The organism is Xanthomonas sp. NCPPB 2864 (assembly GCF_056675615.1).
This window is the reverse complement of sequence record NZ_JBWWVS010000009.1, coordinates 1-55527: the sequence shown is the minus strand read 5'-3', so window position 1 is coordinate 55527 and position 55527 is coordinate 1. Positions and strand designations below refer to the sequence as shown.

At 64.6% G+C, this 55527-nt stretch carries 56 protein-coding genes and 1 pseudogene; 39 read left to right on the top strand and 18 right to left on the bottom strand.

The features are described 5' to 3' along the window. Nucleotides 1-258: 258 nt before the first annotated feature. The 18 genes from AC1KVE_RS17075 (at nt 259) to AC1KVE_RS16990 (ending at nt 16023) form a co-directional block, all read left to right on the top strand. The gene (locus AC1KVE_RS17075) at nt 259-1164 is read left to right on the top strand and encodes a DUF3577 domain-containing protein (protein ID WP_003116825.1); all 906 of its coding nucleotides are present in this window, start codon (nt 259-261) and stop codon (nt 1162-1164) included. 145 nt (nt 1165-1309) lie between these two features. Continuing rightward, nucleotides 1310-2137: a DUF932 domain-containing protein gene (locus AC1KVE_RS17070; protein ID WP_003116824.1), complete on the top strand. Its 828-nt coding sequence runs from the start codon at nt 1310-1312 to the stop codon at nt 2135-2137. A 94-nt stretch (nt 2138-2231) separates the two neighbouring features. Next, nucleotides 2232-2921 (top strand): DUF3275 family protein, encoded by a 690-nt coding sequence (locus AC1KVE_RS17065; protein WP_003116823.1) that lies wholly within the window; start codon nt 2232-2234, stop codon nt 2919-2921. Between the two features lie 94 nt (nt 2922-3015). Beyond that, nucleotides 3016-3357: a hypothetical protein gene (locus AC1KVE_RS17060; RefSeq protein ID WP_003116822.1), complete on the top strand. Its 342-nt coding sequence runs from the start codon at nt 3016-3018 to the stop codon at nt 3355-3357. A gap of 104 nt (nt 3358-3461) precedes the next feature. After that, a complete protein-coding gene (locus AC1KVE_RS17055) occupies nt 3462-3869 on the top strand; it encodes a hypothetical protein (protein WP_003116821.1) in 408 nt (135 codons plus the stop codon). Between the two features lie 16 nt (nt 3870-3885). Continuing rightward, nucleotides 3886-4146 (top strand): hypothetical protein, encoded by a 261-nt coding sequence (locus AC1KVE_RS17050; RefSeq protein WP_003090124.1) that lies wholly within the window; start codon nt 3886-3888, stop codon nt 4144-4146. A 76-nt stretch (nt 4147-4222) separates the two neighbouring features. After that, complete coding sequence (locus AC1KVE_RS17045) at nt 4223-4870, top strand: hypothetical protein (RefSeq protein ID WP_054901198.1); 648 nt, start codon at nt 4223-4225, stop codon at nt 4868-4870. 40 nt (nt 4871-4910) lie between these two features. Then, nucleotides 4911-6044, top strand: a complete 1134-nt coding sequence (locus tag AC1KVE_RS17040; protein WP_255632234.1) for a DUF6094 domain-containing protein — start codon at nt 4911-4913, stop codon at nt 6042-6044. A gap of 103 nt (nt 6045-6147) precedes the next feature. Continuing rightward, a complete protein-coding gene (locus AC1KVE_RS17035; RefSeq protein ID WP_003821089.1) occupies nt 6148-6459 on the top strand; it encodes a hypothetical protein in 312 nt (103 codons plus the stop codon). A gap of 102 nt (nt 6460-6561) precedes the next feature. Further along, complete coding sequence (locus AC1KVE_RS17030; RefSeq protein ID WP_021205692.1) at nt 6562-8841, top strand: helicase-related protein; 2280 nt, start codon at nt 6562-6564, stop codon at nt 8839-8841. A gap of 113 nt (nt 8842-8954) precedes the next feature. After that, nucleotides 8955-9824, top strand: a complete 870-nt coding sequence (locus AC1KVE_RS17025; protein ID WP_003821092.1) for a hypothetical protein — start codon at nt 8955-8957, stop codon at nt 9822-9824. A 158-nt stretch (nt 9825-9982) separates the two neighbouring features. Then, a complete protein-coding gene (gene pilL2, locus AC1KVE_RS17020; protein ID WP_003821093.1) occupies nt 9983-10582 on the top strand; it encodes a PFGI-1 class ICE element type IV pilus protein PilL2 in 600 nt (199 codons plus the stop codon). Beyond that, entirely contained in the window at nt 10579-11220 is a 642-nt protein-coding gene (locus AC1KVE_RS17015) for a hypothetical protein (RefSeq protein WP_003821094.1), read from the top strand. Before pilL2 ends, AC1KVE_RS17015 begins: the two co-directional genes overlap by 4 nt. A gap of 14 nt (nt 11221-11234) precedes the next feature. Further along, entirely contained in the window at nt 11235-11960 is a 726-nt protein-coding gene (locus AC1KVE_RS17010) for a TIGR03759 family integrating conjugative element protein (RefSeq protein ID WP_003821095.1), read from the top strand. Beyond that, complete coding sequence (locus AC1KVE_RS17005; RefSeq protein WP_003821096.1) at nt 11942-12532, top strand: transglycosylase SLT domain-containing protein; 591 nt, start codon at nt 11942-11944, stop codon at nt 12530-12532. The genes AC1KVE_RS17010 and AC1KVE_RS17005 overlap by 19 nt, the downstream gene beginning before the upstream one ends. Beyond that, nucleotides 12529-13068, top strand: a complete 540-nt coding sequence (locus tag AC1KVE_RS17000) for an integrating conjugative element protein (protein ID WP_003821097.1) — start codon at nt 12529-12531, stop codon at nt 13066-13068. Before AC1KVE_RS17005 ends, AC1KVE_RS17000 begins: the two co-directional genes overlap by 4 nt. A 4-nt stretch (nt 13069-13072) precedes the next feature. Then, nucleotides 13073-15265 carry a type IV conjugative transfer system coupling protein TraD gene (gene traD, locus AC1KVE_RS16995; RefSeq protein WP_003821101.1) on the top strand — a complete coding sequence of 731 codons (2193 nt, stop codon included), beginning with the start codon at nt 13073-13075 and terminating at the stop codon, nt 15263-15265. Beyond that, a complete protein-coding gene (locus AC1KVE_RS16990) occupies nt 15262-16023 on the top strand; it encodes a TIGR03747 family integrating conjugative element membrane protein (protein ID WP_003821103.1) in 762 nt (253 codons plus the stop codon). Before traD ends, AC1KVE_RS16990 begins: the two co-directional genes overlap by 4 nt. A 46-nt stretch (nt 16024-16069) precedes the next feature. Here AC1KVE_RS16990 and AC1KVE_RS16985 read toward each other — a convergent pair whose 3' ends face one another. After that, nucleotides 16070-16999, bottom strand: coding sequence for a hypothetical protein (locus AC1KVE_RS16985; protein WP_003821104.1), 930 nt, complete (start codon nt 16997-16999; stop codon nt 16070-16072). 208 nt (nt 17000-17207) lie between these two features. On the opposite strand from AC1KVE_RS16985, the gene AC1KVE_RS16980 reads away from it, so the two are divergent. The 16 genes from AC1KVE_RS16980 to AC1KVE_RS16905 all read left to right on the top strand — a co-directional run bounded on the left by AC1KVE_RS16980 (nt 17208) and on the right by AC1KVE_RS16905 (nt 31265). Further along, nucleotides 17208-17588 carry an integrative conjugative element protein, RAQPRD family gene (locus tag AC1KVE_RS16980; protein WP_003821105.1) on the top strand — a complete coding sequence of 127 codons (381 nt, stop codon included), beginning with the start codon at nt 17208-17210 and terminating at the stop codon, nt 17586-17588. After that, nucleotides 17585-17818: a TIGR03758 family integrating conjugative element protein gene (locus tag AC1KVE_RS16975; RefSeq protein WP_003821106.1), complete on the top strand. Its 234-nt coding sequence runs from the start codon at nt 17585-17587 to the stop codon at nt 17816-17818. Before AC1KVE_RS16980 ends, AC1KVE_RS16975 begins: the two co-directional genes overlap by 4 nt. 61 nt (nt 17819-17879) lie before the next feature. Further along, the gene (locus AC1KVE_RS16970; protein ID WP_425279593.1) at nt 17880-18194 is read left to right on the top strand and encodes a TIGR03745 family integrating conjugative element membrane protein; all 315 of its coding nucleotides are present in this window, start codon (nt 17880-17882) and stop codon (nt 18192-18194) included. 12 nt (nt 18195-18206) lie between these two features. Further along, nucleotides 18207-18617 (top strand): TIGR03750 family conjugal transfer protein, encoded by a 411-nt coding sequence (locus AC1KVE_RS16965; protein WP_003821108.1) that lies wholly within the window; start codon nt 18207-18209, stop codon nt 18615-18617. Next, nucleotides 18614-19306: a PFL_4703 family integrating conjugative element protein gene (locus AC1KVE_RS16960; protein WP_003821110.1), complete on the top strand. Its 693-nt coding sequence runs from the start codon at nt 18614-18616 to the stop codon at nt 19304-19306. The genes AC1KVE_RS16965 and AC1KVE_RS16960 overlap by 4 nt, the downstream gene beginning before the upstream one ends. Continuing rightward, the gene (locus tag AC1KVE_RS16955; protein WP_033962596.1) at nt 19303-20220 is read left to right on the top strand and encodes a TIGR03749 family integrating conjugative element protein; all 918 of its coding nucleotides are present in this window, start codon (nt 19303-19305) and stop codon (nt 20218-20220) included. The genes AC1KVE_RS16960 and AC1KVE_RS16955 overlap by 4 nt, the downstream gene beginning before the upstream one ends. Further along, nucleotides 20210-21628 carry a TIGR03752 family integrating conjugative element protein gene (locus AC1KVE_RS16950; RefSeq protein WP_003821113.1) on the top strand — a complete coding sequence of 473 codons (1419 nt, stop codon included), beginning with the start codon at nt 20210-20212 and terminating at the stop codon, nt 21626-21628. Before AC1KVE_RS16955 ends, AC1KVE_RS16950 begins: the two co-directional genes overlap by 11 nt. Next, nucleotides 21609-22049: a TIGR03751 family conjugal transfer lipoprotein gene (locus AC1KVE_RS16945; RefSeq protein WP_003821115.1), complete on the top strand. Its 441-nt coding sequence runs from the start codon at nt 21609-21611 to the stop codon at nt 22047-22049. The genes AC1KVE_RS16950 and AC1KVE_RS16945 overlap by 20 nt, the downstream gene beginning before the upstream one ends. Continuing rightward, complete coding sequence (locus AC1KVE_RS16940) at nt 22049-24925, top strand: conjugative transfer ATPase (protein WP_003821116.1); 2877 nt, start codon at nt 22049-22051, stop codon at nt 24923-24925. Before AC1KVE_RS16945 ends, AC1KVE_RS16940 begins: the two co-directional genes overlap by 1 nt. Before the next feature lie 13 nt (nt 24926-24938). Beyond that, nucleotides 24939-25724, top strand: coding sequence for a DsbA family protein (locus AC1KVE_RS16935; protein ID WP_012614069.1), 786 nt, complete (start codon nt 24939-24941; stop codon nt 25722-25724). A gap of 182 nt (nt 25725-25906) precedes the next feature. Next, the gene (locus AC1KVE_RS16930) at nt 25907-26401 is read left to right on the top strand and encodes a JAB domain-containing protein (protein ID WP_003821118.1); all 495 of its coding nucleotides are present in this window, start codon (nt 25907-25909) and stop codon (nt 26399-26401) included. 162 nt (nt 26402-26563) lie between these two features. After that, on the top strand, nt 26564-27010 hold the full coding sequence (locus AC1KVE_RS16925; RefSeq protein WP_003821119.1) for a TIGR03757 family integrating conjugative element protein: 447 nt from the start codon (nt 26564-26566) through the stop codon (nt 27008-27010). Nucleotides 27011-27027: 17 nt separating this feature from the next. After that, nucleotides 27028-27954 carry a TIGR03756 family integrating conjugative element protein gene (locus AC1KVE_RS16920; protein ID WP_205301664.1) on the top strand — a complete coding sequence of 309 codons (927 nt, stop codon included), beginning with the start codon at nt 27028-27030 and terminating at the stop codon, nt 27952-27954. A 9-nt stretch (nt 27955-27963) separates the two neighbouring features. Next, nucleotides 27964-29361 (top strand): integrating conjugative element protein, encoded by a 1398-nt coding sequence (locus AC1KVE_RS16915; protein ID WP_003821123.1) that lies wholly within the window; start codon nt 27964-27966, stop codon nt 29359-29361. Continuing rightward, a complete protein-coding gene (locus AC1KVE_RS16910; protein WP_003821125.1) occupies nt 29358-29729 on the top strand; it encodes a hypothetical protein in 372 nt (123 codons plus the stop codon). The genes AC1KVE_RS16915 and AC1KVE_RS16910 overlap by 4 nt, the downstream gene beginning before the upstream one ends. A gap of 15 nt (nt 29730-29744) precedes the next feature. Further along, nucleotides 29745-31265 carry a conjugal transfer protein TraG N-terminal domain-containing protein gene (locus tag AC1KVE_RS16905; protein WP_003821126.1) on the top strand — a complete coding sequence of 507 codons (1521 nt, stop codon included), beginning with the start codon at nt 29745-29747 and terminating at the stop codon, nt 31263-31265. An 11-nt stretch (nt 31266-31276) separates the two neighbouring features. Here AC1KVE_RS16905 and AC1KVE_RS16900 read toward each other — a convergent pair whose 3' ends face one another. From AC1KVE_RS16900 to AC1KVE_RS16890, 3 genes are all read right to left on the bottom strand, one after another. Then, entirely contained in the window at nt 31277-31642 is a 366-nt protein-coding gene (locus AC1KVE_RS16900) for a DUF3742 family protein (protein ID WP_003821127.1), read from the bottom strand. A gap of 84 nt (nt 31643-31726) precedes the next feature. Next, nucleotides 31727-32359 (bottom strand): RES family NAD+ phosphorylase, encoded by a 633-nt coding sequence (locus tag AC1KVE_RS16895; protein ID WP_012614066.1) that lies wholly within the window; start codon nt 32357-32359, stop codon nt 31727-31729. A 12-nt stretch (nt 32360-32371) separates the two neighbouring features. Next, nucleotides 32372-32998, bottom strand: coding sequence for an integrase (locus AC1KVE_RS16890; RefSeq protein WP_003821129.1), 627 nt, complete (start codon nt 32996-32998; stop codon nt 32372-32374). 316 nt (nt 32999-33314) lie between these two features. Here AC1KVE_RS16890 and mobH point away from each other — a divergent pair, with 316 nt between their 5' ends. Continuing rightward, nucleotides 33315-35186 (top strand): MobH family relaxase, encoded by a 1872-nt coding sequence (mobH, locus tag AC1KVE_RS16885; protein ID WP_003821130.1) that lies wholly within the window; start codon nt 33315-33317, stop codon nt 35184-35186. A 50-nt stretch (nt 35187-35236) separates the two neighbouring features. Here the strand turns inward: mobH and kdsA are convergent, their stop codons facing one another. From kdsA to copM, 3 genes are all read right to left on the bottom strand, one after another. Next, nucleotides 35237-36109: a 3-deoxy-8-phosphooctulonate synthase gene (gene kdsA, locus AC1KVE_RS16880; RefSeq protein WP_003821131.1), complete on the bottom strand. Its 873-nt coding sequence runs from the start codon at nt 36107-36109 to the stop codon at nt 35237-35239. Nucleotides 36110-36283: 174 nt separating this feature from the next. After that, entirely contained in the window at nt 36284-36541 is a 258-nt protein-coding gene (locus AC1KVE_RS16875) for a glutaredoxin family protein (protein ID WP_003821132.1), read from the bottom strand. Nucleotides 36542-36551: 10 nt separating this feature from the next. Further along, nucleotides 36552-37253: a CopM family metallochaperone gene (gene copM / locus AC1KVE_RS16870; protein ID WP_003821133.1), complete on the bottom strand. Its 702-nt coding sequence runs from the start codon at nt 37251-37253 to the stop codon at nt 36552-36554. Nucleotides 37254-37433: 180 nt separating this feature from the next. Between copM and AC1KVE_RS16865 the strand changes: the two genes are divergently transcribed. Continuing rightward, the gene (locus AC1KVE_RS16865) at nt 37434-37844 is read left to right on the top strand and encodes a hypothetical protein (RefSeq protein WP_012614065.1); all 411 of its coding nucleotides are present in this window, start codon (nt 37434-37436) and stop codon (nt 37842-37844) included. Nucleotides 37845-37999: 155 nt separating this feature from the next. Here the strand turns inward: AC1KVE_RS16865 and AC1KVE_RS16860 are convergent, their stop codons facing one another. Then, on the bottom strand, nt 38000-38695 hold the full coding sequence (locus AC1KVE_RS16860) for a FadR/GntR family transcriptional regulator (RefSeq protein WP_003821135.1): 696 nt from the start codon (nt 38693-38695) through the stop codon (nt 38000-38002). A gap of 199 nt (nt 38696-38894) precedes the next feature. Between AC1KVE_RS16860 and AC1KVE_RS16855 the strand changes: the two genes are divergently transcribed. Both AC1KVE_RS16855 and AC1KVE_RS16850 read left to right on the top strand, forming a co-directional pair. Continuing rightward, entirely contained in the window at nt 38895-39437 is a 543-nt protein-coding gene (locus tag AC1KVE_RS16855) for a nuclear transport factor 2 family protein (RefSeq protein WP_015912832.1), read from the top strand. 181 nt (nt 39438-39618) lie between these two features. Beyond that, nucleotides 39619-40122 (top strand): ClbS/DfsB family four-helix bundle protein, encoded by a 504-nt coding sequence (locus AC1KVE_RS16850; protein ID WP_003821138.1) that lies wholly within the window; start codon nt 39619-39621, stop codon nt 40120-40122. 46 nt (nt 40123-40168) lie between these two features. Here AC1KVE_RS16850 and AC1KVE_RS16845 read toward each other — a convergent pair whose 3' ends face one another. Further along, the gene (locus tag AC1KVE_RS16845) at nt 40169-41014 is read right to left on the bottom strand and encodes an MFS transporter (protein WP_024082530.1); all 846 of its coding nucleotides are present in this window, start codon (nt 41012-41014) and stop codon (nt 40169-40171) included. A 377-nt stretch (nt 41015-41391) separates the two neighbouring features. After that, a complete protein-coding gene (gene merA, locus AC1KVE_RS16840; RefSeq protein ID WP_003821139.1) occupies nt 41392-42846 on the bottom strand; it encodes a mercury(II) reductase in 1455 nt (484 codons plus the stop codon). Between the two features lie 122 nt (nt 42847-42968). On the opposite strand from merA, the gene AC1KVE_RS16835 reads away from it, so the two are divergent. Then, nucleotides 42969-43541, top strand: coding sequence for a TetR/AcrR family transcriptional regulator (locus AC1KVE_RS16835; protein ID WP_017638772.1), 573 nt, complete (start codon nt 42969-42971; stop codon nt 43539-43541). Nucleotides 43542-43704: 163 nt separating this feature from the next. On the opposite strand, the gene AC1KVE_RS16830 is transcribed toward AC1KVE_RS16835, so the two are convergent. From AC1KVE_RS16830 to AC1KVE_RS16795, 8 genes and pseudogenes are all read right to left on the bottom strand, one after another. Next, entirely contained in the window at nt 43705-44886 is a 1182-nt protein-coding gene (locus AC1KVE_RS16830; protein ID WP_012614063.1) for an MFS transporter, read from the bottom strand. Nucleotides 44887-44965: 79 nt separating this feature from the next. After that, a complete protein-coding gene (locus AC1KVE_RS16825; RefSeq protein WP_015912830.1) occupies nt 44966-45352 on the bottom strand; it encodes a MerR family transcriptional regulator in 387 nt (128 codons plus the stop codon). A 49-nt stretch (nt 45353-45401) separates the two neighbouring features. After that, the gene (locus AC1KVE_RS16820; RefSeq protein WP_003821143.1) at nt 45402-46907 is read right to left on the bottom strand and encodes an efflux transporter outer membrane subunit; all 1506 of its coding nucleotides are present in this window, start codon (nt 46905-46907) and stop codon (nt 45402-45404) included. Nucleotides 46908-46927: 20 nt separating this feature from the next. Next, a complete protein-coding gene (locus tag AC1KVE_RS16815; protein ID WP_012614062.1) occupies nt 46928-50104 on the bottom strand; it encodes an efflux RND transporter permease subunit in 3177 nt (1058 codons plus the stop codon). Beyond that, nucleotides 50101-51237 (bottom strand): annotated as a pseudogene (locus AC1KVE_RS16810) (efflux RND transporter periplasmic adaptor subunit); the annotation flags it as partial. The gene AC1KVE_RS16815 and the pseudogene AC1KVE_RS16810, both read right to left, overlap by 4 nt. Nucleotides 51238-51518: 281 nt before the next feature. Next, the gene (locus AC1KVE_RS16805) at nt 51519-54233 is read right to left on the bottom strand and encodes a heavy metal translocating P-type ATPase (RefSeq protein ID WP_012614060.1); all 2715 of its coding nucleotides are present in this window, start codon (nt 54231-54233) and stop codon (nt 51519-51521) included. Nucleotides 54234-54399: 166 nt separating this feature from the next. Next, a complete protein-coding gene (locus AC1KVE_RS16800) occupies nt 54400-54969 on the bottom strand; it encodes a DUF4148 domain-containing protein (protein WP_003821150.1) in 570 nt (189 codons plus the stop codon). Between the two features lie 229 nt (nt 54970-55198). Continuing rightward, nucleotides 55199-55527 (bottom strand): ArsR/SmtB family transcription factor (locus AC1KVE_RS16795; RefSeq protein ID WP_481092820.1); only part of this gene is annotated, 329 nt, incomplete at its 5' end.

Sequence of the window (55527 nt, the reverse complement as noted above, 5' to 3'; positions counted from 1 at the left end):
TGCCGCGCGCGCGAGGCCCCGCCATGCTGGCCCCATGCCTGCTGACGTCGTCAGCGACATGCCAGGCAACCATCGGTCTTCGAGGTTGCGGCGCAGTTCCCACTGCGTGACCGAGCCAGCTCGCACCGCATCCTTCCGCGAGCGGCCACCAGCCTCTGGTGGCGGATGCTTTCGCCTTATCAACCCACCGCGGGGTCACGCACCTTCCCCGCATGCGTGGGCCGGTGTGTCTCCGCTTCATCCCAATGGAGATTCACCATGAACACCACGTCCAACGAGAAATCGTATTTCGACCTCCACACCTCGGGCATCGGCTACATCCAGCGTGTCCGTGAAGTGCCCGTCCGGGGCGGCCGCCGTGCGCAGCCTTTCCTGGCATGCACCATCGCCGCGCTGGTCGGCCCCGCCCGGGACCCCAGCTACCGCTACTTCGACGTCAAGGTCTCGGGTGCCGAGGCCAAGAAGCTCGTTCAGCGCTACATCGGCGTTGACGATCCCAAGCAGCGCCCGCTGGTGCGCTTTCGCCTCGGTGACCTGTGGGGCGATGTGTACATCCGCGACAAGGGTGAGCAGAAGGGTCAGGCCGCCGCGTCCCTCAAGGCGCGACTGCTCAAGGCCGAACTGATCGACCGGGCCGAACTGGCTTCGATCGAGCAGCACGAGTTGATCACCCGCGGCATCGGCTATCTCAATCGTGTGAAGGACGTCACCCCAAAAGCTGGCGACTCGTTCCTCTCTTGCACCGTCGCGGCACTGGCCGGGCCTGTCGATGAACCGGAGTATCGGTACTTCGACACCATCGTCGCCACCCCGGAAGCCGAGCACCTGGTTCGCCGGTGCGTTCAGGCCGTCGAGGGTGACCGCAAGGTGCTGATCGCCTTCCGTCTGAACGACATGAAGATCGATCCGTACATCCGCACCAAGGGTGAGCACGCCGGGGAACCGGCCGCCAGCCTGGAATCGACGCTGGTCCACATCGGTCTCATCAAGATCGACGGCACCCAGGTCTATCCGACGAGCCAGGCGCAAGCCGAGGCGCCGCCGGCCGAAGACGCATCCGCGTCCGAAGCCGACGATGCCATCGACACGGCCACCGAGCCCGCCGAGCGCGAGCCCGAGGCGCAAGTCCAGGAGCAGGAGCCGGCATTGGCTGCTTCGTTCTGATCCGGCACGGCCTCTCACGGGGCCTTGTCGCTTTTCCTCCCCACGTACGCCGCGTCCCCAGGACGCGTGCTTGCGCATTTCATCCCCCGAGTTCCGCGTGGTCTCACGGCCACGCGGTTGTCGAATTTCTCAAAGGAGATCAGCCATGTCTCTGGTATCCCGCTTTGCTCCGCAATCCCCGATCCTGCGCTCTGATCGCCCACTCTCGGACGACCGCATTCGTGCCGTCGTTCCGTCGATCTTCGCCGACGCTCCACATGGGAGCCGGTCCGATCGGTATGCCTACATACCGACCTCGACCGTGCTGACCAAGCTGCGCCAGGAGGGCTTCGAGCCCTTCATGGTGTGTCAGACGCGCGTGCGCAACGAAGACCGGCGCGAGTACACGAAGCACCTCATCCGACTTCGCCATGCAAGCCAGATCAACGGCGACGAGGCGAACGAGATCATCCTGCTCAACAGCCATGACGGCACGAGCAGCTATCAGATGCTCGCCGGCATGTTCCGGTTCGTCTGCCACAACGGCCTGGTTTGCGGTGACACCACCGCAGACATCCGCGTTCCCCACAAGGGCGACGTGGCCAGCCAGGTGATCGAAGGTGCCTACGGAGTCCTCGAAGGTTTCGAGCGCGTGCATAACGCGCGCGATGCGATGCGCACCATCACCCTCGATGAGGGCGAAGCGGAGGTCTTTGCGAACTCTGCGCTCGCACTCAAGTACGACGATCCGGCCAAGTCCACGCCTGTCACCGAGAGCCAACTGCTGGCACCCCGGCGATGGGACGACCGCAAGAACGACCTGTGGGCCGTCTTCAACCGCGTCCAGGAGAACCTAGTCAAAGGGGGCCTGAACGGACGCACGGCCAACGGCCGCAATCAGCGCACCCGTCCGGTGCAAGGCATCGACCAGAACCTGCGCCTGAACCGGGCGTTGTGGCTGCTGGCCGAAGGCATGCGCCAGCTCAAGGCGTGATGCCACGCGGACCTCGCCCACCTCGGGCGAGGCCATTTCCTCTCATCCACCGGGTGCCGTCGGCGGCCCGTCATTCATCATCAGGAGAACCATCATGGCAACCCCATCGGCTTCCGAGAAATCGGTTGCGCCCATCGTCGTCCCCGGCCAGCTCACGCTGCGTACCATCCGCGGCAAGAACGGCCCGTTCACGGTTGGCCGCCTCGCGACGCACCTCGGTACTTTCGAGGTCAAAGACCCGGAGCTGGAGCAGTACCCCGAAGGCAAGTACGACGGGGAATTCATCATCAGGTACATCTTCCCGAAGTCCTATCCGGTCGGCGGCGGCATGCGGTTCGAGATCCGTGCCAGCCTCGACGGCATGACGCTCAACGGCATCGACAAACTCAGCCGCGACGAAGCCCGCAGCTTCGCCACCCAGGACGTCGATCCGCTCGATGAAGAGCAAGGGGCGCAGCCTGCGGCAACGCCGGCCAAGCCCACCAAAGCGTCCAGGCCCGCCAAGCCCGCACCCGTGCAGGCGTCCGCGGACCCGCTGGTCGATACCACGCCCTTCGGCGTGGATGCGCCACCGCCTGCTACGGCCGCTGCCCCCGGCAGCACCGAAGACGGTGACGCCGCGCTCTTCGGCCTGCTGTGGCCGCTGGGCGAGTCCGTGAAACTGGATTCGACCATCGACCGCCGCACCCTGCGCGCGCAGATCGCCCGCCTGGGCGAGCTGGGCTACGCGCTGGACTTCAAGACGCAGGAGTGGAGCCGCCAGGCCGAACCAAAACCTGCGTGATCGCAGACGCCGCATGCGCGGTGTTCTTCATCCACCCGCCGGGGTTCCTTTCCCATGCGGGGGAGGCCCTGGCCATTTTCTGGAGGTCTCCATCATGTCCACCATCGCTTGCGATACCCCGCGTTCAACGCTGGATGAACCCGCGTGGCGGGACCTTTGCAAAGCGGCCGCCGCACACGCCCAGCGCGGTTGCGGCTTGTCCTACGACCACTACGTGACGCTCTTCAGTTCGGCGATCGACGCACAGGCCAATCGTTTGCCGGATGAGCAACGTGCTCAGGCTCTCGAAATCGCGGCCCAGGAATGGGACTACGCAACACCTGCCGAACGGCAGGAAACCCAGGACTGGAATGCGGAGCATGGCTATTGCTCGCACGGGATCGAGTTCGGCTACTGCCCGGCCGGTTGTGATCGAGACGATGACGACTGGGATTGAGGGCGACGCATAGGTTCCTTCGCCGCAGATGCGGCATTCCATCACCCGCTGGGGGTTCTTCCCCACGGGGAGGCCTTCAGCTCAACTTTTCGAGGAGGCCTCTCATGGGCTGGTATTTCTCAAACCAATCGCGGTCCGAACTGATCGCGGAACTGATCGCACCGCAAGAGACCGAGCGCGCCAGCGTCAAGGTCATCGCTCACACCCTGCGCGGCAACGTGCTGTGGTCCGTCGCCGAAGTGACCGCCAAGGTCGAAGGCGTGCATCGTGATCTCGCACCGGGCCAGTCCCTGCGCTACATCCGCTGCGATCTGCTTGAACGAAGCGGCGGCCAGTGGGGCTACAAGTCCTTGGACGAGTCCATGCACCCGTACTACTACACGTGCCCGCTGTCCTATCTGGACCTCGCACCGGAGCAGTCCGCCGACTGGCGTGCAGGCGTTCGCGCCTACCACGCCCGGCGGCGCACACCCACGGCATCCGCGGCATCCGCCGCGGCGTCGATGGCCTGAGCCAGGAGGAACCGACATGGACCCGATCCTGGCAACGCTTCCGCCCTCGTTGCTGGCACTCGTTGAAGGGAGTTTGTCCAACGACGAAGTGTCCTCCGACGAGGAAATGCTGGCGTACTTCATCGACAACGGCCTCACCGAGGACCAGGCACGGCAGGCACTGACCTACCGCGACCAGTACCTCAACAACATCTACCTGGAAGGCTTCACGCCGATCACTTCGGCGGACGAGCCGCTTCACTTCAACCCGCACACCCGGCAGTTCGAGCCGGACTGAGCGGTTTTCTTCCACCCCCTGGGGCAGTACTTGCCCCAGCGGGCGGTGCTGTTCCCGTTCATCCGAGGACACCACCATGCCCGCAAACACTTCTTCCACGCTGTACCGCATCGACGAATGCTCCGACGTGATGGCCGATGCTTGCGTCGGCGATGACCAGGGCAATCTGATCTTCCTGTCGATCTGGGCGCGCGACACCGCCGTCCAGCAGTTCCTCGCTCGTCTGACCCTCGGGCGCGACGAACAGGGCCTGGACCAGTTCCACGTCATCACCGACCAGGGCGGCAGCGTCCCGGTGTTCGTCAGCAACGTCGATCGTCTGGAAAAGCGCATGACCCGCGCCTACCGGCGAACGCTGTTCGGTTCGCTGTCCAACGTGTGGCTGTTCGACCGCCGCTGCGTCAAGCCCGACAAGGCCAACGCCAGCGCACTGGCATTGCTGCCCAAGGGCAGCGCCCACCGGCTTGACCGCCTGTGGATGCTGGTGCGGGACACCTGCCCACTGCCGCTGCTCGACCACTGGCGCGAAACCGTGCTGGAGCTGCTACAGACCCGCGAGATGCTGGCCCGTCTTCCGTTCGCCCTCGGGTCGCTGGAAGGCCATCGGCTCGCCATCGACGTGCCGGCGCTGACCCTGGCGCTGGGCTCCCTGATCCGCAGTGACGTGCTCACCGCCTATCCGTATCCGGCCAAGATTTGGACGCCGGAAGCGGTAGCGGCTTGACCCGCCCGCGAGAGCACGCCAAGGCGTGCTTTCGCACTTCATCCCCGCCAACCAGGAGACTTCCATGGCCCTCATGTTCCCGCGGCTCGCCCGCAATTTCTCCAAGAACGGGTACTACCCGACCGACGAACCCACGCTCGAAAGAGCCCTCAACGCACTGATGCCCAGCGATGGCCCGATGTGCATCCTCGATCCCTGCGCCGGCGAAGGCGTGGCGATCGCCGAAGCCGCTCATGCTCTCGGGCGCGAGCAAGCCAAGGCGTTCGCCGTCGAGTTCGACGCGGAGCGGGCACGCCATGCCCGCGGCCTGGTCGATCATTGCCTGCACGCGGACCTGATGGACACGATGATCTCAAAGCAGTCGTTCGGGCTGCTCTGGCTCAACCCACCGTATGGCGATCTGTCCAAGGACGTCAACGGCAACATCGGCTATCAGGGCCAGGGCCGTGCCCGCTTCGAGAAGCTCTTCTATCAGCGCAGCCTCTCGCTATTGCAGTATGGCGGCGTGCTGGTCTTCATCGTCCCTGGCTACGTGCTCGACGCCGAGCTGGTCGGCTGGCTGACACGCCACTACACGGACCTACGCATCTACCGAGCGGTGGAAACGCAGTTCAAGCAGGTGGTGATCTTCGGCCGCAGGGTGCGCCAGCGCGAGCTGGCACCCGATGGTCTCAAGGCCGTGCGCAATCTGCTGCTGCAGATCGGGCTTGGTGAAGTCGAAGCCGAGGAACTGCCGAGCGAATGGCCGTTCCTGCCGTACATCGTCCCCGCCAGTCCGGCCGAGCCGGAGCATTTCTTCCGCGTGACGATGGAGCCAGAGCAGTTCGCCGATGAAGTCGGCCGGCTGCAAGGCCTCTGGCCGTCGCAGGACACGCACCTGGGGGCCGCGCAGCAGTCGCTGCGTCCACCGGCGCGTGCCTTGTCCCACTGGCATCTCGCCCTGGCTCTGGCCGCGGGCGCGATCTCGGGGGTTGTGCGCTCCAAGACCGGGCGCGTGCTCGTCGTCAAAGGTGACACCCACAAGGACAAGACGCTCCAGCGGGAATTCACCGAACGCGAAGACGGCTCCATCGCCGAGACCCGCATCCTCACCGACAAGTTCGTGCCCGTCATCCGCGCGTGGGACATGACGCCCGGCTCCGCCACGCGGGGCGAGGTGTTGACCATCCGCTGATCGCTTCTCTACCGCTGACGGTCACCGTCGGCTTCCTCCACCCACCGGGGTCCAGTCGCCCCGAGGGGGCGCCGTGGCCCCTTCATCTTCAAGGAGCCTTTCCATGGCAGCCCAAGCACTTCCCATCGGCCAAGCATCGAGCCGGCGCTTCTTCCCTGGCGAGACCGTCGTGACCTGTGGCGTTGACGCCCTGGTCCAGCAGGGCCGGCTCAACCCGGTGCCGTATCTGCACCGCCACCTCAATGGCGACTGGGGCGACCTCGACGACTACGACAAGCGGCAGAACGATGCCGCGCTGGAGTCCGGCGAGGACCGCCTTTTCTCTTCCTACCAGGTCGCACCCGGCCTGCAGCTTTGGATTATCACCGAATGGGATCGCAGCGTGACCACGCTGCTACTGCCCAGCGAGTACTGATCTCTCCCAGACGACGGCCGCCTGCCGTCTCTTCATCCCACCACGGGGCATGCCATCGCCCCGCGGGGGTGGTGCATGCCCCATTTTCTTTGGAGCATCACCATGTCCCTCGATCTCGAAACCACTGCCGCTGAAGCCGCGCCCGTACAGGGCGAACTGCTCGATGCGGAATCTTCCCCTCTGACCCTGAGCCTTCAGGATTTCGTCGGCGAGTTCGGCGACGAACTGCTCGACGCCCTCAACAGCGCGAACCCGCCGGTCTATAACGGCCAGCCGCAGGCGCACCGGCAACTCGTCGTCGCCAGCCTCAAGCGCAAGCTGTTTCCGGCCCAGGCCGAAGTCGTCCACGCCGCCGCCGAGCTGCTGATCGACCGTGGCGAACGCGCCGCGATCGTCAATGGCGAAATGGGCTGCGGCAAGACGACCGTCGGCATCGCCACGGCCGCCGTGCTCAACGCCGAAGGCTATCGCCGCACCCTGGTTCTTTCGCCGCCGCACCTTGTTTACAAGTGGCGGCGCGAGATCCAGGAGACGGTGGCAGGCGCCAAGGTGTGGGTGCTCAACGGGCCGGACACGCTCATCAAGCTCATCAAGCTGCGCGAGCAGTTGAATGTCCAGCCCACGGGCCAGGAGTTCTTCGTCTTGGGCCGGGTCAGGATGCGGATGGGGTTCCACTGGAAGCCCGTCTTCACCCAGCGGCGCACCCGTCACGGCAACGTGGCGGCGTGCCCGGACTGCGGCACGGTCATCACCGACCTCGACGGCGAGCCGGTCAATCCGGTCGCGCTCCAAGCCGAGGAATACCGCAGGAAGTGCAGCCATTGCGCCGCCCCCCTGTGGACGCTGATCCGCCCGCGCAGCCTGTCCGGCAGCGACCAGTCCTCGGCCGTGCTGAAAGCCCTCAAGCGCATCCCGACGATCGGGGAAGTCACCGCGCAGAAGCTGATGCAGAAGTTCGGCGAAGGCTTCCTCGCGTCGATGCTGGGCGACAACATCCATGAGTTCATCAACCTCATGGACGGCAACGGCGAACTGGTCTTCTCTGACCGCCAGGCGCATCGCATGGAAAGAGCGATGGCGAACATGGAGTTCGGCTTCGGCGAAGGCGGCTACCAGCCGTCCGAGTTCATCAAGCGCTACCTGCCTCAAGGCACGTTCGACCTGTGCATCGCGGACGAGGCCCACGAGTACAAGAACGGTGGCAGTGCCCAGGGCCAGGCCATGGGCGTGCTGGCGGCGAAGGCTCGCAAGACCTTGCTGCTGACAGGCACGCTGATGGGCGGCTACGGGGACGACCTGTTCTACCTGCTGTTCCGAGCCCTGCCTGGGCGGATGATCGAAGACGGCTACCGCCCGACCACGAGCGGCAGCATGACCTCGGCGGCCATGGCGTTCATGAGGGACCACGGGGTCCTCAAGGACATCTACTCCGAAAGCACCGGCACGGCGCACAAGACGGCCAGGGGCACCAAGGTATCGGTGCGCACGGTCAAGGCTCCCGGCTTCGGGCCGAAAGGGGTCTTGCGGTGCATCCTGCCGTTCACGATCTTCCTCAAGCTCAAGGACATCGGCGGCAACGTCCTGCCGCCGTATGACGAGGAGTTCCGTGAAGTCGCAATGGACACGGCGCAAGCCGCGGCCTACCGCGACCTGGCGGGTCGGCTGACCGCGGAGCTGAAACAGGCTCTGGCGCGACGCGATACGACGCTGCTGGGTGTGGTGCTCAACGTGCTGCTGGCCTGGCCGGACTGCTGCTTCCGGTCGGAAACCGTGGTGCATCCGCGCACGCGCAACACCTTGGCGTTCGTCCCGGCTCAGTTCAACGAGTTTGAGGTGACGCCGAAAGAGCGCGAGCTGATCGACATCTGCAAAGAAGAGAAGGCGCAGGGCCGCAAGGTCCTGGCCTACACGGTCTATACCGGCACGCGCGACACCACGTCGCGCTTGAAGGTGCTGCTGGAGCAGGAAGGTTTTCGGGTGGCGGTGCTGCGCGCAAGCGTGGACGCCAGCCGCCGCGAGGACTGGATCGCCGAGCAACTGGACCGTGGCATCGACGTGCTCATCACCAACCCCGAGCTGGTCAAGACGGGCTTGGACCTGTTGGACTTCCCGACGATCGTTTTCATGCAGTCGGGCTACAACGTGTACTCGCTCCAGCAGGCGGCACGCCGCTCCTGGCGCATCGGACAGAAACAGCCGGTGCGCGTGATCTACCTCGGCTACGCCGGTTCCTCGCAGATGACCTGCCTGGAGCTGATGGCCAAGAAGATCATGGTCTCGCAGTCCACCTCGGGCGACGTGCCCGAATCGGGCCTGGATGTGCTCAACCAGGACGGTGATTCCGTCGAGGTCGCGCTGGCCCGGCAACTGGTCGCCGCCTGATCCCCACGCCAACGCCGGCCTCGCGCCGCCGGCTTTCCATTGTTCCCACCTTGCAGCCACGCCCACGGTCTCCGTGGACGTGGCTGCGCATTTTTCATTCCAAGGAGATTTCCATGAACACCCATACCCAATCCACGCCCGAAAACGTGAAGGCCCGCCTGACGCTGGACGTGACCTGTTTGCTCAACGGCGAGGCCGCGTCGGAAATACTGGCACGGCTGCAACGCATGTGGGTCCGCGCCATCGGCGAGAGGTTGCTAATCGATGAGACCGCCGCGAAGGTGGATGTTTGGTCGATCGAGGTGACCGAGTTGCCCTCGGCGACTAACAGCGATGCGCTCGAAGCCGAGATCGCCGCCTTCATGCAGCAACGCATCGGGGACGGCAACCTCTGTGCAGAGGACATTCCCTTGCGCCTGGCGAGCTATGGCCTGATGGCCCCCGAGGATTTCATCGACGAAATGCGCGAGCGCATGGGCATGGAAGACGACGCCCCCACGGGCCGAGCCGTCATCCCCTCGACCGAACCTGCCGACGGCGGTGAGATCGAGATGCAAGTCGCGGTCGTCTGCATCGGTGCCTCCGGTAGCCCCAACGTGCCGGTCTTCAAGGTCAGGATCACCCAGGAGGAATACGACCTGGGTATCCACTACGACAAGGCCAGGGACCTGGCCGAAGAGGCCCGGTACGAAGGGCCGTTCATCTGCTTCGACGCCGCCGAATATGGCCCCATCCTGTCGGCCGCCCGCGAACTTGGCCTCGTTCCGCAGGTCGTCGTGGTCGATATGACCGACGGCCAGATCCACTCCATCCGCTGCGACAGCGGCGAGATCAAGGTCATCTGCTACGACACCAGCGACACTGACGAGTATTCGGCGGCGGTGGCGAACCGGCCGCTCGGCGAGAACGGGCAGTTCGTGCGCTGCTGGTCGCACACCCAACTGGCACGGGTCGATCCCGGCCTGAAGCTGGCTCGGGATTGATCGGGCGAAGCCCGATGCGTTTTCACAGGCCCCTTCGGGGGCCTTTTCCTTTGGAGGGAGGCTGCCGGGAAATCGGGCGCTGCCTGGTTCGCATTGTTTGCTGCCGCTCGTGGCCCGAGCGGCGATGGTGAGGGCTCGATGTTTCAGGACGACGCGCCATGTGCCCCTCTCCACCTTGGTTTCACCATCCCGAACGCCGTCTGCTGGCGGGTTTTCTCGGCCTGCTTTGGTCGGTGCTGGCTGGCGGCTGCGCGACGACGAGCGCGCCGGTCGCGCCCGACACCATCGAGGAAGTCTCGGCCGCACCCGTACCCGAGGCGCCCGAATACATCCCCGTTGTGCGCTACGGCCGCTACACCCTCGTGGAACTGGCACCGACAGCAGCGCAGCGCGACCTGCTGTTGCAGACCATCGACGTGTCGATGCCCGAGGATGCACGCGCTACGGTCGGCGACGGGCTACGGCATGTGCTCAAGCGCAGCGGTTACGGCTTGTGCCAGACGACGCACGCGGTGATCGAGCTGTACGCACTGCCGCTGCCGGCGGCCCACCTGCACCTCGGCCCCATGACCCTGCGGGATGCGCTGCTCACCCTGGCTGGTTCGGCCTGGGAACTGCACGCGGATGACCGCGCGCGGCAAATCTGCTTCGAGCGGCCCGGCGACAGCATGACCGCCGACAACGTACCCGCGCCGCCTGCCACCGAGGCGGTGCAGACGTTCCCGCTGGCGCCCGCGGCATCGGGAGGCCAGCCATGAACGCCCCGCAGCCCGCCCATCGTTCAACGGCCGCCGTGGTGGTGCAGAGCCTGATGTGGCTCTGGCTGATCGGCCTCAGTGTCCTCGTTGCCCTCGGCTACCAGACGATGAACGACCAGGCCGACCAGGAGCGCCTCGATTCCCGCCTGCAACGCCTCGAAGCGCAGGCAACAGGCCTGGCCGAGACCGTCGAGGCCATCCAGCAGCGTCCAGCCGTCGCCACGGCGGCAGACCTCAAAGACACCCGCCAAATCCTGGAAGCACGCGCGGCCCAGGTCGAGAAATCGCTGAGCGCCTATGCCTCCGCCGACGACCTTCAGGCACTGCGCGCCGAAGTCGAGCAAATCAAGGCGCGGCAGACCGCTGCGCGCGCCGCTGCACCCGCCCAGCCGCGCACCAGGAACAAGCCCACCGCCAAGCCCGAACCGACGCCGCTCCCGTTCCGCATCGTCGGTGCCGAACTGCGTGCCGGCGAGCGCAGCGTGTCCGTCGCGCCGAGCAATGGCGACTTCACGCCCGACCAGCTTCAGGTGCTGCTACCCGGCGATGCGGTCGGCCCGTGGCGCTTGCAGGCCGTCGAGGGCAGCACTGCGGTGTTCCAGGCCGGCGACCAGACCCGCCACGTGGCGATCCCCTGAACGGAGCACACCACATGAAGCCGTCGATCATCCTTTCCGCGCTTCTGCTGGCGTCCACCCAGTTGCCCGCGTGGGCGCAGCAATCCGCCACGGCTCCCGCCCGCAATGCGCAGAGTCAGGAACGCCCGCTGGTCGCCCGCATTCTGGACGACCGGGTGGCGAGCGACTGGGGCCTTCAACCTCAGGAGTGGGCGCGCTATCGCGAACTGATGGATGGTCCACTGGGCATCTATTCGCCCAACCTGGACCCGCTGTCGGCCCTGGGCATCGAGGCGCGTACCGAAGAGGAACGGCGACGCTACGCCGAGCTGCAGGTGCAGGTCGAAGCGCGCCGCGTGGAGAAACTGCTCGCTTATCAGCGGGCCTATGACGAGGCCTGGCAGCGCCTGAACCCCGGGATGCAGCGGGTGAACCTGCCGGACGACAAGCCGGTCGCCGGGGCCACGCGCGGCTCCGGCCGCACGGCAGTGTTCGTGAAAGATAACTGCGTGGCCTGCGGCCAGCTCGTGCAGCGCCTGCAATCCTCGGGCGCCGAATTCGACCTGTACATGGTCGGCAGCCGCCAGGACGACGCGCGCATCCGCGATTGGGCCAAGCGCGCGAACGTCGATCCGGCGCGCGTGCGCAGCGGCAGCATCACGCTCAACCACGACGGCGGCCGCTGGTTGACCTTGGGGGTACCCGGCGACCTGCCGGCGGTCGTGCGCGAGGTGAACGGCCAATGGCAGCGCCAGCCATAGCCGCCCCCCTGCGCACACTGGTGCTCGCCGCTGGCCTATGCGCCTGCGTCGCCCAAGCCCAGGAGGTTCCGCCACCGGCCTACCAGCTCGCCGCGCAGCGCGCAGGCATCCCCTCGACGGTGCTCTACGCCGTGGCCTTGCAGGAGAGTGGCATCCGCCGTAACGGACGCATCGTCCCGTGGCCGTGGTCCCTCAACGTCGCCGGCCAATCACGCCGCTATGCGACCCGCGCCGATGCCTGCGCGGGTTTGCAGCAGGCGATGCGCTCCACGCCGCACACGCGCATCGACGCGGGCCTGGGCCAGATCAACCTCGGCTACCACCAGCAGCGCTACGCCAGCGCCTGCGACCTGCTCGACCCGTACCGGAATCTCGCCATCGCTGCCGAGATCCTGCGCGAGCAACACGCCCCCGGCGAGGACTGGTTGCTGGCGATGGGCCGCTACCACCGCCCCGCGGGTGGCGAGCCCGCCGCCCGCTACCGGCGCAGCGTGTCGCGCCACCTCGCCCGGGTGCAGGGCGCACGCCCAACCGCCGCGGTTCTCGCCGCACGCAAGGAGACATCCCCATGACGACATCCCATCTGGCCTTGCGTGGCCTGCTCGTACTGCTGGCGGGTCTGCCGCTGGCCTCGCTTGCCGGCGAGCCGCTGATCGTGGTCGAAGACCGCGGCGGCGCGTCGGCGCTGCCGTACTACGAAGCCCTGAACCTCCAGCCGCGCACCAACGCACCGGCCCGGCCGCCGATCCCGACGCCCCAGGTTCCCGCCACGCCGGCGGACGAGGCCGCGATGCTGCCGGTGCGCAGCGCCAAGCTCACCCCCGGCACCGTCCCGCGGCGTGTCATCGAGGCTCCGGGTCTGCGGCCTTTCGTTGTCGTCGGCGACGACGAGGCATCTCGGGCCTGGCTGCGCAGCCAGGCAGCCGCGCTGCGCGAGCGCGGCGCGGTCGGTCTGGTGGTCAACGTCGAGACCGTGCAGGGCCTGGCGCGGCTGCGCACCCTGGTGCCCGGCGTACCCCTCGCGCCCATGTCCGGCGACGACCTGGCCGAGCGCCTGGGCCTGCGGCACTACCCGGTGCTGATCACAGCCACCGGCATCGAGCAATGAAGCCATGTCGGGGAAACAGCCGGTCGAGGTACTGCTTCGCCCAGCGGTGGAGCTATACACCGTTGCCGCATGCGCGGGCGCCGCGTTTCTGTCCCTGGTGGCCCCATGGTCGCTCGCGCTGAGCCCGTCCATGGGCGTCGGCAGCGCGCTGGCGTTCGGCGCCTACGGTGCCATCCGCTACCGCGATGCCCGCGTCATCCTGCGCTACCGGCGCAACATCCGCCGCCTGCCGCGCTACGTGATGACCAGCAAGGACGTGCCGGTCAGCCAGCAGCGGCTGTTCGTGGGGCGCGGGTTCCTGTGGGAGCAGAAGCACACCCATAGGCTCATGCAAACGTACCGGCCGGAGTTCCGCCGCTACGTCGAGCCCACACCAGCCTACCGGCTGGCGCGACGGCTGGAAGAACGGCTGGAGTACGCGCCGTTCCCGCTGTCCCGGCTGTCGAAACTCACCGGCTGGGACGTACCTTTCAACCCGGTGCGGCCGTTGCCGCCTGTGGGCGGCCTGCCGCGCCTGCACGGCATCGAACCCGAGGAGATGGACGTCAGCCTGCCGCTGGGCGAGCGCGTCGGCCACTCGCTGGTGCTGGGCACGACGCGCGTCGGCAAGACCCGGCTGGCCGAACTATTCGTGACCCAGGACATCCGGCGCGTGAACGCCGCGGGCGAGCACGAGGTGGTGATCGTCATTGACCCCAAGGGCGATGCCGATCTCCTGAAGCGGATGTACGTCGAGGCTAAGCGCGCCGGCCGCGAAGGCGAGTTCTACGTCTTCCACCTGGGATGGCCGGACATCTCCGCGCGCTACAACGCCGTGGGGCGATTCGGGCGTATATCGGAAGTCGCCACCCGCGTTGCGGGGCAGCTTTCCGGTGAAGGCAACTCGGCCGCCTTCCGAGAGTTTGCGTGGCGGTTCGTCAACATCATTGCCCGCGCCCTGGTGGAGCTGGGACAGCGGCCCGACTACATGCTGATCCAACGGCACGTCATCAACATCGACGCGCTGTTCATCGAGTACGCCCAGCATTACTTCGCCAAGACCGAGCCCAGGGCCTGGGAGGTGATCGTCCAGATCGAGGCCAAGCTCAACGAGAAGAACATCCCGCGCAACATGATCGGGCGCGAGAAGCGCGTGGTGGCGCTGGAGCAGTACCTCTCGCAGGCGCGCAACTACGACCCGGTGCTGGATGGCCTGCGCTCGGCGGTTCGCTACGACAAGACGTACTTCGACAAGATCGTCGCATCGCTGCTGCCGCTGCTGGAGAAGCTCACTAGCGGCAAGATCGCGCAGCTCCTGGCCCCGAACTACTCCGACCTGGCCGACCCGCGCCCGATCTTCGACTGGATGCAGATCATCCGTAAGAGGGCCATCGTCTATGTGGGCCTGGATGCGCTCTCCGACGCCGAGGTCGCCACCGCGGTCGGCAACTCGATGTTCAGCGATCTCGTGTCGGTCGCCGGGCATATCTACAAGCATGGGATCGACGATGGCCTGCCGGGCGCATCGGCCGGTGCGCGCGTGCCGATCAACGTCCATGCCGACGAGTTCAACGAATTGATGGGCGACGAGTTCATCCCGCTGATCAACAAGGGCGGCGGTGCCGGCCTGCAAGTCACTGCGTACACGCAGACCCTGTCGGACATCGAGGCCCGCATCGGCAACCGCGCGAAGGCAGGCCAGGTGATCGGGAATTTCAACAACCTGTTCATGCTGCGCGTGCGCGAGACCGCGACCGCCGAACTGCTGACCCGGCAATTGCCGAAGGTCGAGGTCTATACGACCACCATCGTCAGCGGCGCGACCGACAGCTCGGACATTCGCGGGGCGACGGATTTCACGTCGAACACTCAGGACCGCATCAGCATGTCCAGCGTGCCGATGATCGAGCCGTCGCACGTCGTCGGCCTGCCGAAAGGCCAGTGCTTCGCGTTGCTGCAGGGCGGCCAGCTTTGGAAAGTGCGCATGCCGCTGCCGGCGCCGGACCCGGACGAAGTGATGCCGGCAGACTTGCAGCAACTGGCCGGGTACATGCGCCAGAGCTACAGCGAAGCGACGCAGTGGTGGGAGTTCACCAGTTCCCCCGCCTTGCAGGACACGGGCCTGCCCGACGACCTGCTGGATGACGCCGCTGCGGCCGAACCTCCCGCGGTGGCCATTGCCACCGACGAGGACACCGGCAACAAGGCCTCGCCATGAAGGACGCCGCCTCGACTGCACAACGGGAGCAGAACCAGCGCCAGGGCCTGATCGTCGGCACCATCACCTTGCCGTTCCGGCTGCTCGGGGTGCTGATCGGCTCGCTGCTGTTCTCGATCGTCGTGGAGTGCGTCGGCATGCACCTGTTCTGGAAGGACCAGGGCTGGCGGCACTCGCAGCAGATGTTGCAGTACGAACTGGGGCACCTGTCCAGCCACTTCACGCGCAGCGTCGTCGTGCAGGAGCCGGGGCGCACCGCGCACGAACTGGTGGATACCGGCTACGAATGGGTATTCGTTCGCTCCGGGCTGCTGGAGCGCATGAGCCAGACCGCCGAGCGCGCCCGCGCGCCGAGCCACGGGAGGATCCAGGACGGGGGGCGCAACTTTCGCTACTACATCAGCCAGGTCTATGTCTGGACCGAGAACTACCTGATTGCCGCGGCCTTCACCACCCTCACGTTTCTGGTGCGCCTGCTGGTTCTGGTGCTCACGTTGCCGCTGATCTGCACCGCGGCGTTCGTCGGCCTGATCGACGGTCTTGTGCGGCGGGACGTGCGCCGGTTCGGCGCAGGCCGGGAATCCGGCTTCATCTACCACCGCGCGAAGGCGAGCCTGATGCCGCTGGCCGTGCTGCCGTGGGTCACGTACCTGGCCTTGCCGATCTCTGTGCATCCACTGCTGATCCTGCTGCCCAGCGCAGCCTTGCTGGGACTGGCCGTGAGCCTGACTGCGGGCAGCTTCAAAAAATACTTGTGATGACAGAGAAACCAGATCATTAGGCAACTCATTCAGTATTTCTTATTTATTGAATTTGCTGACCAAGGATTTTCTCGCGATACATATTGGCCAAATGGCGCGCCCTCATGCTCCACTGCTCTGTAATCTTTGGGAAATCTGTTGCGCCGCGCCCATCCATTCCTTGCAATGTAACGTAGCCCTGCCCATCCTGTCCGCGTACAAAAGCTATGTAGTTATATATTGAATCTCGAAATTCAGTGAGAGCATAAAAGAAGGCATCGCCAGCCGGAAGCGCACGAGATAAGTCAATGCGACCTTGGGCATATAAAAAATCATTGACACCCTTCATTCCCCATCCTACCCGATCCAACTCAATGTAAAGATTGTCCACGGCGTCATAATGCACAGATGGAATGTAACCACATGAAAAGTCCCATGTTTCGAGCCAGTCGAGAAAGTCAGACCTGAAATATGAAGGAACAATATTTTGAAGTGTGGCTATGGAATCCGCCATCTGCTGAGGCGTTAATGCGCTCCTGGCAACTTGAAATGCTGATGGGAAAATTCTCTTACAGACATCTTGTGGGATAAAACTAATATCAGAAATTTCACCCCAATAGACCACGTGAACCGGAAAAATCGATCCATCCAGCCTTTTGTGTTGAGTGCCATGGAACTGATGATGATTTATGCTGGTATGGCGATTTGCCGTTGTGAAAATCACATAACAACCAATCGGCTCAGGGAAGGAATCGGTCTTACTCAACTCAGCCGTAACGTCTGTAGAGTTTAGTTGATTAACAAATTTTGCCTGCCCAAACACTGAGTAGCCGCCAACGGCAGGAAAAATGTCAATGCCATGCTGCCTTTGCCCATTTCCGCCGTATCTTCTGAATTGCACGTCATACCTCATATTCCGCGCGACCCAGTCCCTCATGAGGTAGCAGCAAATTTCCTCAAAATCTTGATCAGTTCTAAAGGTCAGTCCTTGCATTTTTATCCTGGATCTTTGTAAGAGCGTTGATATTTTGCCACGCGGCCGGTGGAAATTCCCTTCTTGAATTCTGGCCTGACGACCACTCCCTGAGCGAACTGGACGCACGCTGCCAATCAAACCGATCAGCGCAGTTTCCTATTGTTTGCTGCCTGCAGTCACCCTGAACTCCACCATCGCACTATTCTGATCACACAGGAATGGCGCGATGTTGGCTCCGATCTGGCAGCGCGCCGCGCATCGCGGCGTGCCCATTTTTCTCGTGACGGCCCTGCTGCTGGGTCAGTCCCCGATGGCGTTGGCCGAGTCCCCCGCACAGCGCCAGGAGCTGGTCGCCGCGCTGCGCCAACTCGACGCGCTGGAGCGCACCGTCGCCGACAGCGCCGCGCGTGCCCCCATCCAGCCGGGCGAGCGCTACCACTTCGATTACCCGCGGTTGCTGGCTGACTTGGCGCGCGTGCGCGCCGGCATCCAGGCCCATCTCACACCGTCGCGTGCCCAGCCGCGCGACCCCTCCGAACTGGCCAGCGACTACCGCACCGAGCGGTCCGCTTCGCCATCGCCGACGACTACGGAAGCCAAGCCATGAACGGCGCCCAGGTCTCGGCATTTCAAGCCAACAGCGGCATCGCGCCTTCGGCGATGGCGACCGTCCTGGTCGGCGCCGTGTTCGCGGTGCTCCTCGTCTGGGGCGTCTGGGCCATCCGAACGGCCTACGTGGGGTGGTCCGAGAGCCGCCTCAACCAGCGCCAGTTCCTCGGCGTCTGCATCCGCTTCGTCGCGATGTACCTCGTCCTGAGCTTCTTCCTCCTCTCCTGACCTGAAAGGCACGACCATGCAAAACCGCATCCTCCATTCCCGCCTTGCCCAGCGCGCCGCTGTGGCACTGGGCTCCGCCGCGCTGCCCGCGCTGTCGTTCGCGCAAGGCTTGCCGCAGTTGGAAAACCCGACCCGCGGCACCGGCAACGGCATCATGGAAACGATCAGGAACTACGGCTACGACATCATCATGCTCGTAGCCCTCCTGGTCGTGGCGTCGATGTTCATCGGCGTCTGCTACCACGCCTACGGCACCTACGCGGAAATCCACACCGGCCGCAAGACCTGGGGCCAGTTTGGCCTCACCGTCGCGATCGGTGCCGTGCTGCTCGTGATCGGCATCTGGCTGCTCACCGAAGCCACCGGCATCCTGTAAGGCGAGGCCGGTATGTCCGAGCAGCAGCACGTCCGTGCGGACGGGACGGTCACGTTCCTTCCGCATCGGCTCAACCGCCACCCTGTTGTCGTGCGCGGCCTCACCGCCGACGAACTGTGGATCTGCTGCGGCCTGTCCGGCGCCGCCGGCCTGCTGGTCGGCGCGCCGCTGTCCTGGGTGTTCCGCACGATCGCCATCGCGCCGACGTTCGTCGTCCTGGGCGTGGCCCTGGGCGTCTTCATCGGCGGCGGCATCCTGCGCCGGCTCAAGCGCGGGCGCCCCGACACCTGGCTGTACCGGCAACTGCAATGGCGCATCGCCACGCGCCATCCACTGATGGCGGGATGGGTAGGCGGCCACGTGCTGATCTCGCGCTCCGGCTTCTGGTCCACCCGAAGGTCCGTTGCAAGGGGGGCACGATGAGCCGCTTCAAGAACGAGATCACCCACCTGCAGGCGCACATCAAGACGCTTCGCCTGGGTGCTGGTGCGCTGGTCATCGTCGCCCTGGTCATGGGCGGTGGCTGGTGGAGCGCGCCGCGCGACCTGACCATCCACGTCCCGCCCGACCTGCGCTCGGGCAGTACCCGCAAGTGGTGGGAAGTGCCGCCCGAATCGGTCTATGCGTTCACGTTCTACGTGTTCCAGACCCTCAACCGCTGGCCGACGAACGGCGAAGAGGACTATCCGCGCAACCTCCACACGCTCTCGCCGTACCTTACCCCGTCCTGCCAGGCCTTCCTGCGCGCGGACTACGACTACCGCCGTTCCACGGGCGAGCTGCGCCAGCGCGTGCGCGGGATTTATGAGATCCCCGGCCGCGGCTACGGCGACGACCCCACGGCGCGCGTGCGCGTGGTCTCCGACCGCGACTGGGTGGTGACGCTCGACATCACCGCCGACGAGTACTACGGCGCCGAGCAGGTCAAGCGCGCGCTCGTGCGCTACCCGGTGAAGGTCACGCGGGTGGACGTCGATCCCGCCCGCAACCCCTTCGGCCTGGCGCTGGACTGCTACGACGGCGCGCCCCAGCGCATCAGCGCACCGGAGCCGACTCGCCCGGCACCTGGCGGCCTGTCTCCGCAAGCGCCCCAAGGAGGAAACACCCCATGAAGCATCCTGTACTCGTGCTGCTGGGGCTGCTGGCCGTGGCCGCGGCACCCGTCGCCCAGGCGGTGGAGATTCTGCGGTGGGAACGCATGCCGCTGGCGGTGCCGCTGAAGGTCGGCCAGGAGCGCATCGTGTTCATCGACCGGAACGTCCGCGTGGGCGTGCCCGCAGGCGTGGGCGAACGCCTGCGCGTGCAGAGCGCAGGTGGCGCGGTGTACCTGCGCGCCAGCGAGCCGATCGAGCCCACGCGGCTGCAATTGCAGGACGCCGACACGGGCGCGCTGATCCTGCTCGACATTGCGGCCGAGCCGCCCAAAGACGGCGAAGCCGAGCTGGAGCCGGTGCGCATCGTCGAGGGCAGCAGCACCCCTGCGCGCTACGGCGATCAGCCAGGCGGTGCCGATGAGGCCCCGGCACGCGCCCAGGACCAAGCAGGTACGCGGGCGACCCGGCGCGAAACCCCGGTTCCGGTCGTCCTGACGCGCTTCGCCGCGCAGAACCTCTACGCGCCGCTGCGCACTGTGGAGTCGCTGCCTGGCGTCATGCGGGTGAACCTGCGCCGTGACCTCGACCTCGGCACGCTGATGCCGACGCTGCCGGTGCGCGCGGTCGCGCTCGCGTCGTGGCGTCTGGAAGACCAGTGGGTCACGGCCGTGCGCCTGACCAACAGCAGCAGCGGCTGGGTCACGCTCGACCCGCGCGTGCTGCAAGGCGATTTCCTCACCGCCACCTTCCAGCACGAAGCGCTCGGACCGCGCGGGACGCCCGAGGACACGACCGTCCTGTACCTGGTGACGCGCGGGCACGGCCTCGCGCAATCGCTGCTGCCGGCGATCCACCGCTTCGACCCGGCCGTGCATCTGCCGCAGCGGGAAGCTGAAGCCGACGATGGCAAGGAGGCCCGCCATGCGCAGTAACGGCTTGCTCAAGTGGCTGATGATCCCGGTCGCCTTGCTGGTGCTGTTCGTTGCCATCCGGCTGTTCTCCGGTGGAAGCACGTCGGCACCGCCCGCCGCGGATGCTGGCTCCAAGCTCACGCCCGAGGAAATGAAGGCGTTGGGCATCGAAGGCGATACCCCGCGCGATACCGTGGCAACGCTCGTCGCCCAGGTGAAACAGTTGCGCACCGAGCTTCAGACCGCGCTGACCGACAACAAGTCGCAGCGCGAGGAAAACCAGCGGCTGCGCCAGCGGGAGAACTCCATTGATCAGCGCATCAATTCGGCCCTCGAATCCGAGCGCTCCAACCTGCGCCGCGACCAGGAACAGGCGGCCAGCGCGCGCCAGCAGACCGAGGGGCTGCTCGCCGACCTGCAGCGGCGCCTGGACAGCATTGGCGGGCGCGGCGGCGGTCACGCTGATCTGCCGGTGGGCCTGGGGCTGCGCGGCGGCGACGAGGCCGGCATGGAAGGCGGCATGCGCTGGGTCGAACCGGACGACGCGAAGAAGGCCGAGGGCCGCAATGGCAGTCGTGGCGCAGGCAGCGGCATGAGCTTCCCGACGAGCTTCGGCCCGGCACAAAGCACACTGGAAACCACCGCGGAAACCGTGGCGAACGCCGGCGCAGGTGCGGCAGGCGTCAAGAGCGCCAAGCCGGTCTATACCGTGCCGACCAACTCGACACTGATGGGCTCCGTGGCGATGACGGCGCTGATTGGGCGCGTGCCGATCGACGGGACGGTGAACGATCCGTACCCCTTCAAGGTGCTGGTCGGGCCGGACAATCTGACTGCCAACGGCATCGACATTCCCGACGTGGCCGGCGCGGTGTTCTCCGGAACCGCATCGGGCGACTGGACGCTCTCGTGCGTGCGCGGCCAGGTTCGCAGCATCACCTTCGTCTTCAACGACGGCACGATCCGCACGATTCCCGAAGACCGCGAAGGCAACCAGCAGAACAACCAGCAGCGCGACGGCCTGGGCTGGATCAGCGACCCGCACGGCATCCCGTGCGTCAGCGGCGAACGGCGCAGCAACGCCCAGCAGTACCTCGGGTCGCAAGCTCTGATCACCGCGGCCGGAGCCGGCGTGGCCTCGCTCATCGAGAGCGACAGCGGCCGCATGTCCTACGTCGGCTCGGACGGCGCCATCGGCACCGTGGGCATCAGCGGCAAGGAAGCAGTCGGCCAGATCCTCGCGGGCGGCGTCCGGGACATGTCGACCTGGGTCAACAAGCTCTACGGACAGGCTTTCGCCGCCGTCTATGTGCAGCCAGGCGCCAAGGTCGCCGTCCACCTCGAAAAGCCGCTGGCCATCGATCACGACCCCGAAGGCCGGCGCGTCGATCACCGTGCAGGAGAAAGCCATGCGCTCGAACTCGATTAAGGGCCTCGCGCTGGCCGCGGCCGTCGCCGTGCTCAGCGGTTGCGCCACCAGCAAGGAAGAACTGCTGACCCATAGCGACCGCACCATGATGGACATCTGGCAGCAGGAAACGGGTGGCGGCGGCAGTGGCACCGGCCAGGTCGCGCGCCGGCAGTTGCTCGACGCGCGCCAGAGCCTGCGCCGGCCGCTGACCGACGCCGATGTGCAGGCTGCGCCCGTCGAGCAGATGCGCTACACGCGCACGGCGCGCAACGAGGTTTATCGCCAGTTCCAGCGCCTGCCCAACCCCGATCTCGTCATGTATGTGTACCCGCACCTGGCGGGCACGGACCCCGTGCCGGTTCCGGGCTACACGACGGTCTTCCCCCTGTACCAGCGCGTGCAGTACGCCATGCCCGGTGAACGGCTGGAGGACTATTGATGCGCTGGGAACTTCCCTGGCCGAAGCTGGCCGCATCCGGCACCGGCGACGAAGAGAAGCCGGACGGCTGGCAGCGCCACGTCGAGGCCTTGCGCCAGGCCGGCGTCCCTGAACCCGGCGCAGCGGTCCAGGGCCGCAGGCCGGCGACGGTAGCCGACGAGCAGGCGCTGTACGACGTCGCGCCGTCGTTCGCGGAACTGCTGCCTTGGGTGGAGTTCTTGCCGCAGTCGAAGTCCATGCTGCTGGAGGATGGGCAGTCGGTCGCTGCCTTCTACGAGCTGGTGCCGCTGGGCACCGAGGGGCGGGAGCCCGGCTGGCTCGCGCATGCCCGCGATGCCTTGGAGAACGCGCTCCAGGACTCGTTCGATGAGCTGGACGAAAACCCCTGGGTACTCCAGCTCTATGCCCAGGACGAGCCCAGCTTCGACCAGTACATGCAGACCCTGCGCGACTACGTGCAGCCGCGTGCCCGCGGCACCGCTTTCACCGAGTTCTACTTGCGCTTCTTCGGCCACCACCTGCGCGCGGTCGCCAAGCCGGGCGGCCTGTTCGAGGACACGGTGGTCACGCGGCTGCGCTGGCGCGGCCAGACGCGGCGGGTGCGCATGGTGATCTATCGCCGTGCAACTGGGCAGGCAAGCCGCCGCGGCCAGACGCCCGAGCAGATGCTGAACATCGTCTGCGACCGCCTGTGCGGCGGCCTGGCGAACGCCGGCATCCAGGCACGGCGCATGGTCGCAGCCGACGTCCACGACTGGCTGCTGCGGTGGTTCAATCCGCGCCCGGCGATGCTTGGACCGAGTGCAGAGGACCGGGAGCGCTTCTACGCGCTGGCGCGCTACCCCGACAGCACCGAAGAAAGCGAGGCCGGCGAAATCGAGCTGGCGAGCGGGCGGGATTTCAGCCAGCGGCTGTTCTTCGGCCAGCCACGCTCCGACGTGGAGCACGGCACCTGGTATTTCGACGGCATGCCGCACCGCGTGCTGATCACCGACCGGCTGCGCATGCCGCCCGGCACCGGACACCTGACCGGCGAGACCCGCAAAGGGGATGCCATCAACACGCTGTTCGACCAGATGCCGGAAGACACCTTGCTGTGTCTCACGATGGTCGCCACGCCGCAGGATGTCCTGGAAGCGGATCTCAACCACCTGGCGAAGAAGGCCGTGGGCGAGACGCTGGCGTCGGAGCAGACGTTGAAGGACGTGCAGGAAGCCCGCTCCCTCATCGGCAGCGCACACAAGCTCTACCGGGGGACGCTGGCATTCTACCTGCGCGGACGCGACGAAGCGGAACTGGACCGGCGCGGCCTGGACCTGGCGAACGTGATGCTCAATGCTGGCTTGCAGCCGGTGCGCGAGGACGACGAGGTGGCGCCGCTCAACAGCTACTTGCGGTGGCTGCCATGCTGCTACAACCCCGGCCAGGATCGGCGCAAGTGGTACACCCAACTGATGTTCGCTCAGCACGCGGCGAACCTGTCGCCGGTGTGGGGCCGCGCTCAAGGTACGGGGCACCCGGGCATCACGATGTTCAACCGCGGTGGCGGGCCGATCACCTTCGACCCGCTCAGCCGCCTGGATCGGCAGATGAACGCCCATCTGTTCCTGTTCGGCCCCACCGGCTCCGGCAAGAGCGCCACGCTCAACAACCTCTTGAATCAGGTCACGGCCATCTACCGACCGCGGCTGTTCATCGTGGAGGCTGGCAACAGCTTCGGCCTGTTCAGCGACTTCGCACGCATGCTCGGGCTGACGGTAAACCGGGTCAAGCTGGCCCCAGGTTCGGGCATCAGCCTCGCGCCATTCGCAGACGCGCGTCGGCTGATCGAGACGCCCAGCGACGTGCAGACGCTCGACGCCGACGCGCTGGATGAAGACCCGCCACCAGATGCCTCGGCCATGGAGGCGGACGAGCAGCGCGACGTGCTCGGCGAACTGGAGATCACGGCGCGGCTGATGATCACGGGCGGAGAGGACAAGGAGGAAGCCCGGATGACGCGGGCTGACCGCTCGCTGATCCGTCAGTGCATCCTCGACGCCGCCGAGCACTGCGTGGCCGACAAACGCACGGTGCTTACGCGCGACGTGCGCAACGCGTTGCGCGCCCGCGGCCAGGACCCGACGCTGCCCGAAATGCGCCGCGTGCGGCTGCTGGAGATGGCGGATGCGATGGACATGTTCTGTCAAGGCACGGACGGCGAAATGTTCGACCGCGACGGCACGCCGTGGCCCGAAGCCGACATCACCTTGGTTGACCTCGCGACATACGCCCGCGAGGGCTACAACGCGCAGCTCTCCATCGCTTACATCAGCCTGATCAGCACGGTGAACAACATCGCCGAGCGCGACCAATACCTGGGACGCCCGATCATCAACGTCACCGACGAAGGCCACATCATCACGAAGAACCCGCTGCTCGCGCCCTACGTCGTGAAAATTACAAAGATGTGGAGGAAATTGGGGGCCTGGTTCTGGCTCGCGACGCAGAACATCGACGACCTGCCGCGCGCCGCGGAGCCCATGCTCAACATGATCGAGTGGTGGATCTGTCTCAGCATGCCGCCCGATGAAGTTGAGAAGATCGCGCGGTTCCGCGAACTCTCGCCCGCGCAGAAGGCGCTGATGCTTTCGGCGCGCAAGGAAGCGGGGAAATTCACCGAAGGCGTCATCCTCTCCAAGAGCATGGAAGTGCTGTTCCGCGCCGTGCCGCCGTCCCTGTACCTCGCCCTCGCGCAGACAGAACCCGAGGAGAAGGCCGAACGCTACCAGCTCATGCAGCAGTACGGCTGCACCGAACTGGAAGCGGCTTTCAAGGTGGCCGAGAAGATCGACCAGGCCCGCGGCATCGAGTCGCCGGCCCTGGAACTGTCGTAAACCGGAGAACGCCATGGAACAGAAACGTCCTTCCATTCCGATGCAGGTCCAGGCGTTCCGCCGTCGCCGCTGGCGGCCTCGCTGGCCCTGGGTATTGGCTGCTGCGCTGGTCGCGCTGCTGCTGATCTGGCTGGTGTCCCGGACGCCCGGCGAATCCTCAGCGCCGTCGCGCGCGCCGGTCAGCACGGCGCAGGTCGCTGGGCCACCCTGGCAGATGGGCAACCCGGAAGGCCGTTTCACGCTGACGCTCTATGCCGACCTGGAATGCCCGTTCTGCCGGGAGTATTTCCCGCAGCTCAAGCGCTGGGTCGGCAACAACACCGACGTGGCGCTGCAATGGCATCACCAGCCGCTGGCCGCGCACGAGCCTGCCGCGTCGGCCGAGGCACGTCTGGCCGAGTGCGCCGCCGAAGCGGGCGGGCATGCGGCGTTCTGGCAGGCGGTCGAATGGGTCTATGCCCACACGCGCAGCGACGGCCAGGGCTTGCCCGATGGCTTGCGTTACCCCGAAACAACGTCAGCCATCGAACAGTGCATGGCTAGCGAGCGCCCCAACGTGGCCATCCGCGCGCAGGCCGCGGAAGCCACCAAGAGCGGCGTGACCGCCACGCCGTCGCTGCGACTGCTCGATCGCCAGACGGGCCAGGCCATCCTGTTGCAGGGGCCGATCGAGGGCGATGCCTTGCTCTCGGCCATGGACCTGCTGGCGGCCGGGGAAATGGCCAGCGACGCGCCGGGTTCGCCCGCCACCCCCACATCCGAAATGCCTGCCGACGTTGTCGGCGACATGCCCAGGTAGCCCTCGGTCTTGAAGGCTACGGCGCGGCTCGCCGCGCTGACCGCTACCCGTTCGCTTTCGCATCCTGGCCGCGAACAATCACCGCCGCGCGGTGATGGATGCACCTTGTTCCGCTGTTTCCATCCCCAGGAGGGCTTGCCCTCCCAGGGTGGCGCCCTCCGCTCACTTTCTGGAGGTCCGCCATGTCTCTCGTCGCCAACGACTCCTGCGTGGAGCCACGTTTTGCCCCCATGTCCCAATCCGATGACTGGATCATCCGGCAAGCCATCGCGCTGCTGGAGCAGCGGGTCTTCAAGAAGGGGCCATCCCTGGAGAGGCCTGCCGCCGTCAAGGACTACCTGCGCCTGAAACTGGCCGCCGAGCCCAATGAAGTCTTCGCCATCGTGTTCCTCAACAGCATGCACGAGGTGCTGGCCTACGAGCCGATGTTCAGAGGCACGATCCATTCGACCTCGGTGCATGCGCGTCCGATCGTGCAGCGTGCCTTGGAACTGAATGCGGCAGCGGTCATTTTTTCTCACCAACACCCTTCGGGCTGCACGGAGCCGTCGAGCGCGGACCGTGCGTTGACCCAAACGCTGAGGGCCGCGTTGTCGCTGATCGACGTGAGGGTGCTGGATCACCTCATCGTCGGCCAGGGCACGCCGTACTCGTTCGCGGAATCCGGCCTGCTGTAGCGACGGCATCGGCTCCCTGATCCACGCGGAGGCTTCGGCCTCCGCTTTTTCATGGGCGCGAGACAAGCAGGTATGCGGGCAGTGCGCGATGCGCATTGTTTGTTGGGGCCGCGTCGGCTTCGCGTTTGACTACTGCTCTGATCAACTTCAAGGGCACGCGACATGACAGCATCCCTTTCCAGGTTCGCGCCGGGCTGGCGAACCCTCGGCCGGGCCGTGGCGCTGCCGGCAGCCCTGGCCGTTTTCAGCCCGGCCACCTTCGCCGCCGACGTGGTGGTCGTCACCGACAGCCGCCACCCGGTCAAGACCATGGGCGGCGAGCGGCTGATCGAGCTGGACGAAGCCCACAGGATTGAAGCGGAGCTTTCCGCGGGACTGCCCACCGACCCCGAACAGGCGACGGCCATCGTCAAGCGCCGGCTGAATGGCGGCGGTGCCGATCTGCAGCGACGCATCGCTTCCGCATACCAAGGCGTTACCGACGCATGGAGCCTCGGCATCACCAGCCTCCCGGCCGTGGTGGTGGACAGGCGCTATGTGGTCTATGGCGAGCCGGATGTGGCTCGCGCTGTCGCGCGCATCGAGCAGCACCGGAGGACCCAGCCGTGACCCGACCATTCGACCTGATGCGCCGCCTGCGCGCTGGCGTGGCTTCGTTGCTGCTGCTCAGCGCCACGGGCAGCTACGCCCTCAATACAGCGACCATCATCGGCTCGGTGGCATCGCCCGATTGCCTCGAATACCGCGTCGTCGGCATCTGCTACTGGCTCTACTGCACATGGACGGGCTGCACCGTGCGCACGTCGATCAAGGTGCGCCACTACATCCCCGATGCAGTGGTGTCGTCGTACTCGAATACCGGAGAAAACCCCTGGGTCGAAGTCCAGGCAATGAGCACGCCCAACCCGTCCGCCCAAGCTGGCGGCGACGGAACGACGAACGAGGATCACGAAAACAGCCTCGCCAAATTCAAGAACGCGGATGTCATCGGTCACCCCGGCGCAGAGGTGTTCAACCAGTTCGTCTCTTCGTCAGGCTACTTCTGTGAGGGCGCGGGCACGGCGTTTATGCCGTACTTGCTCAGCACCCTGGATACGCTGGCCTGGCGCTACAACGTGCCCGAGATGGCCTACCCGGAAGCGCTGATTCCGGGCCGGCGCGAAGTCGGTGCCCGTACCACGATGAATCTCTGGGGCAACGTGTATCCCCGTGGCGGCTTCCTGCACCAGACCGACGACTTCAAGGCCGGCGCAGTGGTGGCCCAGCGTGCGGGCGATGTGGTCACGCGCCGCGGGCAGATCCACGTCTATCAGCCGTTGCTTGCCAACTCCCGTGACGGCTACTGGCCGGCCGGCGCGCTGATGGAGGGCGATGCCTCGACCGGCAAGTGGCAAGAACTCACGCCCGTCCTGTCCTCGTCCTGCACGGTCTTCCCGCGCAGCGGCTTCCTTACCCAGGCCCAGCAAGGCGACTACGCATGGGCGCTGTGGCGGCCGTATGCCTGCTGCGAGCGCCGGGGCCAGGTGTTCCTGGGCAGCGTCGATTTCCTCTGAGGGGGTGCCATGAAGTTCCGTCCTGCATTCAATCCGTTCTCCCGCCGGGTACGTCGCACGGAGATCGTCCTGGCACTGGCCGGCGCGCTCGCGCTGGGCAGCGGCGTGGCCTGGGGTCAACTGGGATACCAGACCAGCGGCAGCGTCATCGGCGATGACGTCATGTACTCGATCGGTGGCGGCAACGCCGTGTCGATGGGACGTGCAGCCGGCATGCGCTCCATCGGTGTCGGCGTGGGTTGGAACAGCAACTTGATCTGCGGCGACATGAGCATCCAGACCACGTTGAAGAACCAACTTAACGGCATTACCAACGGCTTCCAGCAAATCATGTCGTCGGTGATCCAGAGTGCCACCAGTGCGGTGGCATCGTTGCCCGCACTGATCATCCAGCGGGCCGATCCCGGTCTGTACAACCTGCTCACCAATGGCGTGCTGCAGGCGCGGCTGGATTTCGACCGCAGCAAGCTGACGTGCCGTGCCATGGCCGAGAAGATGGCCGAAACGGCGGGCGGCCAACTCGGCTGGAGCCAGATGGCCGAAGGGCTGGCGCTGCGCGATGCCGTGTCGAGCACGGATGCGGTCTCGGCCATCGAGCAGGCCGAGACGCGCCGCGGCAATGACGGCGTGCCGTGGGTCGGGGGCAGCAACGCGGGCGGCTCCGGCCAGCCCGCGATCAAGGTCGTCGGCGATGTCACCCGCGCTGGCTACAACCTGGTCAACGGCCGCGGCGTGACCGACACCTCGTCCATTGCGCCGGCCAGTTGCAGCAGTCTCTCGTGCCAGACCTGGACCTCGCCGCAGGCTGCCGTCGAGTGGGCCACGCGCGTGCTCGGCGAGAAGGAGCAGCGCACGTGCGATGCCTGCACCAAGACCGAGACGACGCCGGGCGTCGGGCTCACGCCGCTGATCCAGGAGGAGTACGACGCCAAGCTGCAGGCGCTCCAGGACCTGGTAACCAAGGCCAAGAACACGACGCCGGAGAACCTGCGCGAAGCTGGCAGTGCGTCGCTGCCGATCACGCGCGGCGTGATCGAGGCGCTGCGCGACGAGCCCGACCAGCACCTGCTGTCGCAGCGCCTCGCGTCCGAGGTCGCGCTGGCATCCGTGCTGGAGAAAGCGCTGCTGCTGCAGCGCACGCTGCTCACGGGCAAGAAGGAGCCCAACGTCGCGGCGAACGAACTTGCCGTGGAGGCGGTGAACCACGAGAGCGACACGCTCGACCGTGAGATTCGCAACCTCAAGACCGAACTGGAGCTGCGGCGCGAACTGGCGAACAACTCGCCCATGGCGATCATCCAGCGCCACGGCGCGCGCGCGGCCGGTTCGCGCGGCATCTACGAGGGCGATCCTGTGCCGGACCGTCTCGACCAGCTCCAGAAGGGCAATCCGGGGAGTCGGCCATGAGCCCGGCGCGCATGGCCTGGCGGCCGCTGCGCTGGTTGTTCAGCCGGCGCGCGGCGAAGACGCTGCTGTGGCTGGTGCTTATCGTTGCCGCCGCAGTGGGGGCGAACGTCGCGGGCATCAACCTGGTCGGCAGCGTTGCAGGCTGGGAACGGTGGCTGGCGGCCTCCGCAGGGTATTTCTTCATCTGGCGGCTGTGCGTGTACGCGGCAACGGCCTATGGATGGTTCTGGATGCGCCGCCGGGTGCTGGCCCGCGAAGACCAAAGCGGGACAGATGGGCAGGCGCGGCGCCGGCTGATCCGTACCGAGGTCGCCGGCGTCGTCGCCATCGTCGCGCTGGAAGCCAGCCTGTTGATGCAGGCCGCTTGAGGGGAGATCGGGGCCATGACGCTCTTCACGACCGACTATCTGGAGTACTACCTCACCCTCGTGTCCTGGATCGTCAACAACGGTATCTGGGCCGTGCTGGTGTCCAGCGGGGTGTTCGCGCTGCCTTTCGTCGCCATCGTCGTGCAGGAGTGGCTGAAGGCCCGCGCGGAAGGCGCTGACGAGGGCAACAAAGGCGTTCTGAGTGCCGCCCGTATCGAGAACCGGGTGTTCGTCGCGATCGTGGTGGTGATGTTCGCGGGCATTCCGTTCATCGACGTGGACCTCAGCACCATCCAGTACGACAGCTCGCGCTCGGCGCAGTGCCAGGTCAGCGTGCCGCAGCCCACGGAAACCGGCTGGTCGCAGTCCTTCAGCACCATCAACAACCAGTCGGCGAAGGTGCCGGTCTGGTGGGCTTTCATGCACGCGCTCTCGCGCGCCGTCACGAGCGCCTCGGTAGCGGCGATCCCGTGCGGTACGGACCTGCGGCAGATGAGGATGGAGATCGACGCGACCCGCATTGACGACCCGGTACTGGCTCAGGAGGTCGCGGACTTCTCGCGGGATTGCTATGGGCCTGCGCGGGCCAAATTGTTCATGCAGCGCCCGGATCTCGATGAGCAGCAGATGCACGACGTAACCTGGATCGGCTCGCGCTTTTTCACGGACACGGGTGGCTACTACGACAGCTACCGCTCCAGCACGGCGCGCGAGGCATGGCCCTATGACGACACCCGCGATGCAGGCCTCGCGCAGGTTGCCAATGGTGGCGGCTACCCGACCTGCAGGCAGTGGTGGTCAGACGGCAGCAACGGCCTGCGCGCGCGGCTGCTGGGGCAAGTGGACCCGACCCTGCTGAATCGCCTGGCGGGCTGGGCCGGGTTCCTCAGCCGGGCCGAGGTGGACGATTCGGTGATCCGCGCCATCGCGTCACCGCGGCAGCAGAAACTGAACCAGGGCAGCGTCTATACGGACTACGGCGGCCAGATCGACAAGACCCTGCCGAACATCGTGACGCGCGCCACGGGCGACGTGGGGATGGCAGTCGGCGCGATTGCCGCGTTTCCTGCCATGGATGTCGTGCGCCAATCCCTGCCCATGATCCTCGCCTTACTGAAGATGGCGCTGGTCATCTGCATCCCGCTCGTGCTGGTTGTGGGCACCTACGACCTGAAGACGGTCGTCACCGTCAGCGTCGTGCAGTTCGCGCTGTTCTTCACGGACTTCTGGTTCCAGCTCGCACGCTGGATCGATTCAACGATTCTGGACGCGCTTTATGGCTGGGGCTTTGGCTGGAACCGGCCGCACACCAACTTTGACCCGCTGGTAGGGTTGAACAACGCCTTCGGCGACATGCTCCTGATGTTCGTCATGGGCACGATGTTCCTGGTTCTGCCGGGATTCTGGCTGGCGAGCCTTACCTGGGTTGGGATTCGGGCCGGGCACGTCATCCAGGGACTTTCCGATGGCAGCAAGAGCGCCGGCCAAGCTGGCGGCAAGGGTGCCGGGGCGCTCACCGGAGGAAAACTGAAATAGCGCGAGGCCGGTCAGTCGTCGGTGTACAACTCGTGCGACGTGTCGTTGTACAGGTTGGGATCGTAGCCCGGCGTCTTGCGCAGCTCGGTGAGGTCGGTGAAAGGCCACTCGTCCTCATCCGAAGTATTTGCAGCAGCAGCCCATCCCGCCGCCGCAACGCCCAGCATCACGAGTGCAAACCAAAACGCAACGTAGAGCAGCACCCCCAGTACAGCCAGCTTGGCTACCCACACGAGCGCGGTAGCGCCAGCTCGCGGCATGCCCTTGGACACCAACCAGTTCGACGCCCGCCGTTCGCGTCGCGCATAGGCACGCCATCCGCGGCCAAAGGCGCGGCCGAGGCGTTCTGCGGTGCTGGTGCGGGTCGTCGTGTTCATGGTCGTCTCCTGCTGTTGAGGAATGCCTATTCCAGTTTGCTCCACTTCATTCGGTTTGCGGCTTCAATGTGTTTTCTTGCTGCTTCAGGACGCTTCGTCATCCGGCCCCACCGGGCCGGGGTCGGGTTCAACGCCGATGCGGTAGGTAACAACGAAACGCGGCCAGTCCACATGGTCCACCAGGTCGATGTCCTCGATGACGCCAACCTTCGCTCCCGCACGCTCGAACAGGGCGATGCTCTTGGCGGGATAGTTGTTGCGCGACGGATAGAGCACCCCGTCGAACAGCGCCTGGCCATCATCTCCGAGCATCGCATGCACCTGGGCGGACACCCGCTGCGTGTGCGTGTAGTCGCGGCTGGCCAACTGCTCCAGGTTCAGGCCGAAGTAGCCCGCCATGACGCCCTGCGCCGTGAGATCGGCCAGAAACACGTCGTCCATCACGCCTACTGCGCGCACCATCCGGGCTTGGACTTCTTTCAGCGCGATCGAGCGTTGCGTGTCCGCAAGCCACTGGTGCTTGTGAAACACCGACTCCATCAGCGCCGTGGGCAGGTCGCGCCCCAGGTAGAGCACGCCGTAGGCCCCCGCTGGGTCATCGTAGCGATTCGTGCTGCTGCGGCCATAGTACAGCGGGCTGCCCCGATAGACGACGCGGCTCACATGCTGGAGCAGTTCACCGGCATCGATCAGGAACGAAGGCAGCTCGTGGCTCATGGCGGTCTCGCTTCAATGCACCTGGACGCCCAGCACGTTGAACACGGCCTCGGCCACGTCATCGATCGTGCCATGCGTCACCGCATCCACGGGCGAGCGACCACCCAGGCCTTCGAGGGGTTCGGACAGCGCGCGGTAGATCGTCCAGTGGTCGATGCCCTCGACCTCCTGGAGCACGGTTTGGGTCAACTGCTGCTTCACCGGGTCGAGCTGCCAGTCGGGCAGCTTCTGGCCGCGCGGCCCCACGTTCAGCGCCAGCAGCCGACGGGCGAGGATGTCCTTGTAGATTTGCTGGCGCGACTTGTCCGCCAGCTTGGCGAACTCGGCAGGCGGCAGGTTGTCCGGCTGGTTGAAGGCTTCCAGCAGCAAGGCGCGGCCTCGCTGGACATCGGTTTCAGCCGGTGTCCAGCGCGTGTCGGAGCGCAACGCGGCCGCCTTGCGCTGCAAGGCCTGCGCCACCGTTTCACCTTCCAGGTTGGCGGGCAGCGTCACCGCCTCCACGCGCTCGTGGATGAACGCCTGCAACTCAGCCGCGAACGCCGGTGCATCCCGGATTTCGACGGTATCGGCGAAGCGTCGCACATCCTCCACCGTGACTCGCGGCAGCCGGTCGGCAATGAATTCGATCGCAGTGGGCATGGTCAGCTCCCAGGTAGGTTTGAGACAGGATTCACTCTAGTCTCCTTTGTCGCATTTGTCAACTTAGTCGCCCGGGTGGGAGCCTACCTGGCGGTGTAGCGCCCCGGCAGCATAGGCCGGGGCCCAGCGCCAGGTCGCCGTCTAATCCATTCGTGCGGGTTCCGCATTGACGCTGGAGCCGCAGCCCAGGCCCCGCTATACCGAAACGGTTAAAGGCCAAAGGGTCGAAACGGCAAGGGAATGGGGTGCAAGGGGAAAGGCCCTACCTTGAAAAGGCCAAAAGGCCTCCCGCCCGGCCCGCCATCAGGACACCGACATGCTCTCCCTGTTCCAGCGAAAACGGCCCCCGGTCGCTGCCGCGCCGTCGCCAGCACCCGCCACCGACCTCCCGAAAGGGTTGATGCGGCCGGAGTCGGCCGCATCGTTGCTCGCCACCCCGCGCCGGCAGAAGCTGCTGGAACACATCTGGCAGCGCACCTCGCTTTCGCGCAAGCAGTTCGCCTCCCTGTACCGCGCGCCGCTGGAGCGCTACGCCGAGCTGGTCCAGGCCTTCCCGGCTTCCGAAGCGCATCACCATGCCTACCCGGGCGGCATGCTCGACCATGGCCTCGAAATCGTCGCCTACAGCCTAAAGCTGCGGCAGTCCCATCTGCTGCCCATCGGGGCCAGCCCCGAAGACCAGGCGGCGCAGGCCGAAGCCTGGACTGCGGCCGTCGCCTATGCCGCACTGCTCCATGACATCGGCAAGGTGGCCGTCGATCTGCACGTCGAGCTGGCCGACGGCAGCACCTGGCACCCATGGCACGGCCCGCTGCGCCAACCGTACCGCTTCCGCTACCGCGACGACCGCGAGTACCGGCTTCATAGCGCCGCGACAGGCTTGCTGTACCAGCAATTGCTCAATCGCGATCTGCTGGACTGGCTCAGTGGCTATCCATCCTTGTGGGCGCCGCTGCTCTACGTCTTGGCTGGGCAGTACGAGCACGCCGGGGTTCTGGGCGAGCTTGTCGTGCAGGCCGACCGCGCCTCCGTCGCCCAGGAGCTGGGCGGCGATCCCGCGCGCGCCATGGCCGCGCCCAAGCACTCGCTCCAACGCAAGCTGGTCAACGGGCTGCGCTACCTGCTCAAGGAAGAGCTGAAACTGAACCAGCCGGAGGCCTCCGATGGCTGGCTCACCGAGGACGCGCTGTGGCTGGTGAGCAAGACAGTCTCGGACAAGCTGCGCGCGCACCTGCTGTCCCAGGGGGTCGATGGCATCCCCGCGAACAACACGGCCGTGTTCAACGTGCTACAGGATCATGCCATGTTGCAGCCCACCGCCTCCGGCAAGGCCATCTGGCGCGCAACTATTACCAGTGAGAGTGGCTGGTCCCATGCCTTCACGCTCCTGCGCCTGGCCCCGGCGCTGATCTGGGAGCCCTCGGAGCGACCCAGCCCATTTGCGGGAACCGTGACCGTGGACAACGCCGGCGAGGCCGAGGACGGGCCGCGCCCGTCCGCACCCGACGCTGCATTGCTACCTGGAGCAGCGGTGGCAACGGAGAAGGAGCCCGCAGCAAGCAGCCGTCCAGATCAGTCGGGCGGAAGTCACGCCATACCTCCCAGCACGCAGCGCAATCCGGCCGACCCACTGGAAAGCATGCTGGCGATGTTCGAGACAACGCCTGAGCCGGAGCAGTCCGTCGAAGCCCCGCCAGAGGGTGCCGACGATGCAGCGGTGCCGCTCGACCCTCCCGCATCGGCCCCAGGTCCTTCGGCGCCGACCGCCGCGCCTGCGCCGCACGATTTCGCCTCATTTACCGGGCGGCCATCGGGCGAGCATTTCATGGCCTGGCTGAAACAGGCCGTCCAGACCCGCAAGCTCATCATCAATGACGCCAAGGCCCTGGTACATACCGTGTCCGACACGGTTTACCTGATCAGCCCTGGTGTTTTCCAGCGCTACGCACAAGAGCATCCAACCATTGGGCCGCTTGCGAAGGACGCGGCCCTGCAGGACTGGCAGTGGGTGCAGAAGCGCTTTGAAAAACTCGGACTCCACAGGAAACAGCCATCGGGTCTGAACATCAGGACGTGCGAGGTCATGGGACCGCGCAAAACGCGCCAGGTGCATGGCTATTTGCTCGAAGACCCATCGCACATATTCGATGCCGTTCCACCGAACAATCCTTATCTGTCGCTCAAATAGCCGACTAAGAGGGGAAGTGCCACACGTTCTGTTTGAACGGGTGGCAAGCTTCAGTCGATCCGAAGAGGCTCGAACGACTTGACGAGTTGGTCCACCGCCTTGACCTGCCGCAGCAGCGGTTCGAGCGTGTCCAGTGGCAGAGCGCTGGGTCCGTCACAACGTGCATGCGCCGGGTCGGCGTGTGCTTCGAGGAACAAACCGCCAATGCCGACCGCCATGCCGGCCCGCGCGAGTTCGGGCAACTGTTGGCGACGCCCACCCGAAGCCAACGCATCCGCTTCTCGCCGCTGCAGGCTATGGGTTACGTCGAACACCAGTGGCAGGCCACTGCTGGCAACGCTCATTTCGCGGAAGCCCAACATGTCCACGACGAGATTGTCGTAGCCGAACTGCGTGCCACGCTCGCACAGCAGGACGCGCGGGTTGCCAGCCTCGTGCAGTTTGTGGACGACATGCCTGATCTGGCCCGGGCTGAGGAACTGCGGCTTCTTGACATTCACTACCCGACCGGTGCGGGCAATGGCGGCCACCAGATCGGTCTGCCGGGCCAGGAAGGCCGGAACTTGCAGTACGTCGGCAACGGCAGCGACCTGCATGGCCTGCTCAACCTCATGCACGTCGGTCAAGACTGGGCATCCGAACCGCGACTTGACCGCATCGAGGACCCGCAGCCCTTCCTCCAGGCCGACACCTCGGAAAGAATGGATCGACGAGCGATTGGCCTTGTCGAACGACGCCTTGAAAACGAAGGGTATCCCCAGCTTGCGCGTCACCTCCGCGAAGTGCTCAGCCGCAGCCAGGGTCGTATCGAGATCCTCGATGACGTTGATGCCGCCGAACAGCACGAACGGCAGGTCGTTGGCGACTGTGATGCCCTCGGAAATGGCGACGTGCAGGGAGGTGGCTGATGATGTCGATCGCATAAAAATTCCTCTCGTGATGTCAACGACCGCAGGCGAAAGCGCCGAGCGTCGTCGGCGAAGAATGCCTCACGGTCTTGAGCTTTGCGTGCAGACGCGTCCACAACAGCGCTTACAGGGTCCGACCGGGGTCCGCACCGGCGACTCCGCCCGTGACCACGGTCTTCCTTCAGCGGCTCACTGAAGACCGAGCGCCTTCATCAGCCTCGGCTTCTGGCTCGCGAAGGTGCCATAGAAGACCTCGTCGCCGACGATCGTGATCGGGGCCACGCGCACGCCGGTTCGTGACTTGGCCTCCGCGGAAATCTTCGGGTCGGTCAGGTCGCGCTCTTCAAACGCGATGCCCTGCTGGGACAACCACTCCTTTAGTGCCCGGCAGTCCGGGCAAGTTGGAGTGCTATAGATGAGGATGCGCGGGGTGTTGGCTTGGTTCATGGTCGTGCCTTCACTTGCCCCGAGCGACAAGCCAACTCTTCATCATGGCGATCTCGCCTTCCTGCGCGGAGATGACCTCCTGAGCCAACTTGCGGACCTCCGGGTTCTTGCCGTACTGCAGCGCCACCTTGGCCATGTCGATCGCACCCTGGTGGTGCGGGATCATGCCGCGCATGAAGTCCACATCGGCGTCGCCGCTGAAGTCGATCATCATGTCCGCATGCATGCGGTCGTTGCCGGCACGGTAGGCGGCCGTCGAGGCATCGCCCGAGCTGCCGGCCGCCGCCTGCTGGCCGTTGTCGCCCAGCCACTTGTTCATCATGGCGATCTCGCCTTCCTGCACGGTGATGACCTCCTGGGCCAGCTTGTGAACCTCCGGGTCCTTGCCGTACTGCAGCGCCACCTTGGCCATGTCGATCGCGCCCTGGTGGTGCGGGATCATGCCACGCATGAAATCGACGTCGGCGTTGCCAGTGAACTGCGCTCCCATCCCGGCGTGCATCTGGTCGTTCACGGCGCGATACGCGGTCGTGGAAGGACTGTCATTGGCCGAGGCGCTGGAGGGCATCGCGTGCCCTTGGTGACCTCCGCCCGCACTGGCCTGCATCGCTTCACCCGACGGGACGACCACCTTCTTCTGGACGGCCATCAGGCCGGCGGCGACCACGACGGCGCCCGCAATGAACAAGAGGCTGAACTTGTTGACCTTCATGAAAAAACTCCTTGAATGAGGTTGATGGGTTCACTGTAGGGCCTCCCATTGTTGGAAGGTCAAGCCCTTATTTCGCCCGTCACTTGGCGCTGCACGGCGGTGTGCCCATGCCCATTTCAGTTGCAAGTAATTCTCAACAAAGGTAGGATGTTAGGACGTTAATAGCGAGAGTCCAGGATCATGTCCCAGCAACCGAAAGTTCACGACACCAGCGATTTCCCCATCGTCCGCTTCGACGGCGCAAGCATCTACAACGGATACAGCAGCGCCTGGTGCGCGGAAATGGATGAACTCGTCGCCTGCGGAAAGCCCTTCGTGCTTATCTACGTCGCGGGAGGGCCAGAAGAGACTCTCGACGATCGCGCTCAGCGCGGCGTCTGGCTGAAGACTCACAAGGAGACGCTTGGCGGCACATTGCTCGCGCTCATCCACGTCGAACCGGATTCGGATAAGCGAGCCCAGTTGGAGGCCATGCTGCCAAAGCTCGTCCAGGCTTTCGGTACACCGCAGTCCACCCGGGCCACCCACGCCGATGCCGAGGCGCTGGCCCGGTATGTCCTGGCGGGTGGTCGCGTCGAAGATTCGATATGAACAGCACCGTCCGGTCGCTGTAGCGCACCAAGGGCCTATCCATGAGGACCGGCTACCGCGTGCTCTCCGGGAAACAACCCGCGTTCCGATCAACGGGGCCGGCGACCGGCTGCTCGATGGAAAGCGGCATTGCCAGCGCGGGAGTCGCGCTCGGATCAACCCGATTTCTCAAGTGCCGCAATCAGCGGAGCGACCACGTTCCGCACAGCCGCCGCAGCTGCTTCTCCATCCTGGCGCTCGATAGCATCCACGATCGCCTCATGGGTCGCGAGACCCGGCTCGGGCAGTTCCTTGTCCTTCAGCGCAGTCAGCGTGTTCATGCGGACCGAGTTCGCGAAGTAGCGGTACAGCTCAGCCAGCGCGCCGTTGCCGCACATCCCGGCGATCGCGCAGTGGAAAGCCGTATCGGCCTCGGCAAAGGCCGCGCTCGATGCGTGTTGCTCCTGCTCGCCGCGGGCCTTCAACAGTCGGCGCAGCAGCCCAACGTCCGCCTTGGACCGATGCACCGCGGCCAACCTGGCCGCCTCGGTTTCCAGCATGCAGCGCAACGCGAAGTGCTCTCGCAAGCCGGAACGCCCGACACGGCGCATGACCTCGGCCGGATCGATATTGGTTCGCACGTAGGTGCCATCACCCTGGCGGACTTCCAGGACCTGGCCGTGCGAGAGCACGCGAATGGCTTCCCGCACCGTGTTGCGGCCAACCTCCAGCATCTCGGCCAGTTCCTGCTCCCTGGGGATGCGCTCGCCGACCTTCCAGGCGCCTCCCTCGATCTGGCCGCGGATCAGCTCAATCGTCGAATCGACGAGCGAACGCCGCGGCGCCTGTGGGAGTGTGAAGCGGTTATTCATCGCGGTTCTCAAATGACGTAGAGACGGGAGCCCATCGGACCTCGATTGTAGCAACTCAGGCCTTATACATAGGATGATTCTATGTATTTGACAAAAGAGCAATTGCCGACGGCCTGTGCTTCGTTGCGCGCGACATGCGATTTTCCACCACGCCCGTGCGAGCGGGATTTTTTTCAACACCTTTTGGAGTATTTCGACCATGAACAACATGCAGCACGCCCTGTCATTCAGGCCCCTTCGTTCTTCAGACGGCTTGCGCTGCCGTCCGGTGCAGGCTTTGGGAGCGATATTCCTCGGGCTGGCTTCACTCGCCTATAGCGTCACGTCGCAGGCGGCAGATGAGCCAGAGAACGTGAAGGTGGTCCGGCAATACCTTGACGCCTGGAATGGCGGGCGAACCGACGCGATGGAAAAAGTGCTCGATTCCAACGTCGTCTATTTCAATACCAGCAATGAAGCGTCCCGCACTGGGCCTCAAGCCATTACCGAAGTCTCGCAGTTTCTGATGAAAATCCTGCCCGACCGAAAAATGAAAATCCGTTCGCAGCCGGTTGCCTCCGGCGATGGTGTGGCGATCGAGTGGGAATTCACCGCCACCAAGAACAGCAATGGCGGGACGTCGCCCTCCAGTTCGACCATCAGTTATTTCGGCGCGAGCTTCTTCCGTGTTTCGAACGGAAAGATTGTCTATGCCAGCGACTACTACAACCACAACACCATGCAGAAGCAGCTTCAGCAGTAACGTAAATCCGCAAACAGGAAATCACCGACATGTCCCGCTTCATCATGCACAAGCCCTCGGCGCCGCCAGCGCAGCGGTGAGGCAAGCGCTTTTCCTCAATCCAAGGTAATTGCGCTGGTGACTTGATGAATATCTGACACGCCGGTTATCGAGCCTTGTCTCGATGAAATAGAAATCCCGAATGAAACTACCAACCACGAAGCAGGAACTCCTTGACAAGGTTCGCGCCAGCCACCGAAAGCTCGGGGTAGAAGCTGCCACCATTCCCGCCAGCCACTACCGGCACACGGCCATGATCTGGCAGGAGCCGCGCCTGCATACCAACGCTGCGATGGTCCTGGTGGACGTCATCGTCTGGAACACGATGATCCTGCAGTTCGCGCATGATCGGACGCCTGGACCTTCGGCGTCCTTTTACTCGCCGAGTGCGATGGCGCAGCGGGCCGAGCGTCTTTCTGCCGGCTTCCAGCGCCGTTTCGCGGGCAGAGACCTTCGCGAGCTGGAAGCCATGCTCACGGAGGGACAGGACCGGGTGCTCGACTGCGTGGCGCACCATTCGAACGCCTCGCTTTTCGATCCCGCGTTGAGCCCGATGAAGACCCTCGGGCGCAAGATCCAGTTCTTCACCTCCACCGCCTACGACGACGCGCTGTCGAGGCTGCGCCAGTGGAAGCAGGTGCTGTAGCGGCCGAGGCGACCCACTGCGCGGAGCGCCTCTTGCACCGCTCCGATCAGACCGGAGCTGGCAGCGCCGGCTTTCGCGCGGCCTGCCACAGCAGCGGCACCAGGATCAGCGCCAGGGCCGGGAAGATCATCCAGTTGACCGCCTGCCAGCCCGAGCTGTGCAGGATCGATCCCGCGAGGAACGACACGGCCGCCGTGGCGGCGAAGACGAAGAAATCGTTCATGCCCTGCGCCTTGCTGCGCTCGGCCGGGGTGTGGCAATCGGTGACCATCGCCGTCGCGCCGATGAAGCTGAAGTTCCAGCCGATGCCCAGCAGCGCCAGCGAGCCCCAGAAGTGGGACAGGCCGAGCCCGCCCAGGGCCACCACCCCGGAGGCGGCGAGCAGCACCATGCCGACGGCGGTCACGCGCTCCTTGCCGTAGCGCACCATCAGTCGTCCTGTGAAAAAGCTCGGCCCGAACATCGCCAGCAGGTGCCACTGTATTCCTAGGGCGGCGTTGTCCACCGAATGCCCGTGGTTGACCATCGCCACCGGCGCGGCCGTCATCACGAACGCCATCACCCCATAGGACACCACGCCCGCAGCCACGGCCAGCAGATAGCGCGGCATCGCCAAGAGCTGCAGCACCGTCCGACCGCTATCGGCGACTGCTTCGGCCTGGGTCTGGCTCGGCGTGCGCAGCATCAGCAGGATCGGCAAGGCGATCAGCGGCAGCAGCGCCTGGCTGAGGAAGCTGCCAACGTAGGGCGTGCCCGCTACCGCATCGCGCGTGAAGATCACCAACTGCGGCCCGATGATGGCGCCCGCGAGACCGCCCACCATGACCCAGGAAATGGCCTTGGCCTTAAGCGCGTCCTCGGCGGTGACGGCGGCTGCGAAGCAGTAGCCCACAGCAGGAAATCGAACTATGAAACGAATAACCCCTTTCCTTCTGGTCGCAGTACTCGGGGGCACTGAAGCAGGCCAGCGTGTCTACTCATCGCGCATGAATTGCCTGACAACCTTTCAAATTTAGAGAAGATAAATTGAAGTTCTGACGGGAATTTCTCAGTAAAAGAATCCTATCTTTCTCGTCAACAGACTGAACGGCACCCCCTGAGTTTTTATGCATATATTCAAGATCGGCAAATTCTTTAATGATTCACCACAAAAAAGGCGGGAAGCCCATTGAGCGATCCCGCCATAGCAAAAAACTCAAACATGCTCACATCAGGAAACTTTACCCTGAAACGATCCCTTGAAATTTAAGCGCATAGTAATAATAAGATTTAGCCATTAGCCGAATCTTCCAAAGTTGGCGCACTGCTTGCTACGTTTTTAAGCGACTCCGCCATAGTGAAGTACGGAGACCACTGTTTTGCAAGTTGGTCAACCGTAAGTCCTGCGGAGATAATATAGGTTGCAGCTGCAATAACCTCTCCAGCAGATTCGCCTACCATATGAATACCCAGAATCCTTCCTGTCTCACGCTCGGATATCATCTTGATTATCCCTTTGTCGTGACGACTTACAATAGCACGTAGAACAAAGGAAACCGGAATTTCACGAACATCATAGGCAATTTGGGCCGCCTCAGCCTGCATAGGAGTCATGCCGACAGCAGCCATCTCGGGCGACGTGAAAATGACGCGGGGCAAGGCGGTGTAGTCTAGGGACCGAGGCTCGTTGCCCAGAGCATTGCTCGCGGCCACGGTCCCCTGCGCACTAGCGACATACACTAATTGAGCCATACCAGTGACATCGCCCGCTGCCCAGATGCGAGGATTTGAGGTTCGCAGATGTTCGTCCACAATTATTTCGCCTCGATCGCCCCTGGACACATTGACAGCATCCAAGTTGAGTCCTTCAGTTGCCGGACGGCGCCCCGTCGCTATGAGAATCTTATGGGCGAAAATTTGCTGAGTACGTCCTTCGGCGACGACAGTTGCAAGCACCCCGCTCTCGTGTGGTACGACGTTTGTCAGATTGGCGCCAGTATGGAACATGATGCCCTCCGCTGACAGCGCCTGCTCCAGTGCCGCAGAAATCGCGGGATCCTCGAACGGTGCAATTCGAGGAGCTATCTCGACCACTTCAACCTTGCTGCCCAGTCGAGCGAACAATTGACCTTGCTCCAGACCGATCGCATTGCCGCCGACGACCAGCATGGACTCAGGCACCTGCTCAAGGGACATGGCCGAGCCGGAAGTGAGAAAGTCCACCTCACTGAGGCCAGGAATGGAAGGAATGAATGGCGCTGCCCCACTGGCGATCAGTACCTGCTTGGCGTACACCAGGTTTGTGTTTCCGTCTGAGTCCGCGACGACGAGCGCTACGATATCTGGCTCATCTGACGCTACAAAGGTCGCCTTGCCGCGAAATACCGCAATACCTGCATCCTTGGGTGCTTGTACATGGAAAGACTGCCGGAAGTGCCCGATCATTTGATCTTTATCTCTGACAAGCAAAGACAAGTCGACAGGCCCGGCCGAGGTCGCTATACCTGGGAACTTCCCATGCGCAGCAGACATGCGAGCAGAAGCCGCCGCAAGCAACGTCTTTGAAGGAACGCATCCTACATTGAGACAGGTCCCTCCTGCCAACCCCTGTTCGATCATGGCGACTGTTTTGTCGAGCCTACGTGCTTCGTTCGCTGCGGCTCTAGCCGCCGAACCGGAACCTATCGTGACTAGATCATAGATGACGGAGGGCTGTTGTGCGGAAGCCGCTGTTGTCGTGTTCATAAAAGAAGCCTCAAGGAAATTGCAAAGAAAGAGACAGATCGGTCTCCTTGAGGGATTGTAGACAACCCTGTCTCCTTGTGTCAACATGTCGCGTATGAATCCTCACAACGATGAATAACATCATGGACAAAAAAGAACAGTTAGTCGCAACTGCCTTTAACCTTTTTTATAAGTACGGCATTCATGCTGTTGGCATCAATCGGGTACTTGAAGAGTCCGGCATTGCCAAGAAAACGCTATATAACCATTTCTCCAGCAAGGAAGATCTAATTGCTGCGACCGTCGAATATTGTGATCAGCAGTATTTCTCTTGGCTCGATTTGCGTTTGCACGAAGCGACGCCAGGTAGGGACGCCTTGTATGCCATGCTTGATGCTTTTGACGATCTGTTTCAGGGTCTCGATCAATCCAAGCCACTTTTCTTGGGTTGTTATTTCATTAATGTCAGCGCCGAATTCAGCAATCCGGATCATGATATACATAAGCTTTGCGCCCGAAACAAAGAGGCTATGCTGCGATGGATCACACACCACACTTCACTTGTCATAACGTCCAGAGAATCGATAGTTCAAATCTCTGAAACAATTGCTATGTTGCTTGAAGGGGCGATTATTCAGGCTCACGTTCTTGGAGATCTGCACGCTGCTCGCAAAGCCAAAGCCGTGGTTAAACTGCTTCTTGATAAATCTAACTAACTAACTAACTAACTAAATTCATCTGTCCATACAACTCTTTGACCATCAATAAAGGTGGAACGGCAAAGTAGCTTTCCGAAGTTTCAGCAGTGGAGACAAGTCGTGTAGTGCCGGAACGGGCCACTTATCGGCTTCCAGTCCTCGATCAATGCCCCAAGTCAAGTCAGTTGCAACCGTACCGCCCCTGCCACAGCAGCGGCACCAAGATCAGCGCCAAGGCCGGGAAGATCATCCAGTTGACCGCTTGCCAGCCCGAGCTGTGCAGGATCGACCCCGCGAGGAACGACACGGCCGCCGTGGCGGCGAAGACGAAGAAGTCGTTCATGCCCTGCGCCTTGCCCCGCTCGGCCGGGGTGTGGCAGTCGGTGACCATCGCCGTGGCGCCGATGAAACTCAAATTCCAGCCGATGCCCAACAGCGCCAGCGAGCCCCAGAAGTGGGACAGGCCGAGCCCGCCCAGGGCCACCACCCCGGAGGCGGCGAGCAGCACCATGCCGACGGCGGTCACGCGCTCCTTGCCGTAGCGCACCATCAGTCGCCCGGTGAAGAAGCTCGGCCCGAACATCGCCAGCAGGTGCCACTGTATTCCTAGGGCGGCGTTGTCCACCGAATGCCCGTGGTTGACCATCGCCACCGGCGCGGCCGTCATCACGAACGCCATCACCCCATAGGACACCACGCCCGCAGCCACGGCCAGCAGATAGCGCGGCATCGCCAAGAGCTGCAGCACCGTCCGACCGCTATCGGCGACTGCTTCGGCCTGGGTCTGGCTCGGCGTGCGCAGCATCAGCAGGATCGGCAAGGCGATCAGCGGCAGCAGCGCCTGGCTGAGGAAGCTGCCAACGTAGGGCGTGCCCGCTACCGCATCGCGCGTGAAGATCACCAACTGCGGCCCGATGATGGCGCCCGCGAGACCGCCCACCATGACCCAGGAAATGGCCTTGGCCTTAAGCGCGTCCTCGGCGGTGTCGGCGGCTGCGAAGCGGTAGCTCTGCACATACGCGCCGTAGAAGCCCGCCAGGAAGGTGCCGGCGCAGAAGATCCAGAACGAGGCCAGCATGATGCCCAACGCGGCGATCAGGCCCGAGGCCACGCCGAAGCCGACCCCCACCACGTATCCGTTGCGGCGGCCATGGTGCCGCATGATGAAGGCGGCAGGCAAGGTGCCGATGGCAAGACCCAGGCCGAACAGACTCACGGGCAAGGTGATCCAGGCCGAATTCTTGGCAAGCTGCTGGCCGACCAGCCCACCCAGCGACATCACGATGGGCGCGCTGGCGCCGCCGAGCGCCTGCGCGGCGGTGAGAACGCCGATGTTTCGGCGCGTGATGCTCTGGTCGGTCATGGGCGTCTTTCTTATTCGTTTGTCTGGCCGGAAATATTACACGCATGAATATATATTCAGTTATATGGACATGCGATGCTCACGAACCATCGCGAGCCGGTCCATCCTCGGAAGCCCCGGCGGAAGCAGCACCGTGCAGGGCCAATGCGAGCAGGTGCTCTTTCACCTGGATCAGTTGCTCCATGCGTTCCTCAACACAGGCGAGATGGCCTTGGACAGCCTGCCTTAGCAGCTCAGGTTCCAGGAACCCCTCATGTGCCCAACCCAGTAGGCGGCGCACGTCATCCAGGCCGATTCCCGAGGCACGGTAGTTGCGAATCAGGTGAAGCCGTTCGACATGGGCCGGGCCATAGCGCCGATAGTTGTTGCGTGACCGCTCCGGGGCTTGCAACAGGCCCTCCCGCTCGTAGAACCGAATGTTCTCCGGGGGGGTGCCCGTCAAGCGCGCAAGTTCACCGATCCTCATCCGGTTCTCCGTGCGCAACGATGGGGAACGCCGCCGTTGCGCATAGCCCTTATCCCGGCGACCGGGCGGATGGTTGCCCGGTGGCGCCCGATTGCACCGTGTGCTCAGTCCAGCCGCCACCCAGCGCCTTGTAGAGGTGGATGAGGTTGTTCAGCCGCGTCAGGCGCGTGCGCACCAGGGTCTGCTGCGCACCGTACTGTGTGCGTTGCGCATCGAGCAAGGTGAGGTTGTCGTCCACGCCTTCCTGGAAGCGTTGCTCGGCTAGTTGGTAGGCTTTCTGGCTAGCCGCTACCAGGAGCTGCTCCGAGCGGATCTGCTCATCAAGCGTGCGCTTGCCCGCCAAGCCGTCAGCCACCTCAGCAAAGGCCGCCTGGATAGACTTCTCGTAGTTGGCGATTTCGATCCTCTTTTGTACCTGTGCCACGTCCAGATTGGCTCGCAACGCGCCGCCGCGGAAGATGGGCAGCGTGATCTGCGGCAGGAAGCTCCAGGCCCGCGAGCCCGAATCGAACAGGCCGTCCAGCGAAGCGCTGGCCGTGCCCGCCGAGCCCGTGAGGCTAATCGTCGGGAAGAACGCGGCCCGCGCCGCGCCGATGTTGGCGTTGGCGCCGATCAGCATCTGCTCGGCGGCGCGGATGTCCGGCCGACGCGCGAGCAGTTCGGACGGCAGGCCGCTCGGCAGGTCGGTCGGCACGATGTCGTCCGGCAGCGCCACGGCCTCGTCAAGCTGCCGGGACAGCTCCGGCGTCAGCGGCTGGCCCAGCAGCAGCACCAGCGCGTTGCGGTCCTTGGCCGCCTGCCGCGTGTAGGCGGCGCGGTTGGCCTCGGCGGTGCGCAGCGCGATCTCCGCGCGGCGCAGGTCGAGCTGCGTGGAATTTCCCGCTTCCACCAGTTGGGTGGTCAGGTCATAGGAGCGCTTCTGTGTGGCGAGGGTGTCGCTCGTCAGGCGCAGCAGTTCCTGGTCGGCGCGCAGCGTGAGGTAGGCGCTGGCCACCTCGGACACCAGGCTCATCTGCGTGGCGATGCGGGTCTCGTCGAGGGCCAGGTAGGACGCCAGCGCCCGGTCGTTGAGGCTGCGGATGCGGCCCCACAGGTCCAGCTCCCAGGCGGCCGTCACCCCGGCCACGTCGTAGCGCCGGAGCACGTCGCTTTGCCCCGTGGTACTGAGGTCGGCCGGTACGCGCTCTGACGCGCCGCGGGCGGAAACGCCCAGGTTCGGCAGCATCTCGGCACGCTGGATACGGTACAGCGCCTGAGCCGCCTCCACGTTGAGCGCGGCTTTGTGCATGTCGCGGTTGTTCTCCAGCGAAATGCCGATCAACTGCTGCAGCAGCGGGTCGCGGAAGAAGTCCCGCCAACCGATCTCGGCCGTGATCGCGTCGTCGGGCGTCGCGGCCGCCAGTTCCACATAGGCCGCGCCCGAGGGATAGGCCGTGTCGATCGGCGCTGCGGGCCGGTCATACTTCGGTGCCATGGAGCAGCCAGCCAGCGCCGCCGCGAGGGCGAGCGGCGCCAGCGTCCTGGCGGGTCGTGTGAATGCGAAAGATGTTTTCATGTCGTATGTCCTCCTGGCCGTCATGCGTGCTGGTCGGTCATGCCGCCACGGGCATGGCGCGCTTCGCGGCGCAGCGCCAGCTTGCGCACCACAACGTAGAACACCGGCGTCAGCACCAGGCCGAATACCGTCACGCCCAGCATGCCGGCGAACACCGCGATGCCCATGGCGTGGCGCATCTCGGCGCCCGCACCGCTGGCCAGCACCAGCGGCACCACGCCAGCGATGAAGGCGAACGACGTCATCAAGATCGGGCGCAGCCGCAAGCGCGCGGCTTCGAGCACGGCTGCCAGCGGATCGGCCCCTTCGCTTTCCTTCGCGCGGGCGAACTCCACGATCAGGATCGCGTTCTTGGCAGCCAGGCCGACCAGCACCACGAAACCGATCTGCGTGAAGATGTTGTTGTCGCCCCCAGAGAGCCAGACGCCGGCGATCGCCGAGAGCAGCGCCATGGGTGCAATCAGCAGCACAGCGAACGGCAGCGACCAACTGTTGTACTGGGCCGCCAGGAACAGGAAGGCGAGCAGCACCGCCAGCGCGAAGATGTAGATCGCCGTGTTGCCAACCCGTTTTTCCTGGAAAGTCAGGTCCGTCCATTCGTAGGTCATACCGTCCGGCAGCGATTCGCTCACGATCTTCTCAATCGCGGCGGTGGCCTGGCCGGACGAGTAGCCCGGCGCTGGCCCGCCGCTGATGTCGGCCGAGGGAAAGCCGTTGTAATGCATCACCCGGTCGGGGCCGGAACTGCGCTCGATGGTCGCGATCGCGCTCAGCGGGATCATGTCGCCCGCTGCATTGCGCACCTTGAGCATGCCTATGTCCTCAGCCTGCATGCGGAACTGCGCATCGGCCTGGGCCATGACCCGGTAGGTGCGACCGAAGCGGTTGAAGTCGTTGACGTAGAGCGAGCCAAGGTTGACCTGCAGGGTGTCGAACACCTCGGTCAGCGATACGCCCTGCGACTTGGCCTTCACCCGGTCGATGTCCACCTGCAACTGCGGCGCATTGGTCTGGAAGCTGGCGAGCATGTTCGCCAGCTCGGGCGCCTGCATGGCCTTGCCCATGATCTGGCCCTGTGCCTGCGCAAGCGCCTCGGGACCCAGGCCCGCCCGGTCCTCGATCTGCAGCTTGAAGCCGCCCATCGAACCCAGGCCCGGCACCGGCGGCGGCGGGAAGATGCCAACGAAGCCGTCCGGGATCTGGCTGAACTTGCCCATGAGCTTGCCCTGGATGGCGAAGGCCGACAGCGACGGGTCCTTGCGCTCATCGAAGGGCTTGAGCATGGCGAACATCAGCGCGGTGTTCGGCTGGTTCACCGGTCCATTGACCGACAGGCCCGGGAAGGCCACCACGCTCTCGACGCCCGGCTCAGCCAGTGCGATCTTGGTCATCTCCTTGACGACCGCCTCGGTGCGATCCAGCGAGGCGCCGGTCGGAAGCTGGGCGATGCCCACGAGATAGTACTTGTCCTGGGCCGGCACGAAGCCCGCAGGCACCTTGTGGAAGCCCAGCCAGGTCAGGCCCAGGAAGCCGACGTAGAGCAGCAGCACGATGGCGCTGCCGCGCACCGCGCGGCGCACGCCCCCGACGTAGGAATTCGAGGCGCGATCGAAGAAGCGGTTGAAGCGGCGGAAGAAGCCGCCGAACACGCCGTCGATGATGCGCGTGAGACGATCGGGCTTGGCCGCGCCGTGGTGCGGCTTGAGCAGGATGGCGGCCAGCGCTGGCGACAGCGTAAGCGAGTTGATCGCCGACAGGATGGTCGAGAACGCGATGGTCAGCGCGAACTGGCGATAGAACTCGCCCTGCAGCCCCGACAGGAACGCCGAGGGGATGAAGACCGCTGCCAGCACCGAGGTGATGGCCAGGATCGGGCCAGTCACTTCATCCATCGCCTTGCGCGCCGCATCCTTGGGCGATTCGCCCAGCGCCATGTGGCGCTCCACGTTCTCCACCACCACGATGGCGTCATCCACCACGATGCCGATGGAGAGCACGAGGCCAAACAGCGACAGCGTGTTCAGCGAGAAGCCGAACATGTGCATCACCGCGAACGTGCCGACCAGCGAGACCGGCACGGCGATCAGTGGAATGATCGACGCGCGCCAAGATTGCAGGAACAGCACCACCACGATCACCACCAGGAGGATGGCCTCCAGCAGCGTGACGGCGACGGACTGGAGCGAGGCGCGCACGAAGACTGTGGGGTCGTAGGCGATCTTGTACTCGATGCCTTCGGGGAACTTGGCCTGCAGCCGCTCCATCGTCGCGCGCACCGCGCTGGACGTGTCCAGGGCATTGGAGCCGGGCGTCATCAGGATTTGCAGGCCGACCGCGTTCTCGCCGTCGAGCTGGCCGCGCATGGTGTAGTTGTCCGAGCCCAGTTCCAGGCGTGCGACGTCGCGCAGGCGGGTCACCTGGCCGTTGGCGCCGGCCTTGATCACGATGTCGCCGAACTGCTCTTCGGTGGTCAGGCGCCCCAGCGCATTGACGCTGACCTGGAAGGCGGCCGACGCATTCGGCTGCTGGCCGATCGAGCCGGCTGCGACCTGCACGTTCTGCTCGCGGATGGCGGCGACCACATCGCTGGCGGTCATGCCCCGCGATGCGACCTTCTCGGGGTCGAGCCAGACGCGCATTGCGTACTCGCCTTCACCGCCGATGATCACGTTGGCGATGCCCGGCAGGCGCGCCAGTTCGTCGCGCACGTTGAGCATCGCGTAGTTGGACACGTACAGCGGGTCGTAGCGGTCCCCCGGCGAGAGCATATGCACCACCATGAGAATATCGGGCGCGGTCTTGTCGGTGACCACGCCGATGCGCTGGACCTCGGGCGGCAACCGGGGCAGCGCGCGTGAGACGCGGTTCTGCACCTGGATCTGCGCGACGTCGGGGTCGATGTGCTGCTCGAACGAGATGGTCAGCACCATCCGCCCGTCCGTGGACATCTGGGACTGCATGTACATCATGCCTTCCACGCCGTTGACCGCCTGCTCCAGCGGCGATGCCACGGTGTCGGCGATCACCTGCGGGTTGGCGCCGGGATAGCTGGCGGTGACCTGCACCGTCGGCGGCGTGACCTGGGGGTACTCGCTCAGGGGGAGCTGGAAATAGCTGATCGCGCCCGCGATCAGCATCAGCACCGACAGGACGATGGCGAAGATCGGCCGGTTGATGAAGAAGCGGGGGAAATTCATTTGCGGGCCTCCGCCGAGCCGGCCGCGCCGTCAGCCTTGGCGGGGTCCGCGCCACCGGCCTTGGCAGGCGCCGCAGCGGGAGCCGGAGCGTTTGCCGCAGCCTTGGTCGCGCCGGTCGCGCCGGCGGCCGGTGCCGCGGGCGCCTGCATGGGCACCATGCGCGGCGTGACCGCCATGCCGGGGCGCACGAGGCCCTTGATGATGATCTTCTCACCGGCCTGCAGGCCGCCGTTGATGACGCGCAGCCCGTCCACCACCGGCCCCAGTTCGATGGGCCGGTACTGGGCCTGGTTGTTCTCGCCCACGACCAGCACGTAGTTGCGCCCTTGGTCGGTGCCCACGGCCTGATCGTCGATCAGGACGGCCTCGCGCGCCGCGCCGGTGGACAGCTTGGCCCGGGCGAACATGCCGGGTGCCATGCGCCCATCCGGGTTGGGCACAACGGCGCGCGCGCGGATCGTGCCGGTGCTTCGGTCAATGGTGTTGCCCACGAAGTCGAGCGCGCCCCTGTGCGGGAAACCCTTGTCCGTGGTCAGCCCGACCTGCACGGGCAGCGAAGCCTTGCTACCGGCGCCCGCAGCGGGCCGCGAGCGGCTGACGACGTTGAGATAGGTGGCCTCATCAATGTCGAAGTACACGTGCAACGGGTCGATGGATACGATCGTGGTCAGCAGCGTGGCCGCGCCGGCGCCGCCACCGCTGACCAAGTTGCCCTCGGTCACGAGCACGCGGTCGACGCGCCCGGCGATGGGCGCAGTGACGCGGGCGTAGGACAGGTCCAGCTGAGCCGCAGCAACGGCGGCCTTAGCCGCCTGCACCTGAGCCTGGCGCGCGTTGCGTGCGGAGGCGGCATCGTCATAGGTCTTGCGCGCGACGGCGCCGGTCGCCACCAGGCGCTCGGCGCGGTCAAAGTCGGCCTGGGCCTGGCTGGCCAGCACCTCGGCCTGACGCAGTTGCGCCACGGCCGTGTCGAGCGCAACCTGGAACGGCCTCGGGTCGATCTGGAACAGCAGTTGGCCCTTGCGCACGAGGCTACCTTCGGGAACGCTCACCGCATCGACGGCGCCGCCGACCCGCGAGCGCAGCTCGACGGTCTTGGGCGCGGCCAGGAAGCCGGTGTACTCGGCCGATGGCGCGACCGTGCGGTAATGACCTCGGCCACGGGCACCTGCGGCGCCATCGGCGCGCCCGCCGGGGGCGCCGCGGCCTTGCCCTCGTCCTTGGCGTCGCGGGCAGCGATCGCTATCCCCCCGACGGCTGCGATGACGCCTGCCACCACAATGATTCTGATTTTTTTACGCATGGAAGTGACCCTTTCTTGGATGCAGGACTCCGGCCCTTCCGAAGCGCTCTGCAGACATTTGTGTGGAGGCTAGGCGTTACAACGACGGCAAGGTCAAGCCCTCTTGTTGCCTCAGCGGGCAGACGGCACGGACAAGGTGGTGGGACGCCCGGCGTCGTCGCCGTGGTTGGCCTCCGGCGCGCCCTTGAAGCGCAGCAGGCGCAGTGCGTTCAGCGTGACCAGGGCCGTGGCGCCGGTGTCGGCCAGCACGGCAACCCACAAGCCGGTGATACCCAACACGGTGGTGACCAGGAACAAGCCCTTGAGGCCAATGGCGAATACGACGTTTTGGTGAATGTTGGCCATCGTCGCCCGCGACAGGGCCACCAGGTGGGCCACGTCCGTGACGCGGCTCTTGAGCAGCGCGGCATCGGCGGTTTCCAGCGCCACGTCCGTGCCGCCGCCCATGGCGATACCCACGTCGGCGGTCGCCAGGGCCGGCGCGTCGTTGATGCCGTCGCCGACCATCGCCACCTTGGCATCACGCTTCATCTCGTTGACCAAGCGCAGCTTGTCCTGCGGCAGCAGCTCGGCCTCCCACTCGATGCCCAGCTTGCCGGCGATCGCCTGCGCGGTGCGGCGGTTGTCGCCGGTCAGCATGACCGAGCGCACGCCCATGGCGTTGAGCTGGGCCACGCCTTCGCGCGCGTCGCGGCGGGGCTCGTCGCGCAGGGCCAGCAGGCCCAGAACGTTCTTGCTGGCTTCGTCGAACAGGACCACCACGGTCTTGCCGCCATCCTCCAGCTTGTCGATTTCCCTGCGGTGCGCGGCTGTCAGCGTGGCCGTCTGTTCCGCATGGGCGGGCGATCCGACAGCGAGCGCACTGCCGTTCACGGTGGCGCGCACCGCCTTGCCGGCAATGGCCGATGCGCCCGTGGCCTGGGGAATCGCCACGTCCAGGCTCTTGGCATGGGCGACAATGGCCTTCGCCAAGGGATGGTTTGAGCCGGACTCGACAGCGGCGGCAAGCGCAAGGACCTGTTGATGCTTGAACAGCCCGAAGGGCAGGACCTCGGTGATGCGCGGCTTGCCCTCGGTCAGCGTGCCAGTCTTGTCGAAGGCAATGGCGCGCACGCGGCCGATGGTTTCCAACGCGTTGCCACCCTTGATCAGCAGGCCCCGTCGCGTGGCCACCGCAAGGCCCGAGGCGATGGCCGCCGGTGTGGAGAGCACCAGCGCACATGGGCAGGCAATCAACAGCAGTGCGAGGCCGCGGTACAGCCAGGTACCCCAGTCGCCACCCATGGCAAGTGGCGGAACCACCACGATCAACGCCGCGATGGCCATGACGGCAGGGGTGTAGTAGCGGCTGAACTTTTCGATGAAGCGAGCCGTGGGCGCCTTGGAGGACTGCGCCTGCTCCACCAGTTGGATGATGCGAGAAATGGTGTTGTCCGATGCCGTCTTCTCGACTTGTACTTCGAGCACGCCATCGACGTTGATGGAGCCGGCGAACACGTCGGCACCGATAGCCTTTTGACGCGGTACGGACTCGCCGGTGATAGGCGACTCGTCCAGGCTGCTTTCACCGCGGAGGATCTTGCCGTCCGCAGGCACCCGGTCACCAGGGCGCACCAGCACGCGGTCGCTCACGCGCAGGGAAGCGGCGGGCACTTCGCGCTGCCCGCCCGCGGCATCGAGCAGTACCGCCGTCTTAGGCACCAGGGAGGCCAGCGCCTTGATGCCGGCGCGCGCGCGGCCGGCGGCCACGCTTTCCAGCAGCTCGCCGATCGCGAACAGGAACACCACGGCAGCAGCTTCCTCGGCCTCGCCTATCACGAGCGCGCCCAGCGAGGCGACGACCATCAGCGTTTCGATAGAGAACGGCGAGCCTGACACAGCCAGCGCGAAGGCTTTGCGAGCGAACGGCAGCACGCCCGCGATCACCGCAGCGGCGAAGATCCATTCAGCGTAGCCAGGAACGAACTGCGCGATCGCGTAGGCCGAGCCCATCAGGCCGCCCAGGCCCAGCACGTGCTTGCCTTTCTTCGTCTGCCACCAGCGCTGATGGCGCGCCGTCGATGCTGCTGCTGGGGCCGCGGGTGCTGAGCCATCATGGCGGCGCACGTCGGAGACGCCGAAGCCCAGGCTCTTGATGGTCTTCTCGATGTGGCCGAGCTGCGTGGGGCCGCCAGACGCGAGCGTCAATTCCAGCGTTTCTGCGGTGAAGTTTATGCGGGCATCGGACACGCCATCCATGCGAGCGAGCGCCGTTTCGATCTTGCCGACGCAACTGGCGCAGTCCATGCCCTCGACGCGCATGGACACGTTGGGGGGCGTGCTGGGTGCTCCACGGGAGGCAGAGGCCGGCGCATGGTCATGCCCGCTGCAGGCCCCGTGATCGTGACCGTGGTCATGGGCATGGGCATGGCCGTGAGCATGGCCATGCCCATGGTCATCACCGCACGCTTTGCCGTGCGAATGATCGTGCCCGTGGTCGTGGGCATGCCCATGGTCATGGTGGCCGCCGCAGCCGGCGTGGTCATGCGCGTGGGCCGCATGGCACGGTGCAGGTGCTGCGGACATTTCGGACGCGGGCAGTGCCTGCACGTCGAAGCCCAGGGACCGGATTTTCTTGGCAATGTCGCGTGCAGTATTTCGGCTACTTGTGCTGCGCGTCAACGTCAGCGTCTCATTTGTAAAATTAACCTGTACATTTGATACGCCATCAATTCGACCAAGCGCTGTTTCAATCTTGCCGACGCAACTGGCGCAATCCATACCTTCGACCCGAAAGCCCAGTTGTTCGTCCTGCGCTCCTGTGCCGTCCAATGTTTCCAAAGACATATCAATCTCCTGGTTCTCTGAGTAATCGCCGTGGCAGGACGCACAAATCAGCGATCGGAATGTTATGCAAACAAATGAACACTTGTTTGTATGTTTATTCAAAAAAAAGAAAGAATCTCTTTCTGGCTGAACCATCCGACCGCTGCTTTATGCAGCTGCCATTAAGTCATTTTTTGTTGCGCAGCATCTGGTAGGTTTCAAATGCGGTGCGGTAGGCATCACTATAGGTATCAGGCGTCTGCTCACCAGCCCAGAATCCAGCCATTCCCGCAACCTGCCAATCTGCCAAATCACTCTTTACTTGAGCACGAGTCAATGCCACCGGAGCCTTGTAAGCCGCACCCAGCTTGAGCTGGAGATAGCTCTCGTAGGCTTGTTGGTAGGCTTGGGTGTGCGAAGCGGTGGTGATTCCGCGCGAGGTGAACGCGTGCATGCCGGAGATTTTCCACAGTTCCAAATCAGCCATCACTTCAGCACGAGTCTTTCCTGCTGAGGGCGCCTGATACATATCACCTTGGGTCAATTGCAAGTAGCGCTGAAAGGCAGCCTGGTATTGAGGGCTGAACGTATCCGGGCCGCTTTCGCCGCGAGACAACGCTTCCAACCCAGATTGCCTCCAAGCAGCCAGATCCTCCTGGACCTGTTGCCGTGTCATATCTGCGGCGAACGGTTGAGCGTTTACTCCAGCAGCAAAAAGTGCGGAAAGCAGAACAGCAAAGCGAATTTTCTTGGACATGGTCAATACTCCTTGACGTTAAAAATAATGGCGTGGTCCTTACGCCTTTCGGATACCCCGTAGACAAATAATAACACACATGAAGATATGTTCAAGTGTTTATTTTTAGAGTGCTTTTTGCTTGGGGTCTTCTAGGCATTCAGCAAGGCGCGCCGGTGTCTCTCTAGATTAATAGCCAAAAAAAGCCTACCCCTTGAAGGCGTAGGCCGGCGCGCACTCACATGTTCAGTCAATCGTCGTGTCTGTCCTCCGAAATGTGAACCGCCATGTCCTGGAGTACCTGGCTGACGTGCTGGTCGGCAATGCCGTAGAAGATGTGCTTGGCTTGGCGCTCGCCGCGCACGAGGCGCGCGCCGCGCAACAGGCGCAGGTGATGGCTGACCAAGGACTGCGACAGGTCTAGCGAGCCAGCAATGTCGCCCACTGCGACCGATCCGCGCATGCACTGCAACAGGATTTTCAATCGCGATTGGTCGCCCAGCAGGCGGAAGGTCTCTGCCAGAACAGCGACGTCACTTTGCGATAGTGCGAGGACATCAGTGGTCGTGCCGTGGTTAG

Coding starts and splice junctions, on each gene's coding strand:
- AC1KVE_RS17075 (WP_003116825.1), top strand. CDS start 259: ATGAACACCACGTCCAACGAGAAATCGTATTTCGACCTCCACACCTCG.
- AC1KVE_RS17070 (WP_003116824.1), top strand. CDS start 1,310: ATGTCTCTGGTATCCCGCTTTGCTCCGCAATCCCCGATCCTGCGCTCT.
- AC1KVE_RS17065 (WP_003116823.1), top strand. CDS start 2,232: ATGGCAACCCCATCGGCTTCCGAGAAATCGGTTGCGCCCATCGTCGTC.
- AC1KVE_RS17060 (WP_003116822.1), top strand. CDS start 3,016: ATGTCCACCATCGCTTGCGATACCCCGCGTTCAACGCTGGATGAACCC.
- AC1KVE_RS17055 (WP_003116821.1), top strand. CDS start 3,462: ATGGGCTGGTATTTCTCAAACCAATCGCGGTCCGAACTGATCGCGGAA.
- AC1KVE_RS17050 (WP_003090124.1), top strand. CDS start 3,886: ATGGACCCGATCCTGGCAACGCTTCCGCCCTCGTTGCTGGCACTCGTT.
- AC1KVE_RS17045 (WP_054901198.1), top strand. CDS start 4,223: ATGCCCGCAAACACTTCTTCCACGCTGTACCGCATCGACGAATGCTCC.
- AC1KVE_RS17035 (WP_003821089.1), top strand. CDS start 6,148: ATGGCAGCCCAAGCACTTCCCATCGGCCAAGCATCGAGCCGGCGCTTC.
- AC1KVE_RS17030 (WP_021205692.1), top strand. CDS start 6,562: ATGTCCCTCGATCTCGAAACCACTGCCGCTGAAGCCGCGCCCGTACAG.
- AC1KVE_RS17025 (WP_003821092.1), top strand. CDS start 8,955: ATGAACACCCATACCCAATCCACGCCCGAAAACGTGAAGGCCCGCCTG.
- pilL2 (WP_003821093.1), top strand. CDS start 9,983: ATGTGCCCCTCTCCACCTTGGTTTCACCATCCCGAACGCCGTCTGCTG.
- AC1KVE_RS17015 (WP_003821094.1), top strand. CDS start 10,579: ATGAACGCCCCGCAGCCCGCCCATCGTTCAACGGCCGCCGTGGTGGTG.
- AC1KVE_RS17010 (WP_003821095.1), top strand. CDS start 11,235: ATGAAGCCGTCGATCATCCTTTCCGCGCTTCTGCTGGCGTCCACCCAG.
- AC1KVE_RS17005 (WP_003821096.1), top strand. CDS start 11,942: ATGGCAGCGCCAGCCATAGCCGCCCCCCTGCGCACACTGGTGCTCGCC.
- AC1KVE_RS17000 (WP_003821097.1), top strand. CDS start 12,529: ATGACGACATCCCATCTGGCCTTGCGTGGCCTGCTCGTACTGCTGGCG.
- traD (WP_003821101.1), top strand. CDS start 13,073: ATGTCGGGGAAACAGCCGGTCGAGGTACTGCTTCGCCCAGCGGTGGAG.
- AC1KVE_RS16990 (WP_003821103.1), top strand. CDS start 15,262: ATGAAGGACGCCGCCTCGACTGCACAACGGGAGCAGAACCAGCGCCAG.
- AC1KVE_RS16985 (WP_003821104.1), bottom strand. CDS start 16,999: ATGCAAGGACTGACCTTTAGAACTGATCAAGATTTTGAGGAAATTTGC.
- AC1KVE_RS16980 (WP_003821105.1), top strand. CDS start 17,208: ATGTTGGCTCCGATCTGGCAGCGCGCCGCGCATCGCGGCGTGCCCATT.
- AC1KVE_RS16975 (WP_003821106.1), top strand. CDS start 17,585: ATGAACGGCGCCCAGGTCTCGGCATTTCAAGCCAACAGCGGCATCGCG.
- AC1KVE_RS16965 (WP_003821108.1), top strand. CDS start 18,207: ATGTCCGAGCAGCAGCACGTCCGTGCGGACGGGACGGTCACGTTCCTT.
- AC1KVE_RS16960 (WP_003821110.1), top strand. CDS start 18,614: ATGAGCCGCTTCAAGAACGAGATCACCCACCTGCAGGCGCACATCAAG.
- AC1KVE_RS16955 (WP_033962596.1), top strand. CDS start 19,303: ATGAAGCATCCTGTACTCGTGCTGCTGGGGCTGCTGGCCGTGGCCGCG.
- AC1KVE_RS16950 (WP_003821113.1), top strand. CDS start 20,210: ATGCGCAGTAACGGCTTGCTCAAGTGGCTGATGATCCCGGTCGCCTTG.
- AC1KVE_RS16945 (WP_003821115.1), top strand. CDS start 21,609: ATGCGCTCGAACTCGATTAAGGGCCTCGCGCTGGCCGCGGCCGTCGCC.
- AC1KVE_RS16940 (WP_003821116.1), top strand. CDS start 22,049: ATGCGCTGGGAACTTCCCTGGCCGAAGCTGGCCGCATCCGGCACCGGC.
- AC1KVE_RS16935 (WP_012614069.1), top strand. CDS start 24,939: ATGGAACAGAAACGTCCTTCCATTCCGATGCAGGTCCAGGCGTTCCGC.
- AC1KVE_RS16930 (WP_003821118.1), top strand. CDS start 25,907: ATGTCTCTCGTCGCCAACGACTCCTGCGTGGAGCCACGTTTTGCCCCC.
- AC1KVE_RS16925 (WP_003821119.1), top strand. CDS start 26,564: ATGACAGCATCCCTTTCCAGGTTCGCGCCGGGCTGGCGAACCCTCGGC.
- AC1KVE_RS16920 (WP_205301664.1), top strand. CDS start 27,028: ATGCGCCGCCTGCGCGCTGGCGTGGCTTCGTTGCTGCTGCTCAGCGCC.
- AC1KVE_RS16915 (WP_003821123.1), top strand. CDS start 27,964: ATGAAGTTCCGTCCTGCATTCAATCCGTTCTCCCGCCGGGTACGTCGC.
- AC1KVE_RS16910 (WP_003821125.1), top strand. CDS start 29,358: ATGAGCCCGGCGCGCATGGCCTGGCGGCCGCTGCGCTGGTTGTTCAGC.
- AC1KVE_RS16905 (WP_003821126.1), top strand. CDS start 29,745: ATGACGCTCTTCACGACCGACTATCTGGAGTACTACCTCACCCTCGTG.
- AC1KVE_RS16900 (WP_003821127.1), bottom strand. CDS start 31,642: ATGAACACGACGACCCGCACCAGCACCGCAGAACGCCTCGGCCGCGCC.
- AC1KVE_RS16895 (WP_012614066.1), bottom strand. CDS start 32,359: ATGAGCCACGAGCTGCCTTCGTTCCTGATCGATGCCGGTGAACTGCTC.
- AC1KVE_RS16890 (WP_003821129.1), bottom strand. CDS start 32,998: ATGCCCACTGCGATCGAATTCATTGCCGACCGGCTGCCGCGAGTCACG.
- mobH (WP_003821130.1), top strand. CDS start 33,315: ATGCTCTCCCTGTTCCAGCGAAAACGGCCCCCGGTCGCTGCCGCGCCG.
- kdsA (WP_003821131.1), bottom strand. CDS start 36,109: ATGCGATCGACATCATCAGCCACCTCCCTGCACGTCGCCATTTCCGAG.
- AC1KVE_RS16875 (WP_003821132.1), bottom strand. CDS start 36,541: ATGAACCAAGCCAACACCCCGCGCATCCTCATCTATAGCACTCCAACT.
- copM (WP_003821133.1), bottom strand. CDS start 37,253: ATGAAGGTCAACAAGTTCAGCCTCTTGTTCATTGCGGGCGCCGTCGTG.
- AC1KVE_RS16865 (WP_012614065.1), top strand. CDS start 37,434: ATGTCCCAGCAACCGAAAGTTCACGACACCAGCGATTTCCCCATCGTC.
- AC1KVE_RS16860 (WP_003821135.1), bottom strand. CDS start 38,695: ATGAATAACCGCTTCACACTCCCACAGGCGCCGCGGCGTTCGCTCGTC.
- AC1KVE_RS16855 (WP_015912832.1), top strand. CDS start 38,895: ATGAACAACATGCAGCACGCCCTGTCATTCAGGCCCCTTCGTTCTTCA.
- AC1KVE_RS16850 (WP_003821138.1), top strand. CDS start 39,619: ATGAAACTACCAACCACGAAGCAGGAACTCCTTGACAAGGTTCGCGCC.
- merA (WP_003821139.1), bottom strand. CDS start 42,846: ATGAACACGACAACAGCGGCTTCCGCACAACAGCCCTCCGTCATCTAT.
- AC1KVE_RS16835 (WP_017638772.1), top strand. CDS start 42,969: ATGGACAAAAAAGAACAGTTAGTCGCAACTGCCTTTAACCTTTTTTAT.
- AC1KVE_RS16830 (WP_012614063.1), bottom strand. CDS start 44,886: ATGACCGACCAGAGCATCACGCGCCGAAACATCGGCGTTCTCACCGCC.
- AC1KVE_RS16825 (WP_015912830.1), bottom strand. CDS start 45,352: ATGAGGATCGGTGAACTTGCGCGCTTGACGGGCACCCCCCCGGAGAAC.
- AC1KVE_RS16820 (WP_003821143.1), bottom strand. CDS start 46,907: ATGAAAACATCTTTCGCATTCACACGACCCGCCAGGACGCTGGCGCCG.
- AC1KVE_RS16815 (WP_012614062.1), bottom strand. CDS start 50,104: ATGAATTTCCCCCGCTTCTTCATCAACCGGCCGATCTTCGCCATCGTC.
- AC1KVE_RS16805 (WP_012614060.1), bottom strand. CDS start 54,233: ATGTCTTTGGAAACATTGGACGGCACAGGAGCGCAGGACGAACAACTG.
- AC1KVE_RS16800 (WP_003821150.1), bottom strand. CDS start 54,969: ATGTCCAAGAAAATTCGCTTTGCTGTTCTGCTTTCCGCACTTTTTGCT.